This is a genomic window from Ensifer sp. 38_S197, assembly GCF_056924495.1.
Genome location: NZ_JBXOVZ010000002.1, coordinates 460001 through 517298, shown reverse-complemented (window position 1 = coordinate 517298; position 57298 = coordinate 460001). Strand labels below are relative to the sequence as shown.

Sequence of the window (57298 nt, the reverse complement as noted above, 5' to 3'; positions counted from 1 at the left end):
CGGAGGCGACCGAAGCCTATACCGGCGTGCCGGCCGAGCTCGTGCGCGGTGCCGCGCGGCTCTATGCCACCGGCGGCAACGGCGCGATCTACTATGGTCTCGGCGTCACCGAGCACAGCCAGGGATCGACGACGGTCATGGCGATCGCCAACCTCGCCATGGTCACCGGCAATATCGGCCGGCCGGGTGTCGGCGTGAACCCGCTGCGCGGCCAGAACAACGTTCAGGGCTCCTGCGACATGGGTTCGTTCCCGCACGAGCTGCCGGGCTACCGCCATATCTCTGATGACGCGACCCGCGAGACCTTCGAGAAGCTCTGGGGCGTCGAGATTTCCAGCGAGCCTGGCCTGCGCATCCCCAACATGCTCGATGCCGCCGTCGACGGCACCTTCAAGGCCCTCTACATCCAGGGCGAGGACATCCTGCAGTCGGATCCGGACACCAAGCATGTGGCCGCCGGTCTCGCCGCGATGGAATGCGTCGTCGTGCACGACCTCTTCCTCAACGAAACCGCGAACTATGCCCATGTCTTCCTGCCGGGCTCGACCTTCCTGGAAAAGGACGGCACCTTCACCAATGCCGAGCGCCGCATCAACCGGGTGCGCAAGGTGATGACGCCGAAGAACGGCTATGCCGACTGGGAGGTCACGCAGAAGCTCGCCCAGGCCATGGGGCTTGACTGGAACTATCGCCACCCGTCCGAGATCATGGACGAGATCGCCGCGACGACGCCGAGCTTCGCGTTGGTCTCCTATGACTATCTCGACAAGATGGGCTCGGTGCAGTGGCCCTGCAACGAGGCGCATCCCGAAGGTTCGCCGATCATGCATGTCGACGGTTTCGTGCGCGGCAAGGGGAAGTTCATCCGCACCGAATATGTCGCGACCGACGAGCGCACCGGTCCGCGCTTCCCGCTGCTGCTCACCACCGGCCGCATCCTCAGCCAGTACAATGTCGGCGCCCAGACGCGGCGCACCGACAATGTCGCCTGGCACGCGGAGGACCGGCTGGAGATCCATCCGCACGATGCCGAACAGCGCGGCATCCGCGATGGCGACTGGATCAGGCTTGCGAGCCGCGCCGGGGAAACGACGCTCCGCTCGCTGATCACCGATCGCGTGGCGCCCGGCGTCGTCTACACCACCTTCCACCACCCGTCGACGCAGGCGAACGTCATCACCACCGACTTCTCCGATTGGGCCACCAACTGCCCGGAATACAAGGTGACGGCGGTGCAGGTGATGCCGTCGAACGGTCCGTCCGACTGGCAGGTGGACTACGACGAGCAGGCCCGCCAGTCGCGCCGGATTGCCGGCAAGCTGGAGGCGGCGGAGTGATGGCCCGCACTGCGATCGATCATGGCGACGTTTAAGACATCCAAGACCGTTCCCGAGGCCGCCCGCCGCAACGGCGCGCTTCGGGACGGTGTGCGGGCCGTGCCGGAGGAAACGCCTGTCGCCTTCTCCTATGGCGGCTCGACCCATGCGGTGATGATGGCGACGCCCGGCGATCTCGAGGATTTCGCCGTCGGCTTCAGCCTGACCGAAGGCATCATCACGGATCCCGACCAGATCGAAGCGGTCGAGGTCGTCGCCGAGACGATTGCGGACAATCTCGGCATCGATCTGCAGATTGCGCTTCATGACGAAGAGAACGATATGCTCCGCCGGCGCCGCCGGCACATGGCGGGTCCGGTCGGATGTGGCCTGTGCGGCATCGAATCGATCGAGCAGGCGGTGCGGCCGACTCCGGATGTTTCCCGTTCGAAGTTGACACTGTCGCAGGAGGATGTGGTCTCGGCCGTGGCGCTGCTCAACGGCCAGCAGCCGCTGCATTTCGAGACGCGTGCCGTGCACGGTGCCGCCTTCTTTGTGCCGGGACGCGGCCTGATCGCCGTGCGCGAGGACGTCGGACGGCACAATGCGCTCGACAAGCTGGTGGGCGCTGCCGCGCGCGCCGGCTTCAAGGGCAGCGAAGGCGCAGTCGTCGTCACCAGCCGTGTGTCCGTCGAGATGGTGCAGAAGACGGCGGTTGTCGGCAGTCCCGTGATCATCGCCATTTCTGCGCCGACAGCGCTTGCCATCCGCACGGCGGAGGCCGCAGGCATGACGCTGGTTGCGCTGGTGCGCGGCGACGAATTCGAAATTTTCACTCATGCCGAACGCATCAAGTCCGGAGCCGTCGCCGATGTCGCATGACAACACCAACGCCAAGCTGATCTACATGGCGAACCAGATCGCCACCTTCTTCAAGAGCCAGCCGCAGAACGAAGCGGCCCAGGGCGTCGCGACCCACATCAACAAATATTGGGAGCCGCGCATGCGGCGCAAATTGTTCGAGCATATCGACAATGGCGGCGAGGGGCTGACACCGCTGGTGCTGGAAGCGGCGCCGAAGATCAAGCGCCCGGAAGCCGCCTAACCTGCTGTCATCACCCGTAGGTTCTCCGACCGGGTGTCTTTCGAAGCAAGCCGATCCCTCATCTGAAAAGATTTAAGGGAAGGCGGCTACCGGTCGCCGCCTTCCCCATTCCCGAGCGCGGGGTGCAGGGATGCGCTCAGAAATTCTGCCAGCCGCTCGTTGTTCAAGCCGGATCGTGCGTGTTGTCGACAGGGTTTGCGGGGCCAAAAGCGGCGCAACTCTCTGGACAAGGACAAAGGCCGGATTGCCAAAAAATGTCTGGTCCGTTCTACGGCCGACCCTTCCGGGCCAGCGGCTTCGTGCTTCGCAGGGAGAGTTCGAACTACCGGGCTTCATGCCCAAGGCGCCGTGTTTCTGCAATTTATGTTAGTGGTAGGACTATTAAGCGGGTGTTAAAATAGCAATTATCAAATCTTAGTTGTGAAAAATTGCATACACTCTACGAGTTGAATTAGATTTCCCTGTTTTTGATGCCCCTCAAGTAACTTCGGTGCCCTCGCCAAAAGGAAAAGGCCCCCTCGCCGTCGGGCAAGGGGACCTTCGAATTGCAGGCTGGCGCGTATGATCAGGCGGCCATTTCCTCGACGTCGCGTTCCTTGAACATACGCGCGAGGTTGAGGAAGCAGATCATGCCGTTCTCGTTGGCGATGATGCCTTCAGCAAAGCTCTTGTCAAAGGATGCGGTCACTTCCGGCACCGGTTGCACCTGGCTGCCCTGGACAGTGAGGATGTCGGAGACCCGGTCGACGACGAGGCCGATCACCATGTTGTGCACTTCGGCGACGACGATGGCGCTGCGTTCGTTGGCCGTCGTCGATTTCATGCCGAGCTTGTGGGCGAGGTCGATGATCGGGATCACCGTGCCGCGTAGGTTCATGACGCCGATCACTTCCGGCGGCGAATGCGGAATGGGGGTGGAGGGTGCCCAGCCGCGAATTTCGCGGATCGTCGTTGTCTTGACGCAGAATTCCTGATCGTGGAGGCGGAACGCAATGATCTCCAGCGTCTCGCCGTCGAAACCGGCCGTCCTGATTGTGTTGGTCATCGAAGGTCCTTCCAGCTTTCCGGTCGACGCCTATGGACGCGACACCGCCAAACTCGAGAAATCTCCGCATGGCTGCCGGCGCATGGGAGCGCGGCGATGGTCCGTTGGGGAGAGATCCTTACAGTCCGCCGATCACATCCGGCGGGGCGCAGCTGCATCATGCGCGGAAGAACCGCTTTGCGCTTTGGGAAGGGACTATAGGCCGGGATTCGTTAAGACTTGCTTTTGCAGCCGCTCACGAACCAATCCGCCCCGAGGTTGCCCCGGGGCGGAGGATGGAAACGGGTCAGGCGGAGGCGAGGACCGCCGCGAAGTGCTCTACGGCCCAATCCACCTGGTCGGCGGTGATGACGAGCGGCGGGGCGATGCGAATGGTGTCGCCGTGAGTGTCCTTGGCGAGGATGCCGCGCTCCTTCAGCGCCTCGCAATATTTGCGGGCGCCGCCGGCCTCCGGCACCAGCTCCACCGCCAGCATCAGGCCGCGACCGCGCACTTCCTTGATGATGTTGGAGCGGATGTCGGTGAGCCCCTTCTGGAAGCGCTCGCCCATCCGTGCCGAATTCTCGATCATGCCTTCCTCGGTCAGCGCTTTCAGCGCCGCACGGGCAATGGCGCAGGCGAGCGGGTTGCCGCCGAAGGTCGAGCCGTGCTGGCCGGGCTTCAACACACCCAGCACTTCCGAATTGGAGAGCACGGCCGAAACCGGATAGAAGCCGCCGGAGAGAGCCTTGCCGATCAGCGTCACATCGGCCTCGATGCCTTCGTGCTCTTCGGCGAGCAGCTTGCCGGTGCGGCCGAGGCCGGTCTGGATTTCATCGAGGATCAGCGTGATGCCATGCTTGGTGCAGAGCTCGCGGACGGCGGTGAAGTAGCCGGCCGGCGGAACGATGACGCCGGCTTCGCCCTGGATCGGCTCGACGAGGAAGGCAACGGTGTTCTCGTTGATCGCGGCGCGGAAGGCGTCGAGGTCACCGAAAGGCACGACCTTGAAACCGGGGGCAAAGGGGCCGAAGCCGGTGCGGGCGTCCGGATCGGTCGAGAAGCCGACGATGCCCATGGTGCGGCCGTGGAAGTTGTTGGCGCAGACGATGATCTCCGCCCTGTTCTCGGCGACACCCTTGACCTCGTAGCCCCACTTGCGCACCGCCTTGACGGCGGTTTCGACGGCTTCGGCGCCGGAGTTCATCGGCAGCACCTTGTGCGAGCCGGTCAGCGCCGCAATCTCTTCGTAGAAATGGGCGAGCTGGTCGTTGCGGAAGGCGCGGGAGGTGAGCGTCAGCTTCTGCGCCTGCTCCATCATCGCCTTCAGGATCTTCGGATGGCAGTGGCCCTGATTGACGGCGGAATAGGCCGAGAGGCAATCGAGGTAGCGATTGCCCTCCATGTCCCAGACATAGACGCCTTCGCCGCGTGAGAGCACCACGTCGAGCGGCTTGTAGTTATGCGCGCCGAGCCGGTATTCGGTTTCGATCAGGGCTGCCGTCGTATTCATGCATTGTCCTCCGTTTGTTATCTCAGGCGCTGCGGGTCGGCCGGTCGAGCACACGGCGGCCGAAGAGGCTCGCCGTCAGTTCGACCAGGATGCGCGCGCTCTTGCCGCGGTCGTCGAGGAAGGGGTTGAGTTCGACGACGTCGAGCGAGGAAACCAGCCCGCTTTCCCAGAGCATTTCCATGATCAGGTGCGCTTCGCGGAAGGTGGCGCCGCCGGGAACGGTGGTGCCGACGCCCGGTGCGAGTTCCGGGTCCATGAAATCCACGTCGAGGCTGACATGCAGCAGGCCGTTTTGAGCGCGAACCTCTTCGAGGATCTGGCGCATGATGTGGGCCATGCCGAGTTCGTCGACGGCGCGCATGTCATAGACGCGCACGCCATGCTCGGTGATCTCTTCGCGCTCGCGGTCGTCGACGGAGCGGATGCCGACCTGGAAGACATTCTTCGGATCGACCAACGGGCGATCGGCCGGCAGGATCGGGGCGAATTCCGCTTCGCCACAGAAATAGGCGACCGGCATGCCGTGCATGTTGCCCGAAGGCGAGGTCGACGGGGAGTTGAAGTCGGCGTGGGCGTCGAGCCAGAGCACGAAGAGCGGCCGGCCGACTTCGGCGGCGTAACGCGCCATGCCGGAGACGCTGCCCATGGAGAGCGCGTGGTCGCCGCCGAGGATGATCGGGAAGTGGCCCTGGCGAACCGTGTCGTGCACGGAATCATGCAGCGCGCGGGCGAAGGCGGCGACGATCTGCAGATTGTTGGCGCCGGGGTGGTTGGCGAGGTCGCGGGCCGGCAGCGGCTTGACGTCGCCTTCGTCATGAACCGTGTGGCCGAGGTCGCGCAGCACCGTGTCGATGCCGGCGATGCGCAGCGCCGTCGGCCCCATGGCCGCGCCGCGTCGTCCAGAACCTTCTTCGATGGGTGCGCCGATCAGCGTGATGGTCGTCATATCCGCCCGATTCCTTCTCAAGATAATTCCGTGTGCTCCCGGTTGGGATCGCGCGGATTATGGCCAAAATGCGTGTCAGCAAAAAGATGGAAAACTGCCGATTAGTGAGATAAAATCGACAGATTGATAAGCATCATTTTACAAAGTGACAGGCAATGGATGATCTCGATCAGGCACTGATCAGCGCCTTGCGCCAGAATGCGCGCATTCCCGTTTCGACGCTATCGGAAATGACGGGCGTCTCGCGCGCGACCGTTGCCGCCCGTATCGACAGGCTGGTCGCCAGTGGCACGATTGCCGCCTTTACCATCCGCACCGGCGCGGAAATTCCGGCTTCCGGGGTCCGCGCCGTGGTGATGATCGAAGTCCACGGAAAGATGGCCGACCGTGTTGCCGAGCAATTGCGCGGCTTGCCACAGGTCCGCGCACTGCACAGCACCAACGGCCGCTGGGACTTCATCGCCGAGCTCGAGGACCGCGACCTCGTTTCCTTCGACGAGACGCTGCGGCGCATCCGCCTGATCGACGGCATCACCGTCACGGAGACCAATATCCTGTTGAAAACCAGCAAGATGACCGGCGCATTCTGAGCGGTTTGCTCCACCCTGAACCGGTAACAAAATCGCATCCCGGAGTCGATTTGTTCTTGTTTTGTTCTAGTGTTTCGCTATGATGTGCGCCTCACCCAAGATGGAGGATGTCATGGTTGCCAATGGCGGCAGGCTTGCCGATCGGCAGATCTGTGTGAAGCTGTTTGTCAGGCATGGCGACGAGGATCGCGCCATCGCCTTTTATCGCGAGGCGCTCGGCGCCGAGCTCCTGCAGCGGCATGAATGGCCGAGCGGGATCCTCACGAGCGCGGATTTGAGGATCGGGGAATCGGTGTTCCGGATTGCCGGGGCCAACCCGCGCCGTGACGCGGAACCCAAGCTTGGGGGGCCGCGCTCGCCGCATGCGCTCGGCACCACGGCGGTGATCCTGGAATTGCACGTGCGGGATGTCGATCGTGTCATCGGCCGGGCGATCGGTGCCGGTGCCAGCCTCCGGAACCCGGCCGAAACCTTGTCGACGGGCGATCGTGTCGGTGCCTTCATCGATCCCTTCGGCCATATCTGGGCGCTGTTCAATGCCATTGAGGATGCCGACATCGTCGATCTGAGCATCGAGGCCCGCAACGCCGCCTGAGGCGTTGCGGGCCTTTCGCTATATTGCTGCGTGCTTGGGCGGACATGTTGGTCGCCGCGCGTTAATCAGCGGTAATCAGAAGAACTCGTCGAGCAGGCAGTAGAAGTCGCGTTTGTCGGGATCGTCCGTGTCGATGCCGTAGGCGGCCAGAAACGGCTCAACCCATTCCTCGCCGAGATTGTGGGTGATGCTGCGGCAGGCAAGCGCGATGTCCTGGTAGCGATCGGCGACGCCCAGCCGGCTGCAATCGATGAAGCCGGAAAACCGGCCATCCTTCTCGATGATGTTCGGCAGGCAGGCGTCACCGTGGGTGACCACGAGCGTGTCGGGCGAGGGCATGCGGGCTTGCAGCTCGGCAAAGAGATCGGGCGCCGTTCGACCGATCCTCGTTTCATCGAAATCGTCTTCATCGACAAGGCCGGCTTCGGTGCGCGCGCTCGCAAGGGCGATGCGCCTTTCGATCCGATGATCGAAAGGGCAGCCGGCGACATCCAGCGCATGCAGGCGTTTCAGGGCGTCCGCCAGGATGGCGATCCGGTCCCTTGGTGAGCGCGTCGTGGACGCGAGGTCCGTGCCTTCGACGGCCTGCAGCAGCAGCCAGTTCGTTGCCAGCTCGAAGGCGCGGGCGATCACCTGCGGGCACGGCATGCCCTTTGACGCCAGCCAATCGAGCCGCGCCGCTTCGTCGACGAATTCACCGAAGGGGCCGGCAGCCTCGACCTTCAGCACCAGCATCGGACGACCTGGCGCCTGCAGCAGAAAGATGCTCGAGTCCGATTGTCCGAGCGTGTCGCGGTTCCAGTCATACCCGGCAACGAGCGGCCGGAAATTCTCGGGCAATTCGAGATGCGGTTTTTGGGGAAGACAAGACGATCACCTGAAAAATGAATGAAGCAAATTGGCGCGATGGCGGCCGACGCCGATGTAGGCTCGCTGCGGCGGCAATTCCACAGGTGATGTGCGCGCATTCACGCGGCCCGGGATTGTATTCGGTCCGCGGGCCGTATTTGGTCAGACTGTCGTCGGGGAGAGCGCCGCCAGGCAAGTCGCCGCTCAATACTCCTTCTCGAAGAAGATGCCGCCCGCTGCGGAGCCGTCGCCGGCGGCGGAGCCCTTGAGCTTCACGCCCTTGCCGACATCGAGATTGATGACCGCCTTGCTGGAAGAGGAATCGGAGCCCTGCTGCAGCTCGATATAGGTCCGGTCGTTGAGATATTTGCCGGCCCGCACCGAGGCGCCGCCCTTCTCGTCGGTGGTGACGTCGAGGTCGTCGACGCCGAGCTTGTTGCGCAGGCCGTCGAGCAGAGACGTCGAGCCACCGCCGGCAAGCTGGCTGACGGCGGAGGCGAGCTGGGCGATCTGGAAGGCCGAGAGGTTCGACAGCGACCGGTTGAAGATGAGCTGCGCCAGGATCTCGTCCTGCGGCAGCGCCGGCGATGACGAAAAGCCGATCTGCGGATTGTTGGCCAGGCCCGAGACCGAGACGGTGATAGTCGTCGCGCCGACGCTCGAGGTTGCCTTCAGATCCAGTGTCGGGATGAGATCGCCGCCGAAGCCGATCTTGCCCTCGGTGAAGGTCAGGCGTTTGCCGAGGATTTCCAGCCGGCCGCGGCGCATTTCGAAGCCGCCGGATACGATCGGCTGCACCGCGGTGCCACGGATCGTCAGGTCGCCGCCGAGTTCGGCGTCGATGCCGCGGCCGCGCACGAAGACCTGGTTGGCACTGACGCCGAGATCGAAGGCGATGACGCCGCTGGCATTGGCGCCGGCAGCCGGCACCTCGTCCCTGCGCAGATCCTTGACCATCTTCTGCACCTTGGCGGGCGCGTTCTTGTGCTTGATGTCGATCGCCGAGAGCGAGGTCGGCAGCTTCTCGGGAATGGTGATCGACGCCTTGCGGATCGTCACCTTGCCGCCGAGCGTCGGGGTCGCGACCAGCGGACCGGTCAGCGTCATTTCGCCGGCAAGATTGGCGTTGAACAGCGTACCGTCGACGTAAGTTGCATTGTTCAGGCGGATCGTCAGGTTGGCCGGGAAACCGGAGCCTGGAACCGTGCCGACGGTGCCAGTCGCCTCGACCGAGCCGCCGGTCGCGAGATTGGCCGAGAGCTTCGAGATCGTCGCTTGCTTGCCGTCGAGCGAGACATTCGCCGTGAGGTCGTTGAGCGCCAGATTGCGGCGCACGTCGACGAGCCGGCCGCCAGCGGTGGTGACGGTGCCGGCGATTTGCGGCGCCTTGGCGGAGCCGGAAATCGAAAGGTCGATGCCCGCCTGGCCCGTCAGCGTGAAGCCTTTATCCGCCATCAGGTTGGCAATGAGGGCAAAGGGCAGGTTGCCGTTGAACTTCATCGCGATGGGCATGTTGCCGCCGATATCGACATTGCCGCCGCCCTTGAAGGAGAGGCCGCCGGCGCCCGAAAGCGTCGCGTCGAGCGTTACCTTGTTGTTGGCGAACTTGCCGTCGGCGGCGATGTCGAAGGCGGCGACCCCGGCCGTGCGCGCCGCGGCGAGCGAAGCGCCGGACCACTTGAGGTCGTAGGTAACAACAGGCGCGGATGCTGCACCATCGACATCGACCGTGCCGGCAATCGTGCCCTCGGCGCCGAGGTCCGGCGCGAAGGCATTGATCAGCGCCGCCGGAAGGGCGTTGAGCTTCGCAGCGATGTCGAGTTTTTCGCCTGCGGTGCCGTTGACGGCGATGGTCCCCTTCGATGCCTGGATCGTCAGCGCGTTGAGGCGGACGACGCCGTTTTCGATGGCGATGACCGTCGGCTGGGCCAGCTTCAGCGGGATGCCCTTCGGCGTCGCGCCGAAGGAGGTGAGCCGAATTTCCGTGCGTCCCTTCGCACTCGTGAGATCGCCCTTGGCCGCGAGCGGACCTCCGTCATATTTGCCGTCGATCGAGAAGCCGGTGCGCCCGGCCTGCTGCTGGAAAGCGACGGCAAGACCGGCGACCCGGTTTGGCCCTTGCGCAATCGTCTCGGCGCGCACGCTGCCTTTGATGGCAAGGGCGGCGACATCGGAGATCGTGATATCTGCGGTCGGCTTGGCAATCGTCAGGGCGTCGCGCTTGATGCCGCTGCCGCCGGCCTTGAGGACGACGGAGGTGATGCCGTTTGCGGTCTTGATTGCGGCCGACCCGTTGAGATCGCCCGAGGCCTTCTGTCCGGCCATGGCAGCCAGCAGGCCAAGATCGGGCAGGTTGAAATCGATCGTGCCATCCGGTTTGAAGTCCGGGGTGAAACTGATCGCACCGGTCAGCTTGTTCTCGCCGATCCGGGCTTCGAGCACGGGGATCGCGGTGCGCCCGTCCTTCGAGACGACGTCGGCCTTGACGTCGATTGCCTGGCCGTCGAGCGCGCCGGTGGCGGTCAGGCTGGCCTGCGGGCTTGATGGGTTGGCCTTCGCGTCGGCCCTGATCGTAAGATCGCTGAGCGTGCGTCCGGCGAGCGTGGCGCCACTCGAGGTCAGTTCGGCCTTGATACCGAGCTCGGCGAGCGGGCCGGTCACCGCTGCCGTGAAGTCAGCCTCGCCCTTGGCGTCGGCCAGGAGCTTGCCGAGATTGGGCAATTTTCCCTTGAGATCGGTGGTCAACTGGCCCTGAGCCAGGGCGACGGTACCGGCTGCTTCGATCGTGCTCGATTTGAGCTCGAGGCCCTCCACGGAAACGTCGCCGTCGCTCGTCGTCTTTACTTCCCCGGCAAGCGCGATGGTGCCGTCGAACTTCGCCGCAGCGGCCGGCGGCAGGGCTCCCGGAACGGCAAAGAGCTTGAAGGCGGCGGCGACGGTGTTTTCTTCACGCGAGAAGGCGCCCGTGAGCGAGCCGCCAATGCCGGGGCTTTCGATCGTCACCGGATCGAAGCCTATGCTCTCCTTCGTCACCGCGAGGCTGGCGTCAACCTTCATCGGCGCCTGCACCAGCCGGGCGAGGTTGGCGTCGTTGAAGCCGGCTTCGCCCACGTCGAGCACGGTCTTCACCGGACCGGACTGGGCCTGAAGGTTGAAGCCGTCGCTGCGGGCCGACAGTTTGACGGAACCGAGCGCAACATCCGGCAGCGTCACCGATGCGACGTCGGCGGCGAGATCGAGGATGGCCGCTTGCGCGTCGCCGATCAGCGACAGATTGACGGCATTGATCTTTGCCTGGGCTTCACCCTTCTGCAGCGGCCAGCGGAAGTCGATCGCACCGTTGGTGCCGGCAAGCCGGGCCTGTAGATTGTTGTCGCCCTTGCTGTCGAAGGTGCCGAAGGCGCCGAAGGTGAGCGCGCCGGTCGCGATCTGCCCCTTGTCGACGCGCACCATGCCCTGGCCGTTGAACGCGGCGGCAACGTCAATGCTGGTCTCGCCCTCGAACATCGGGCGCAGGGCCGGCGGCATCAGCGAACCGAAGGCGCCGCCGCCGGTGACGGTGAGCCGGTGCATGCCATCCGGCGTCTGGACGTGGCGACCGTCGAGCTTGAGGATCTCGCTGCCGTCGAGCGCAGCCGTTGCCGTGCCGGCCCAATCGGAAAGCGGTCCCTGACCGGTCAGCTTGATATTGACCGCAGGTTCGTTGGGCAGGCGAAGCAGCTTTGCCAATACACCGTTGCTGGGCTCGTCCACGGTCGCTTCGAGCTTCAGCTCGTTGCCCGCCGGATTGAAGACGATATCGGCGACGGCGCGCGCTTCCGGCCGGTCGCGCTGGGCGGCGGTCAGGCCAAGGGCGATGCTCTCGTTGGTCGCATTGATCTTGCCGCTGGCCGTCAGGAACTGGTCCTCGCCTGCGATCGCCTTGCCGATGACGATTTCCTTGAGATCGATCGCGTCGATCTTGACGTCGACGGGAAGCACGAAGGTCGAGCGTACTTCCTTGGTCTCGGTCGAGGGGATCGGCAGGCGTTCGACACGCACCGAGCCGGCGGAGATCGCCGCGGCGTCAAAGCGGAAGGAGAGGAGGGCCGCCGGCGACCAGTTGAGCTTGAGGTCGCGCACCTCCGCATAGACGCCCTGGCCGTCGAAGAGCGTGATGCTTCCCGCCGCAAACTCACCTGTCAGAAGTGCGCTGGGATCGGCGATCCGCACGATCTGGTCAGGCGTTGCCGCATATTTCTCGATTGCCCAGGCGACGAGCCGGGCGCCGGGAGTCGTGAAGCCCACGAAGGCGACGAGAAGGAGGGCAACGACCGCAATCACGCCAAGCACACGAAGGCCATAGCGCAGCGTCGCGCGAAGGAAGCGGACGACCTGATTCATGTTCTACCCATAGCGCAAGTTGCGCTGCAGCGGAATCGCCGCAGGGCGAAACTATCAACGGATGAGGGCAATTTGCCGAACCCGCTGCATAATTCCTCAAATCGGGATCGATTTGAGGAATTATGCAGCAGATCTAAAGTGTTACAGCGACCTTAGCGTGTCTTGAAAGACGCGCGGCGTCGTAGGGGGGAAACGGCCCGAATCGCCAAAATCAGGAATCAGAAGGATTGGCCGATACCGGCATAAATCCCGTACTTCGTGCCGCCGGGGTATTTGTTCAGCGGGACCGCGAAGTCGAGACGGATGGGGCCGAAGGGCGTGGCATAGCGCAAGCCGATGCCGGCGCCGGCGCGAATGTCGGAGAAGTCGGGCGTCGTTTTCGCCGAGACGGTGCCGGCATCGATAAACGGAACCACGCCGATCGTGTCGGTGATCGCGATGCGGGCTTCGAGCGAGGCGTTGACATAGGAGCGCCCGCCGGTCTCCCTGTTTTCGGAGTTGCGCGGGCCGATCTCCTGGTAGGAGTAGCCGCGCACCGAGCCGCCGCCGCCGAGATAGAAGCGACGGTTCGCCGGAATATCCTCGAGCCCGCCGCCGCCGACGAGCACGCCGGCGCCGATCTTGCCGGCGAGAACGAAACGCTTCTCGTCGCCGAGCGCATGATAGCCCGATGCCGACGCTTCGAAAGACGAGAAGAAGGTCTGGCCCTTGATCTCGTAGCTCGGCTTGGCGTTGATCATCGCCCGATAGCCTTCGGTCGCGTTCAGCTTGTCGTTGCGGGTGTCGCGCACATATTCGAGCGGAATGGCGGCGGTCAGGTAGGAATTCGAGCCGAAGGCGTCGTCGATGTTGGCCCAGCTCAGCTCGCCGCCCCCCGAGACGGTGTCGGTCGGCGAGAGTTCGAATGTCGCACCGGCCGCACCCGTCAGGATCTTGGCACGGTAGGCGTCCGGATCCTGGATGTTGGCCTTGACGCTGGCAGTAAACGTCGAAGCGGGGCCGAAGGCACCGGGCTTGGCGAAGAGAATGCCGACCGAATAGTCGAGCTTGCCCAGTTCCTTCGTCTCTCCGATGCGGTCGACCGAGCCTTCGATGCGCAGCGATTCCGCCCGCCCGAAGAGATTGCGGTGTCCCCAATAGCCCGAGAGACCGAGACCGTCCGTAGTCGAAACCTGGGCGCCGAAGCCGAAATACTTGTGCTTGCCCTCGGAGACCTCGATCTTCATCGGGATCGACCCATCGGGCGAAAGCGCGTTGGCTTCCTTGATCGTCACGCTCGAGAACACGCCGAGCTGGCGCAGGCGCTCGGATGCCTTGCGGATATCCTCGGGCGAATAGGGGCGGCCCTCATTGAGGCGCGAATAGTCGCGCACGAAGGCGGGATCGACAGTCTTGGTTCCCGACACGCTGACATCGCCGACAGGCGCGATCGGACCGCCGCTTGCGCCGATAACGACGTCGACGGTGGAATTGGCGTGATTGGCGACGGCGCTGCGTTCGGTAAGCTTGGCAAGCGGCCGGCCCTGCTCGCGCAGGTCGTTCACGACCTTTTCGCCAGCCTTGATGATCAGCGTCGAATCGGCGCGGGTACCGGCCGGCAGGCCGTAGTCATCCGGATTGAAGCCGGCCGCATCGCCTTCGAACTTGACGGAGCCGACCGTAAAGGCGGGCCCGGGCGTGACGGTGACGGTTACCGGGATTGCCTGCCCATCGGGGAAGGCGGGATCCGGCGGCAGGCTGTCGATGTCCTGGCCGTTGACGCGAATTGCCACGGTGCCGCCGTAGCGGGCTTTTTCGTAAAGCGCTGCGAGCAGACGGTCGCGGTCGTCGCGCGCGCGAATGGCAAGGCCGAGATCGCCGGACACGGGCTTTTCCTGGCCCTGGACGAGCTGCGAGCTATTTTCCAGCGCTTCCTTCAGCTCCTTGTCGTCGGTGCCGGCGTCGAAGGTAAGCGTATAGTTGACCGGGTCGATGACCGGCGCTTCCTCTTCGTCGCTCTCGAAGAACTTCATGCCGAAGAGCTTGAAGGCATGGGCGCTTTTGGCGGAAATCGGGCCGAGCGCAAACGAGAAGGCGACTGCAAGCGCAGTTGCGGCCTTCCAGTACGCAATACTCGACCGTGGTGGGGACATTCGCTTCCGCATCCCGTCTTCAGGCGACCCAATACAAACTGCCTGCATATGCGGCCGGGTCACTATTGCATGCCTAAGGTTTTCCATCTGTTAACGATGACGGCCGGCCGCATCCACCCCTGATGCCGATTTTCGGTGGCGATTTGCCGGAAAAAGCTTCGAAATGTTGTCGGTGCAGCACAACCATAGGCTCCGAACGGACGGTTTCCAGCCAGGCGTTCCGACGATTTTGTCGGGCGCGTGGCTGGCTTTGTTCGCGGTTCGTCAGGGTTAGGCCGCTTCCGGCAGTGCGCGCAACTGCGGCACGCGGGAGGCAATGATGACGAGAAACTGGATCAGGAAACCGGCGGCGGCGACCGCCAGACATAACTCGACGCCGAAGCGCGCGGCGACGACGGCCCCGAGCGCTGCACCGATTGGCCGGGCTCCGAACGTGGCCGTGGTGATGAAGGCGGAAACCCGGCCAAGCATGGCATTCGGTGTGACGGCCTGTCGCAAGGTGAGGGTCGCGATCGACCAGAGCACCGGGCCGGCGCCAAACAGAAAGAAGCTCAACCCGGCGAGGGCGCCGGACGGTATCCAGATCGTCGAGAGCATTACTGCGGCCGCCGCCAAGCCGCCGAGAGGACCAAGTGCGATCATCACGCCGAACGAAATACGGCGCGCAATGGCGGGCGCGGCGACCGCACCGATCATCATGCCGGCGCCGTAAATGCCAAGGGTGATGCCGACGCCCGTGGCCGTCAGGCCGAGGGTTTGGATGGCATAGGCGACATAGACCGCCTGCAGCACGAACCAGGCCGTGTTGAAGACGATGGCGGTCACGAGGATGGGCCTGAGGAGCGTGTGGCCGGCAAGGAACCGTGCGCCTTCGATCAGATCCTGAAGGAGTTTGCGTTTTGCCGTCGCGGGTTGGTGTTGATCGCCAACGCCGGCAAGCAGGACGACGGAAAGTAGAGAAAGGCATGTGGCGACGACATAGGCGAGCGACGCACCCGTCCATGCCACGATTGCGCCGCCGATTGCCGGTCCGCCCGAATAGGCAAGGCTCCGGGCGAGTTCCAGCCAACGGTTGGCGTCGGCCAGTCGGGCGCGCGGAACGATCGCCGGGACAAGGGCGGGGGCGGCGACGTTGTAGCAGACGGTGCCGATGGCTCCGACAAAACCCATCACGGCCAGAAGCGGCAGGGTCAACAGGCCGCTGACCATCAGGAGCAAGGTAGCGACCAGCGACAGTGCGCGCAGCATTTCCGAGGACACCATCAGCCTGCGCCGCGACGTGCGATCGGCGACGAGCCCGGCGGGAATGGAAAGCAAGAGGAACGGAAGCGTCTGGGCCATCTGCAGCCATCCGGTTTCCGCCGGCCCGGCTGCGAGCAGAAGCACGGCAGCGAGCGGAGCGGCAGCCAGTGCCATCTGCTCGGAGAACTGCGCAAACAGATTGGACCAGCCGATGCGCCTGAAGGCGGGCGGCAAGGGAATGCTTGGTGATTTCGACATGGAACGACCTCGATGGTGATATATCGAGGACAGCAGACGGACTTGCGCGACCGATAACCACCCGGTTTGCGCGCGTCGGATCATTTCTTGGGGGCACGCCCGGTTTCGCCGGGCGCCGGAACGAAAAACCCCCTCAGGGCGTCGGCCATGAGGGGGTAACTAATCCTGCGGTGGGCTTGCGCCACGCCGAAGGATGATCGCCTTCGCTGCGCCTTAGCGCGGGCAGGCGTCGATGTAGCGGCGGCCGTAGCGGTCGCGGTAGTAGCACTGTCCCGGCTGTTCGCTGACATGGCCGATGACTGCGCCGGAAACGCCGCCGATGGCTGCGCCGACCGCTGCGCCACGGACGTCGCCGGTGATCGCGCCGCCGATGATCGCGCCGGAAACGGCACCGATGCCGGCGCCCTTTTCCGTCTGGGTGCAGCTTGCGACCGACAGGGCGACCAGCACAAGTGCGATGGCTTTCTTCATGTTGTCCTCTCCGATCTCTACGGATCTCAGCCTCTTGCTCAGTCCGTCCCTTGGATGATGGCGGAGCCGGGATCATCCCGCTCCACCTGAACTTGCAGTTCGGAAAATACGCGGTCCCGATTTAAAGTCTACGGGAGACCTGCGGTTTCTTCCGGCGCGCAAGATAATGATATCGTTCCTGAACGGGACATGAAGGCGCAGTTCCCCGCGATACAACCGGCGTGGAAAAATTTTGTCGTTCGGCGGGCGGTAGCGGTTGCGGCATTCCAAAAAAAGACAAATGATACAAACAAGCCTGCGAAATCCGGGAGGAACGGATTCGTCGGCGACGGGCATCGATATCAGTTGGCGCGTACCCTAGTCGCGTGAACCATCTCACCCGACTTTTCGGCCGCGCTCGTGTTGGCATTGACCGACCCCGGAGGAGCGAAATGGCGAAAGTGACAATGACGGTCAACGGCCGTCAGGTGAGTGGTCATTGCGACGACCGCACATTGCTGGTGCAATTCATACGCGAAAATCTTGGACTGACGGGCACCCATGTCGGCTGCGACACTTCGCAGTGTGGCGCCTGCGTCATCCATATGGACGGAAAATCGGTCAAGAGCTGTTCCATTCTCGCCGCGCAGGCGGCCGGATCCACGATCACCACCATCGAAGGGCTGGCGGCCGACGGCGAACTCCACCCGGTGCAAGCGGCGTTCAAGGCCAATCACGGCCTGCAATGCGGCTTCTGCACGCCAGGCATGGTGATGACGGCCGTCGACATGATCCGCCGGCACCAGGGACAGCTCGACGAGGCGACGGTTCGAGCCGAACTCGAAGGCAACATCTGTCGCTGCACCGGCTACCATAATATCGTCAAGGCGATCCTTGCCGCTGCCGCCGAGATGAGCGGCGCACGCGTGGCCGCAGAATAGCGGCCGGACGGGGGGCGAAGAGAGCGTCGCCCTGCATGTCATCGAAACACTGTCGCTGGAAATCTCGGGAGGAGATCGGCAATGGGAGTTGAAGGCATTGGCGCGCGGGTGGCGCGCAAGGAAGACAAGCGGTTCCTGACCGGCAAGGGCCGCTATACCGACGACATGTCCGTGCCGGGCATGAAATACGCAGTCTTCGTGCGCAGCCCGCATGCGCACGCCAAAATCCTCAAAGTGGACGCATCCGCAGCCAAGGGCATGCCTGGCGTAATCGACGTGCTCGACGGCAAGCAGCTTCTTGCCGACGGAATTGGCAATCTGATCTGCGGCTGGATGATCCACTCCAAGGACGGAACGCCGATGAAGATGGGCGCCTGGCGACCGCTCGCGCATGAGGCGGTGCGCTATGTCGGCGATGCCGTGGCAATCGTCGTGGCCGACAGCGTGGCCGAAGCCCGCGACGCGGCCGAGGCCGTCGTCGTCGACTATCAGGAGCTTCCTGTCGTGACCGATGCGTCGAAGGCGCTGGAGCCAGGCCAGCCGCAGCTTCACCCGGAGGCGGCCAACAACCTGATCTTCGATTGGGAACTCGGCGATGCGGCCGCGACCGACAAGGCGATCGCCGCGGCGGCGCATGTCACCGAGATCGAGATCCACAACAACCGGCTCTCGCCCAACCCGATGGAGCCGCGCGCCACGCTCGGCATCTACGACAGCGGCGACGATCACTATACCTGCTACACGACCAGCCAGAACCCGCATGTGGCGCGGCTGGTGATGAGTGCCTTCTATAACGTTGCGCCGGAAAACAAGCTCCGCGTCATCGCCCCCGATGTCGGCGGCGGCTTCGGCTCGAAGATCTACATCTATCCGGAGGAGATCGTCTGTCTCTGGGCTTCGAAGCGCACGGGCGTCCCGGTCAAGTGGACGTCCGATCGCACCGAGGCCTTCCTGACCGACGCGCATGGCCGCGACCATGTGTCGAAGGTGAAGATGGCTTTCGACGCCAACAACCGCATCATCGGGCTCAAGGTCGACACGATCGCCAATCTCGGCGCCTATATGTCGCTCTTCTCGTCGGCGGTGCCGACCTATCTCTATGCGACGCTGCTCTCCGGGCAATATGACATCCCGGCGATCCATGCCAATGTGCGCACCGTCTACACCAACACCGCGCCGGTGGATGCCTATCGCGGCGCCGGACGGCCCGAGGCGACCTACCTGCTCGAGCGCACGATGGAGACGGCGGCGCGCGAGCTCGGCGTCTCGCCGGCGGAGCTGCGGCGGGTCAATTTCATCCGCTCCTTCCCGCACCAGACGCCGGTCATCATGAATTACGACGCCGGCGACTACGACGCTTCGCTCGAAGCGGCGATGAAGGCGGCCGACTGGAACGGCTTTGCCGCACGCAAAGCGGAAGCTGCCGGCCGCGGCATGAAGCGCGGCATCGGCATGAGCTGCTACATCGAGGCCTGCGGCATCGCGCCGTCGGCAGCGGTCGGTTCGCTCGGTGCCGGCGTCGGTCTTTGGGAATCGGCCGAGGTGCGCGTCAATGCCGTCGGCACGATCGAAGTCCTGACCGGGTCGCACAGCCATGGACAGGGCCACGAGACGACCTTTGCCCAGCTCGTCGCCGACCGCTTCGGCGTACCGCTCGACAGCGTCAACATCGTGCATGGCGATACCGACAAGGTGCAGATGGGCATGGGCACCTATGGCTCCCGCTCCGGTGCCGTCGGCATGTCGGCCGTCGTCAAGGCGCTCGACAAGGTCGAGGCCAAGGCGAAGAAGATCGCCGCGCATCTGATGGAAGCGGACGAAAGCGACATCGTCATCGAGAACGGCGAACTGAAGGTCGCCGGCACCGACAAGGCGGTGCCCTGGTTCCAGATGGCTTTGGCCGCCTATACCGCCCACAATCTGCCTGCCGGCATGGAGCCGGGGCTGAAGGAGGGGGCCTTCTACGACCCCGCCAACTTCACCTTCCCGGCCGGCTGCTACATCTGCGAGGTGGAGGTCGATCCCGAGACGGGACGGACCAAGATCATCCAGTTCGTCGCCGCCGACGACTTCGGCAACATCATCAACCCGATGATCGTCGAGGGGCAGGTGCATGGCGGGCTGGCGCAGGGCATTGGCCAGGCGCTGCTCGAAGGGGTGCACTACGATGCCTCGGGCCAGCTTCTGACGGCGAGCTACATGGACTACGCCATGCCGCGCGCCGACGACCTGCCGTCGTTCCAGGTCTCGACCTCGAACACGCCCTGCCCGAACAATCCGCTGGGCATCAAGGGCTGCGGCGAGGCCGGCGCCATCGGCTCTCCACCGGCGCTGATCAATGCGATCACCGACGCTATCGGCAACAATGCGCTCACCATGCCGGCAACACCGCAGAAGGTGTGGGCGGCGGCGCAAGCAGCCAACTGATCGGGAGGACACCCATGTACGAGACCCAATATCACCGGGCGTCCTCGGTTCAGGATGCCGTCAAGCAAATGGAAGCGGCCGGCGAAGGCAAATATGTCGCCGGCGGCATGACGCTGATCCCGACGATGAAGCAGCGGCTGGCCGCCCCGAGCGACCTGATCGATCTCCGTCACATCGGCGAGATGCAGGGTATCATGGTCTCCGGTCGGTCAGTGCGGATCGGCGCGGCAACGACCCACCACGACGTGGCGTCGTCGTCGGCGCTCAAAGCCGTCTGTCCGGCGATCTGTGGCCTTGCCGGCCATATTGGCGATCCGCATGTGCGGCACATGGGCACGATCGGCGGTTCCATCGCCAACAACGACCCGGCGGCCGACTATCCGGCGGCGATGCTGGCGCTCGGCGCGACAATCGTGACCAACAGGCGCGAGATCGCGGCTGACGACTTCTTCACCGGCCTGTTCGACACGGCGCTGGAAGGCAGCGAGATCGTCACCGCCATCACCTTCGATGCGCCTGCGAAGGCTGCCTACCAGAAGTTCGCCAACCCGGCGTCGCGCTATGCGATGGCCGGCGTGTTCGTCGCGCGACGCGACGATGGCGACGTCCGGGTGGCCGTTACCGGGGCGGGAGCGAACGGCGTGTTCCGGCATGGCGATATGGAAGCGGCGCTCGTTGCCAACTGGTCGCCGGATGCGCTGAGCAATGTCAGCGTCGATGCCTCGGAGCTGCTCTCCGATATTCATGCGGACGCGGCCTACCGCGCCAATCTGGTGAAGGTCATGGCCAAGCGCGCCGTGGCGGCGGCCTGACCGGGATGGAGCATCGTCAAACAACAAAAAAAGGGGACGGCTTCGGTCGTCCTTTTTTCATCCTTGCTTGACTTCGATCAAGCTTGAAGAGATGAACATGCGCTAAGGCTTTCTTTGGAATGTTTCAAAACTAGGGCTCTCCGGGTTGAAACGGTTTCAGTGAAAGCAGCGAAGATGCTTCGGCCCGAAAATGCTAGATCATCCCGGATGCATTCATTGGACGCGCAGCGCTTCAGGGGCCTTTTGCCGCAGGTGGCAGATGCCGAGCATTCCGAGGTTGACCCCAGGTCGCTTTGAATCAAGAAAAGCGATCGGGCACTGGAGAAAATGATGGATTTCGAGAATTTCTTTAAGAACGAGCTGGATGGGCTGCATCAGGAAGGCCGCTACCGGGTTTTCGCAGACCTCGCCCGTCATCGCGGCAACTTCCCGAAGGCAGCGCGCCATACGGCCGATGGCGTCCAGGAAGTCACCGTCTGGTGTTCGAACGACTATCTCGGCATGGGCCAGCATTCCGTTGTCACCGAGGCGATGAAGCGCGCCATCGACGAATGCGGCGCCGGCGCTGGCGGCACCCGTAACATCTCCGGTACTAACCACTATCACGTCCTGCTCGAGCGCGAGCTCGCGGACCTGCACGGCAAGGAATCGGCGCTGCTGTTTACCTCGGGCTACGTGTCCAACTGGGCAGCACTTGGTACGCTCTGTTCCAAGATTCCCGGTGTCATCGTCTTCTCGGACGCCGGGAATCACGCTTCGATGATCGAGGGGATCCGTCACTCCAAGTGCGAACGCGTCATCTTCAAGCACAATTCGGTCGCTGACCTCGAAGCCAAGCTCGCCGCAGCCGATCCGCGCGCGCCGAAGATCATTGCTTTCGAGTCCGTCTATTCGATGGACGGCGACATCGCGCCGATCAAGGAATTCTGCGATCTTGCCGACAAGTACGGCGCCATGACCTATCTCGACGAAGTGCATGCCGTCGGCATGTACGGTCCGCGTGGCGGCGGCATTGCCGAACGCGAAGGCCTGATGCACCGGCTGACGGTCATCGAAGGCACGCTCGGCAAGGCCTTCGGCGTGATGGGCGGTTATATCACCGGTTCTGCGGCGCTCTGCGACTTCATCCGCTCGTTTGCTTCCGGCTTCATCTTCACGACGGCGCTGCCGCCGACGCTTGCTGCCGGTGCGCTCGCCTCGATCCGTCACCTGAAGGAAAGCCAGGTCGAACGCTTCGCGCACCAGGAGCGCGTGCGTCGTCTGCGCTCGCTGCTCGACCAGCGCGGTATTCCGCACATGCCGAACCCCAGCCATATCGTGCCGGTCATGGTCGGCGACGCGGCCAAGTGCAAGTGGATCTCCGACCTGCTGCTTGACAACTTTGGCGTCTACGTGCAGCCGATCAACTATCCGACGGTGCCGAAGAAGACCGAGCGCCTGCGCATCACGCCGACGCCGCTGCACTCGGATGCCGACATCGATCACCTCGTCGGCGCGCTGCATTCGCTGTGGTCGCGCTGTGCGCTGGCAAGGGCGGTTGCGTAAGCTCTTTCAAGAGAGCTGCCCCTAACCCTCTGCCCGCTTGCGGGGAGAGGGGATGAGGACGGATACTCGGTCTCCCTCAAATGGCGAGATGCTGTTCTGCTCCATGCACGGACGCAGAAACCGAGAACGTTCGTGGTAGGCGAGAGCGGATGCGGCTAGGTCCCTCCGCCCCGCGCGCGGGAAAGGCGCCGGCAGGCGGGTGAGGGGATTCCCTATGGGCGAAAGCCTAATGAACCTGCAGAGTAAACCTGATTATCGAATGAGCCCGGCCGCCAGTTGTCGGGCTTTTTCGTCTGCGGCGAAAACGTCGTCCATGGTTGTCGCCGCCGGAAGATCGGCGAGCGCGTCCATGACCTTTTCGACGATCTCCGCCATGGCGAGAAATCCGGTGCGTCCGGCGATAAAGGCGTCGAGTGCCGTTTCCTTGGCACCGTTGAGTACCGCCCCCTGCACGCCGCCCTCGACCATGGCGCGGCGCGCCAGGCGGATCGCCGGAAAGCGCACTTCGTCCGGTGCCTCGAAATCGAGGCGCGACAGCTTGGCGAAATCGAGCCGCTCGATCGGCAGGCTGCAGCGGCTGGGATAGGAAAGCGCATAGCCGATGGCGGTGCGCATGTCCGGGCAGCCGAGCTGCGCCAGCACCGAGCCGTCCGTGTAGCCGACCATCGAATGGATTACCGACTGCGGGTGCACGATCACTTCGACCTGTTCGGGCCTGAGGGCGAAGAGGTGCTTCGCCTCGATCATCTCCAGTGCCTTGTTGAACATCGAGGCGCTGTCGATCGAGATCTTCAGTCCCATCGACCAGTTCGGATGGGCGCGCGCGACATCGGCGGTCACGTGCCGCATCTCCTCTAGCGACTTGGTACGGAACGGGCCGCCCGAGGCCGTCAGGATGATGCGCTCGACGGCGTGGCGCTGCTGTTCCTCGAGGACCTGGAAAATGGCGTTGTGTTCGCTGTCGACCGGCAGCAATCGTCCGCCGCCCTTCTTCACCGCCTCGATGAAGAGGCTGCCGGCGGAAACCAGGCACTCCTTGTTGGCGAGCGCAATGTCGGCGCCGCGGCGGGCGGCGGCGAGGGTGGGGGCGAGACCGGCATTGCCGACAATGGCCGCCATCACCCAATCAGCGTCGCGTTCGGCCGCTTCGATCAGGCCGCTCCTGCCGGCGGCGACGGCAATGCCGGTGCCAGCAAGCGCCGCTTTCAGGTTTTCGTATTGGCTCTCATTGGCGGTGACGGCAAGCTCCGCCCCGGCCTTCACCGCCTGTTGGGCGAGCAGAGGGATGTTGCCGTTGCCGGTGACGGCGACGACTTCGAAGCGCTCGCGACCGCCAAGACGCGCGATGACGTCGAGCGTGTTGGTGCCGATCGAACCGGTCGACCCGAGGATCGTCAGTCGGCGCTTCGCATTGTCGCGGGATGCCATGCCAATACCCATGTTCTTCTTTTTCGGAGGGAATGCGCGGGGCGGCTTTCGTCGCGAGCGTAGCGCATGATCTTCGCCAGATCGATCCGAACTTTTATATTGTGCGCTAGGCTCTACAGGCGAATTCCGCCGGCAACAAGGGCGCGGTCTTCAATCCGTCTCGTCCAGGGGCTAAGAATCGGGCTGCTGAGTCGAAGCCCGAAGGAGTTCGCGATGCTGAAAGTCATTACCGCCGTTTCCTGCGCCTGCGTGACGATCGAGATGGCTTCGATGCAGCCGGTTGCGGCAGAAGACGTGCCGCAGCAGCTCGTCGGCACCTGGCTCGCCGAAGATATCGGCGGCGGCGGTGTGGTCGACGATCTGCAGTCGACGCTCGAAATCCGTGAGGACGGCACCTTTGGCGGCATGGCCGGCTGCAACCATTTCACCGGTACCTTCAGTCTGTCGGGCACGAAGATCACCTTCGGGCCGGCCGCATCGACACGCAAGATGTGCGTGCCGGCGGCGATGACCCAGGAGCAGAAATTCCTCGAGGCGCTTCGCAGCGAACTCTCCTGGACAGTCGAGGGATCGAAGCTCGTGCTCGCCAAGGCGGGAGGCGCGACCGCCATGAAGCTCGCATTGATGACCGCCGGCTCTCAGGGCGCCGATGTGACGATCCGCGTGCCCGGCGCCGATGCCGTGGATCGGAAATCGGTTCGCTATGATTGCGGCGGCAAGACCATCGAGGCGATGTATATCAATGCGGGCGCCGTATCCCTGGTGACCCTTACGATCGACGGCACCTTCGTCGTGGCATCGAACGTGATCTCCGGTTCCGGCGCCCAATATGCCGGCGGGCAATATATCTGGTGGACCGAGGGCGACGAGGCGACGCTTTTCGACGTGACGAAGGGCGAGAATGACCAGGGCATCGCCTGCAAGTCTGCTCCCTGACGCCTTTTTCGCCTGCGTTCCCACGTCGATTGGCGCAATCCGGCCAAAGACGTTGCCGGGCAGCTCGGAACCTTTGCCCTCGCTCCATAGTTACAATCCCGGCGCTGTCGCGCTGCCGTTGTGAAAAGGGAGTTGATCCATGGGGCTGCTTATCGGAATCCTGATTACGTTCCTCGTCATCGTGTTGGTGCTTTATCTCGTCCAGCGACTGCCGCTCGACGCACGCGCCAAACAGATCGTCCAGATCATCGTGATCATCATCGGCATCATCTCTCTGTTGAAATACCTGGCCGTCTTCTGACACGCCGCCTTCCAGCCAGAGGCCGGTTCAATGGACCGGTGGCCTGCGGCTATGTGCATCATGCTGACAAGAGCTGACAGCAGCTTCGACTAGGGTCCCGTCATCACAAGAAGGAGATCCGAAGATGCTGTCACCGAACCTGGTCCTGCTCTATGTCGACGACCCGGCAAAAAGCGCCCTATTCTATGCCGATCTGTTCGGGCGCGAACCCGTCGCTTCCTTTCCTGCCTATGTCGCCTTCGGACTCGAAAACGGCCTGACCTTCAGCCTCTGGTCTACCCAGGCGAGGGACTTCGTTTCGTCCGGCACCGGCCATCGCTCGGAAATCGCCTTCATGGTGAAGGATGACGCGGAGGTCGAACGCCTCTATGCGGATTGGCGCCGGCGCGGAATAGCAATCGAGCAGGAGTTGAAGACTGCCGTGTTTGGCCGCACTTTCGTCGCTCTCGATCCGGATGGCCATCGGCTGCGCGTCTGCCGGCCGGATAATTAAGCCGTCACCGAGTAGCGGCAGTCGCCCGCAGTCAGGGATGATTCAGCACGATCAGCCTCCGTGCCGAAAGCAGGACGATCGGCACTCTACGAGGCGGCGGCAGTGTGTATCACCAATTCGAGTACGAGTGGCGGTGATAGTGCCGCCTTGGCGGGGCGCTCAGAGCGCCACCGAGGATCGCACCAACGGCGAAGCCGCCGATAAATGCGCCAATATCGCTGTGATGATGCCGGTGGTGATAGTAATCGTCATCGTCTTCGTCGTAGTAGCGACGGTCGTATCGCCATCCATCCTCATCATCGTCATCGTAGTACCACTGGCGATGACGATGCGTGACCTGCTCGACATTCGATAGGCCAGCCTTCAGTGGACTGACCGACGGAAATGCCTGTACCGGGCCCACACTGGGGAGGGCCGTTGCCAGCGAAAGCGCAATAATAGCCAGCTTTTTCATGAGCTTTCACCATTCTCCTTCTTCAAGGAAAATGATCGAGAGGCCGTTTTGTGCCGTATCCGGCGGCCGGTAACGATTTCGTGATTGGTGATCCTGCGGCTCCCCGGGAAAGGGCTGTCGCAGTCTGGTGGGGAACGCCGATGAACCCAACAAAAAAGGTCGGGACGACCCGACCTTCCTCATCACCGTCAACCGATGCCAGTTCATCCGTGGTCATCGGCGAGGTGTAAGTTTCTACTAGCCGCTGTTCGTGACAGGCACATGACGCGCATGCGTCTTTCATTCCCGGTCGGTCGGCGGCATCGGAATTCTTGGCCGACCTGAACGCCATCGCGGCTTTGGTCGCCGTTGCCCAGTTTGAGCGTTTCGGCCGGCGAATGCCAGTATCTACCGTCTGCCGCAAAGTGACGGCATTCGAGGAGCATTTGGTCGTAACGCTGCTTCGGCGCAGGACGCGCAAGCTGAGCCTGACGACTCGGGGGTGGTCCGCCACAGACGGTATTATTTGGATAAACACCTGAAAATAAATGGTGATCCCGGCGCGATTCGAACGCGCGACCCCCAGATTAGGAATCTGGTGCTCTATCCTGCTGAGCTACGGGACCACTCGGATAGCACCCATACAAAAGCAGGAGGTTTTCGCCAAGTGTTTTTGCGCGGTAGCGCCCCGAAATGCGCGATAGCCGCCCTTGCGTGCGAGCCGTCCGATCCTCGCGCGTCAGGTCACCACATGGGGCTGGTCTTTCAGGTCTTCCGAATGCTAAGCAAGGCGGGCGTTGGCGGGAGGAAGCCGGCGCTCTCCCTGACACCTTCATCAGAGACCTGATCCAGATATGTTCATCGGAATAGATTGGGGCGGCACGAAAATGGAAGTCATCGCGCTTGGCCGCGATGGCGAAACGCGCGCCCGTCACCGCGTCGCGACCCCGACGAGCGGCTACGACGATTGCATCCGCGCCGTTCTCGCTCTCGTTGCCGCCGCCGAGCAGACGGCCGGCGAAAAGGGCTCGATCGGCATCGGCATTCCCGGCAGCCCCAATCCGCGCACCGGCATCGTGCGCAACTCCAACGCGGTGCTGATCAACGGCAAACCGCTCGGACGCGACCTCGAAACTGCGCTCGGCCGGCCGGTGCGGCTCGCCAACGACGCCAATTGCCTGGCGGTTTCGGAAGCGGTCGACGGTGCCGGCAAGGACGCGCACGTGGTCTTCGGCGTCATCGTCGGCACCGGCCATGGCGGGGGGCTGGCGATCGACAAGAAGGTGCATGCGGGATACCAGGGCGTTGCCGCCGAAATCGGCCATTACCCGCTGCCCTGGATGACGAAGGACGAGTATCCCGGTCACAGGTGCTGGTGCGGCAAGCACGGCTGCCTCGACATGTATGCCTGCGGCACCGGCGTCGAACTCGACTACCGGATCACAACCGGTACCGAACGGCGCGGACGTGACATCATCGATGCGAAACGGGCGGGCGACCCGGTGGCGACCGGCGTCTACGAGCGCTTCGTCGACCGGCTGGCGCGTAGCCTGGCGCTGCTCACCAACATCGTCGACCCCGACGTCTTCGTGCTTGGCGGCGGCATGTCGAATGTCGATGAGATCTATGACGACGTGCCGCCTCGCGTGGTCAACTACCTCTTCGGCGACACGTTCGAGACACCGATCCGCAAGGCCCTGCACGGTGACAGCTCCGGCGTGCGTGGCGCGGCCTGGCTCTGGAAGGATTAATCCCATGAATATCGACAAGGATCTGGCCCGCATCGCGCGGCAGGAACAGGAATTGCAGTTCGAGCGTTTCGATCTGGAAACGGCCTGGGAACTCGGCTCGCTGCTGCGCAAGATGGCAGTCGAACGCAATTTCGGCGTGGTGATCGACGTCACGCTGTTCTCGATGCAGGTATTCTACGCAGCGCTCGACGGGACGACGCCGGACAATCCGAACTGGGTGCGCCGCAAGCGCAATACCGTGTTCCGGCTTTTCAAGAGCAGCTATGCCACCGGTCGCGAACTCGCGAAGGCGCAAACCAATCTGCAGGCCAAGCTTGGGCTGTCGGACGCCGACTATGCCGCGCATGGCGGCAGCTTTCCGATCGTTGTCAAGGGTACAGGCTGCATCGGTGCCGTCACGGTTTCCGGGCTGCCGCAGCGCGAGGACCACAACATGGTGGTCGAGGCGCTCGCGATCTTGCTCGGCAAGGATCATGACGGCTTGAAGCTCGAGGGCTGAGCGTTGGCAGACAATATCTTTTCTCAGTCTCGCGTTCTCTCGCAGTGGCTGGCCGACAAGGCCCTGCCGCTCTGGCGCGACGCGGGTGTCGATGCCGCCGGCGGTTTCGTCGAGACGATCGATACGGCCGGTGAGCCGACCCGCGCCAACCGGCGTGCGCGGGTGCAGCCGCGGCAAGTCTATTGTTTTGCGGAAGCCGGCCGGCGCGGATGGAGCGGTGACTGGCGCGGTGCCGCTGAAGGCGGACTTGCCTATTTCGATCGCGTCTTCAAGCAGCCGAGCGGCTTTTATGGCGCGCTCGCCGATGCCGATGGCAATCTGCTCGACGGCGCCTTCGATCTCTACAACCAGGCCTTCGCCCTGTTGGCCTTCGCCTACCTTGCCGAGGTCATGCCGGCACGCAAGGCCGAGATGATCGAACGCAGCAACGACCTTCGGTCTCGGATCGAAGCTCACGTCAAGCATCCGGTCGCGGGGTTCGAGGAAGACAATCCCCAGCGTCTGCCGCTCTGTTCCAACCCGCATATGCATCTCTTCGAGGCTTGCCTCGCCAGCGAGATGGTGGACGGATTCGATCAGGTCGCCTGGGCCAATCTCGCCGACGAGATTGCGGATCTGGCGATGGATCATTTCATCGACGCCGAGACCGGCGTTCTGCGTGAGTTCTTCGATCACGACTGGGCACCCTTTGCCGGCGACAAGGGCCGGATCGTCGAGCCCGGCCATCTCTTCGAATGGGCCTGGCTGCTGCTGCGCTGGGCGGAGCGCCGCGGCAGCGCCGAGGCGATCGTCAAGGCGCGGCGGCTCTTCGATATCGGCGAGGCGCACGGCATCTCAACGGATCGCAACGTCGCGATCATGACGCTGCTCGACGATCTTTCGGTGGCCGACCCGATCGCGCGGCTCTGGCCGCAGACCGAGTGGCTGAAGGCGTCAGTCCGCTTTGCGGCACTTACGAATGGCGCTGAGCGTGAGCGTTACCTCGCTTCGGCCGCCCGGGCGGCGGCAGCACTTCAGGCGTTCCTGGAGACGCCAGTTGCGGGCCTCTGGCGCGACAAGCAGAAGGCCGATGGCAGCTTCATCGAGGAACCGGCGCCAGCGAGCAGCTTCTACCACATCCTCTGCGCCATTTATGAGACCGAGGATTGCCTGGCGCGGCTCTGAACAGCCCCTACCGATACAGGCCTATCTTCATGGTCCGTCGCAATCGCGGCGGGCCATTTTCTTTGGCGCGGCGGGCAAATGTGATCGCGGCATATGTTGACATAAAGATATCTTTATGTGATTGACTCATTTATTGTTTGTCGTTTTCAGAACGGGAGATTTCCCATGTCCGCCATCGGCGCCCTTTTCGGTGACGTTTCCTCCAAGCCGGACGGCTCCGAGATCAAGCGAGCGCTCGCCCAAGCGGCGCGTGAGCGCATCCTGATCATGGATGGCGCAATGGGCACGGAGATCCAGCAGCTCGGCTTCATCGAGCAGCATTTCCGCGGCGACCGATTCGGCGGCTGCGCCTGTCACCAGCAGGGCAACAACGATCTCCTGACGCTGACGCAGCCGAAGGCGATCGAGGACATCCACTACGCCTATGCGATCGCCGGCGCCGACATCCTCGAGACCAACACCTTTTCGTCGACCCGCATCGCCCAGGCCGACTACGGCATGGAGGACATGGTCTATGAGCTCAACCGCGACGGTGCCCGGCTGGCGCGGCGCGCCGCCCGGCGGGCCGAGGCGGAGGACGGCCGCCGCCGTTTCGTCGCCGGCGCGCTCGGGCCGACCAACCGCACGGCGTCGATCTCGCCCGACGTCAACAATCCGGGCTATCGCGCCGTCACCTTCGACGACTTGCGCATCGCCTATGCCGAACAGATCCGCGGCCTGATCGATGGCGGCGCCGACATCATCCTGATCGAGACGATCTTCGACACGCTGAACGCCAAGGCGGCGATCTTCGCCACCAAGGAAGTCTTCGCCGAGAAGGGCGTCGATCTGCCTGTGATGATCTCCGGCACGATCACCGATCTCTCGGGCCGCACGCTCTCCGGCCAGACGCCGACCGCCTTCTGGCACTCGGTGCGCCATGCCGAACCCTTCACCATCGGCCTCAACTGCGCGCTCGGCGCCAACGCCATGCGCGCCCATATCGACGAGCTCTCGGGTGTCGCCGACACCTTCGTCTGTGCCTATCCCAATGCCGGCTTGCCGAACGAGTTCGGCCAATATGACGAGACACCCGAGCAGATGGCGGCCCAGGTGGAAGCCTTCGCCCGTGACGGTCTCGTCAATATCGTCGGCGGCTGCTGCGGTTCGACGCCAGCCCATATCAGCGCCATTGCCAAGGCGGTTGCCAAGCATCCCCCGCGCGAGATCCCCAAGGTCGAGCCGCTGATGCGGCTTTCCGGGCTGGAGCCCTTCACGCTGACGTCGGACATTCCGTTCGTCAATGTCGGCGAGCGCACCAACGTCACCGGCTCGGCCAAGTTCCGCAAGCTGATCACCGCCGGCGACTATTCGGCAGCCCTCGACGTCGCGCGCGACCAGGTGGCAAACGGCGCCCAGATCATCGACGTCAACATGGACGAGGGCCTGATCGATTCGAAGCAGGCGATGGTCGAGTTCCTGAACCTCGTCGCCTCCGAGCCGGACATTGCCCGCGTGCCTATCATGATCGATTCGTCGAAATGGGAGGTGATCGAGGCGGGCTTGAAATGCGTGCAGGGCAAGCCACTCGTCAATTCGATCTCGATGAAGGAAGGCGAAGAGGCGTTCCTGCATCACGCCAGGCTCTGCCGCGCCTATGGGGCGGCCGTCGTCGTCATGGCCTTCGACGAGGTCGGCCAGGCCGACACCAAGGCGCGCAAGGTCGAGATCTGCACCCGTGCCTACAAGCTTCTGACGGAAGCGGCGGGTTTCCCGCCCGAGGACATCATCTTCGACCCGAACATCTTCGCGGTGGCGACCGGCATCGAGGAGCACAACAATTACGGTGTCGACTTCATTGAAGCGACGCGCGAGATCATCGCCACCTTGCCGCATGTGCATGTGTCGGGCGGCGTCTCCAATCTCTCCTTCTCCTTCCGCGGCAACGAGCCGGTGCGCGAGGCGATGCACGCGGTCTTCCTCTATCACGCCATCCAGGCGGGCATGGACATGGGCATCGTCAATGCCGGCCAGCTCGCCGTCTATGACGCGATCGATCCGGAGCTGCGCGAGGCTTGCGAAGACGTGGTGCTCAACCGTCGCGCCGATTCGACCGAGCGCATGCTGGAAATCGCCGAGCGTTATCGCGGGCAGGGCGGCGCGCAGGGGCGCGAAAAGGATCTCTTCTGGCGCGAATGGTCGGTGGAGAAGCGTCTTGAACACGCGCTGGTCAACGGTATCACCGAGTACATCGAGGCCGATACGGAGGAGGCGCGCCTTGCCGCCGCGCGGCCGCTGCATGTCATCGAAGGTCCGCTGATGGCCGGCATGAACGTCGTTGGCGACCTCTTCGGATCGGGCAAGATGTTCCTGCCGCAGGTGGTGAAATCCGCGCGTGTGATGAAGCAGGCGGTCGCCGTGCTGCTGCCGCACATGGAGGCGGAGAAGCTTGCCAATGGCGGCGAGGCGCGTGAAAGCGCCGGCAAGATCCTGATGGCGACGGTCAAGGGAGACGTGCATGACATCGGCAAGAACATCGTCGGCGTCGTGCTTGCCTGCAACAATTACGAGATCATCGATCTCGGCGTCATGGTGCCTTCGGCGAAGATCCTCGAAGTGGCACGCGAGCAGAAGGTCGACATCATCGGGCTTTCGGGCCTGATCACCCCCTCGCTCGATGAGATGGTGCATGTCGCCTCCGAGCTCGAACGCGAAGGTTTCGACGTGCCACTTCTGATCGGCGGCGCGACGACCAGCCGCGTCCATACGGCGGTCAAGATCAATCCGCGCTACGACCGCGGCCAGACGGTCTATGTCACCGATGCAAGCCGTGCCGTCGGCGTCGTCTCGAGCCTGTTGTCACCGGAAGCCCGCGACAATTACATCGAGACCGTTCGGGCCGAGTATCGCAAGGTCGCCGATGCCCATGCGCGCAACGAGGCGGAAAAGCGCCGTCTGCCACTGTCGCAGGCCCGCGCCAACCAGCACAAGATCGATTGGGCGAACTACCAGGCAAAGACGCCGTCCTTCCTCGGCACGCGCGTGTTCGAAAGCTGGGATCTAGAAGAACTCGCCCGCTATATCGACTGGACTCCGTTCTTCCAGACCTGGGAGCTTAAGGGTGTCTACCCGAAGATCCTGGACGACGAGGCGCAAGGCGCCGCAGCCCGGCAATTGTTCGATGATGCGCAGGCGATGCTGAAGAAGATCATCGAGGAGAAGTGGTTCGCGCCGAAGGCCGTGGTGGGTTTCTGGCCGGCGGGCACGGTCGGCGACGACATCCGGCTATTCACCGGCGACGACCGGACGTCTGAGCTCGCGACCTTCTTCACGCTCCGCCAGCAACTGACAAAGCGTGACGGCCGCCAGAACGTGGCGCTTTCCGATTTCGTCGCCCCGGCGGGCAGCGGTTCCAACGACTATGTCGGCGGCTTCGTCGTCACCGCCGGCATCGAGGAAGTTGCGATTGCCGAGCGTTTCGAACGCGCCAACGATGACTACTCGTCGATCTTGGTCAAGGCGCTGGCCGACCGGTTTGCCGAGGCCTTTGCCGAGCGCATGCACGAATATGTGCGCAAGGAGCTCTGGGGCTATGCGGCCGACGAGGCTTTCACGCCTGAGGAACTGATCGCCGAGCCCTATGCCGGCATCCGCCCGGCGCCCGGCTATCCGGCGCAGCCCGACCATACGGAGAAGGCGACGCTCTTCCGGCTGCTCGATGCGGAAGCCACAATCGGTGTCAGCCTGACCGAGAGCTATGCGATGTGGCCGGGCTCGTCGGTTTCCGGCCTCTATATCGGCCATCCCGAAGCCTATTACTTCGGTGTCGCCAAGGTCGAGCGCGATCAGGTCGAGGATTATGCCGAGCGCAAGCGCATGCCGATCCGTGAGGTCGAGCGTTGGCTTTCGCCGATCCTCAACTATGTGCCGATGCCGGAGTCCGAGGCGGCCGAGTAACCGTGGCCGACGGGAAGGGTGGGCGAGATCGACACCCCATCATGTAGTCGGGCGATCGGGCGGGACTAACGCGGCAGCTTTGCCAGGAAGGCGTTGAGCGCTGCATTGAACCGGTCCGGCCGCTGCAGCGGTGCGAAATGGCTGACGCCGGGAAGCAGGATGAATTCGGCGCCGGGAATGCTGCGGGCGAGATAGTCCGCATGCTCGCGCTTGATGAACTCGTCATTCTCGCTCTGAACGATCGCGACCGGGACGCGGATCCTGCCGAGGTCCTCGGCCGTGTAGTTCGGCTCGGTCTTTTGCATCTCGCTGACGGCATCGACGAAAGCGCCGAAATCGTCAGGTGTTGCCGACAATTGCTTGTAGTCGCTCGAATGTCGGCCGAAGCAGCGGTCGAGGTTCGGACTCGGTTCGATCTCCCTGGTTCCACTCGGGTCCATGTTGCAGGCGAAAAAGAAGACGCCGGCGGCACGCTCCGGCGCCATCGAGGCGAGAACGAGCGCAATGCAGGCGCCGTCGCTCCAGCCGGCAAAGGCGGCCGTCTCGATCTCCAGCCTGTCCATGACGGCGAGCACGTCCGATGCCATCAGTTCATAGCGATAGGGTTGGGTATCGCGGGTGCTGCGGCCGTGGCCGCGGCTGTCGATCAGGATGACGCGGCGACCGGCCTCCAGCAGTGCCGGGACCTGGTAGCCCCAGTTGCCGCTGTGGCCAAGGCCGCCGTGCAGCAGGATCACCGGTGCGCCCTTGCCATAGGTCGCATACCAGATGCTTGCGCCGTTCCGCTCGATATGGCCCTCGGCCGCTGCGATCGGCAGGGGCGCTGCGCCATTGTCGGCGAACACGGCGAGGTCGTCGTCCTGGAAGTCCATGCACTCGGTCTCCCGCGCCTGATTCGCGACGGGCAAGCTTAGTTCACCGGCTGCGGCTCGGGAAAGTGCCAGGAACCGTCAAGGATCTCCTGACGCGGGCGGTAGAGCCGCACCGTGTAGTTCCATCCGTCGGTCACGGGAAGACAGTTGGCGATCTTGCCGTCGCAGCCGCCGAACTGGATCGAGACGCCACCGTCATCAGCCTTCTTTGCGGTGATATCGTTAATCGTGTAGGCGTCGTAGGGGTTCTTCTCGTAAAAACCCTGGGCATCATAGACGCTGACCGACCAGAAGGCGTCGACCGGCACATCCTTGACCTCGAGCTTGTAGACGGTTTTGCCGTCGTTCTTGGCGGGCGTGACATTGAGATAGGTCGCGTCCTTGTCGGGATTGCCGCCCCAGCCGGTCGCGGTGCCGATAAGATGGCGGATCGGGTCGACCTCTTGCCGGGTACCGAAGGCTTTCTTGAAGTCCGGCAGGGTGGAGCCAAGCGCGAGCAGGGCCTCGCGCACCTTCTTCTGGCTTGCCGGGTCCCAGGCCGGAATCTCGAATTTGCCTTCTCCCTGCTGGTTCACCTTGATCGCATCCTGTAGGGCATGGACCTCGGCGATATCCTTCGGGTTGGCCGGATCGACGAGGGTACGGACGCCGACGACGACGTAGCGCGTGCCGACCTTTTCCTTGGTGAGCGTCGTTTCCCCGGCGCCGTAGACGACCTCCGGCACATAGTGGTCTTCATTGATCACCTGCATCGACATGAAGCGCTTTCCCGCGTCGGGCATGGTGATGGTGACCGGCCCAGCATCGAGATCGAACACGGCCGACGAATAGAGGGTGTCGCGGTTGAGGCGAATGACCGTCTGATTGTCGATCGAAGCGGGCTCGCGCCGGTGCAGGAATTTTCCGAGGGCGCCTTCCTTGACCATGCTTGCCGCGTACATGTCGCTCTCGGCGCGAATGAAGTTGTCGACGCCAACCATAACGGGGTCGGCGGCGGTTGATTGTGCGGCGCCGGCCATCACCAATGCGCCGGCCATGAAGAACGAACGATAATGCGTCATGCTCGGATCCTCCGCTGTCAGTTGGCGCGCCGCATCGGCGGCGCTTTCCATTTGCCGTCCAATGCGTCGGGCTTCGGCCAGTAGAGCCGCATGGCGGTGAAGAACGGGCCGCTCGGTGCCGGCAGCCAGTTGGCTTCCTTCTCTGTGCCGGGTGAATCGTGCTGAATGTAGAGTGTCACGCCGCCATCGGCGTCCTTTTTCAGATCCGCCAGCATCGACGAGTTGATCAGGTATCGGTTGAGCGGATTGGCATAGAGCAGGCTGGACGGCAGCTCGTAGAGCGTCAGCGACCAGAAGGCATTGACCGGCGGCAGCATGCCCGGTTCGAAACGCAGCGTGTACTTGTTTTCACCCGAGAGCGGCTTCTTGCGTTCATCGGTAAAATAGGCGGGATAGACCGCCTCGTCCTTGGAGTTACCGTAGATGCCGAGCACGGCGCCGGACATGCGGTCGAGATAGTGGCCGTTCAGATACTCACGCGTGCCGAAACTGTCTCCGCTCGTTCGTTTGCCGGTGTCGAGTTCGGTTTCCTTGTACTCTTTGAATGCGGCCCAGGCGTCAGCCATGCCGCTTTCGATCGCCTGCTGCATGTCAGGTGGAAATGTGTCGAAATCGAAACTCTTGCCGGCGCCGACATTGATCCTGGCGAAGCGCTCCATCAGCCCGGTTTCCGACGGGTTCGTCGGGCAGAAGCCGAGTACGAAGTTGAGGATCCTGAAGAATTCCGGCGAAGTCTTCTCCTCTTCGGCATTGAGCGGTTTCACAAAATCGACGGCTGGAGCCGGTGCGGGTGCTTTCTGGCCGAGGAAGCTCGAAAGCGGCTGCACCTGGTAGCCCGCCTGGATCTTCTTGACGTTTTCAATGTCGGCGGGATTGAACATCTGGGTGCGATAAAGCACGAACGCGAATTCGGTTTCCGAGCGGATCACCGCCTTGATCCCGGGCGGCGTTTCGCCTTTCCAGTCCGGTCCCGCCAGCAGGAAGCTGCCAGCCTCGTTGCCGGTGGCGCGGCTACCGACATAGGCGAAGTTGAACGTATACATGTCGATGAACTGGAGCGAGTAGTAGCGCTCCTTCTCGACCGCCGGCACGGTCAGGACCAGCGGTTCTGCGCGCAAGTCCGCTCCGAGGAAGGAATAGGGCGTATCGGAGTTCGGTGTCTGGATCGCCTTGTCGTCAGGCGTATAGACCCGTGCGGTGTTGTTGAGCGTGTTCCACGCGCTCTTGAACTCAGGATTGCCGCGATCGACGAAGTAGGAATATTGCACGCGATAGCTGTCGACGAGCGGAAAGCCGTAGATATAGGCTTCCTTGGCGATGGCGCGCGCCTCTTCTGTCGAGAGGCCAATGTCGGCAGCGCTCGCCCTTGCTGCCTTGAGGGCGGGCAGAGCCGCCGCGAGAGCGCCGAGCATCAGCAGTGACCGTCGTTTGAGCATGGCAGATCCCTTCGGATGATCGCCGACGATCGTGTCAGTTCGGCGGAGCACCGCAAGTACGTAACGGTTACGGCGCAGAGCAGGTCCTGCCGTTGCGGGCCGATGGCGCTGTTTGCCAAGCTGCGGTAACATCTGCCGCTGGGGTACATCGTACGTTGAGAGCTCGTCGATGGAGCGCCGTCTCGCTGCCGTCCTGTTTGCGGATGTCGTCGGCTACAGCCGCCTGAGCCGGCTCGACGAGGAAGGGACGCGCCTAAGATTCCAGTCGGACCTGTGCACCATTCTCGAGCCGCTCTTTCGCGAGCATCACGGGCGGCTGGTGAAGACGATGGGTGACGGTCTGCTCGTCGAATTCCGCAGCGTCGTGGATGCGGCGCAGTGCGCGATCGATATCCAGAAACGCAAGGCGGCGGCGGATGAGCGGGGGCCTGACGGCGAGAGGCTGGACTTCCGCATCGGCATCAATCTCGGCGACATCATCGTCGAAGGCGACGATATCCACGGCGATGGCGTCAATATCGCCGACCGGGTGCAAGGGCTGGCCCATCCGGGCGGCATTGCGATATCGGGCACCGCCTATGACCAGATCAGCTCCAAGCTGAAGGTCGGATTTGCATCGCTGGGGTGGCAACCGGTGAAGGGGCTCGCCGATCCGATCCGTGTCTACCGCGTGCTCCTCGAACCCGAAGCCGTGGGCAAGACCTTTGGCGAAAAAAAGGGGCGAGCCGCCCGCCAGGGCGTGGTGATCGGCTTGGCTGTGCTGCTGCTGGCGGTCGCGATCGCCTGGTGGCAACCCTGGACGCTGATCGCGTCGATAAATCCGGCGCAGCGCTTCGCCTATCCCCTGCCGGACCAGCCTTCCGTCGCGGTGCTGCCCTTCATCAATGTCAGCGGCGACAGCGATCACGACCACTTGGCGGAAGGGCTGACCGACGATCTCATCACCGAACTGTCGAAGGTCTCCGGCCTCTTCGTCATCGCCCGGCATTCGGTATTCGCGCTCAAGGGCAGCGCCGACAAGATCCAGGACATCGCCGCCGAACTCGGCGTGCACTATGTGCTGGAGGGCACGCTGCAGCGCGCCGATCAGCGGCTGCGCATCAACGTCAAGCTCATCGATGCGGTGAGCGGGCTTTCGCTTTGGGCGGAACGCTACGACCGGCAATATGCCGACCTCTTTGCCGTTCAGGACGACGTGATCGGCAAGATCATTGCCGCGCTTGAGGTCAAGCTCAGCGAGGGCGAGCGCGACCAACTGGCGCGCATTCCCACCGACAATCTCGAGGCCTATGACAATTACATGCGGGCGGAGCAGCAGGGCCTCATCTGGCGCGATGTCGATACCTATCGACAGACGCTTTCCTTCTACCAGCGAGCGATCGATCTCGATCCGAACTTCGCCGATGCCCATGCCGGCATCGCCCGTGTTGCGGTCGATGTCTGGCGCAATGACTACAACTACCTCTGGTCGGCGGCCGTGGCGCGCAAGATCGCCTATGACGCCGCGGGCCAGGCTTTGAAGCTCGATGCCAACAATGCCCGCGCCCATACGGTGCTGGCGCTGCTTCAGCTCGTCGATGGACGCGCAATGGAGGCGAAGCAATCGGCGCTCAGGGCCGTCTCCGCCCAGCCGAACGATGCGGAGGCGCTTGCCAACCTGGCGCTGGTGCTTGCCCAGACCGGCGAACACGCGCAAGCGATCGAGGATATCGACCGGGCGCTGAGGCTCGATCCGTCGCCATCCTCCAGCTTGCAGCTTCTCGCCGGCATCGTCTATTACACCGCGCGACGGCTCGAACGGGCGATCCCGTTGATCGAAGCGGCGAGCGAGGCGCTGCCAAAGGTGGAAGCGGCGCGGGAATATCTGGCCTCGGCCTATGCCCAGCGCGGCGACCAGCAGAGCGCGGCGGCGGAGGCGGCGGAGCTGCTGAAGCTCTTTCCGGACACCAACCTCACCTATTACGGATATCTCTACGACTACTGGCGTGAAGAGGATCTCTACCGGCACCTCTTCGGCCTGCGCGTGGCGGGGATCCCGGAATGGCCTTTCGGCTTCGTTGGCGCCGCCAGCGACCGGCTCGGCCCGGCCGAACTGCAGCGGCTGACCGTGGACAAGACCTGGGTCGGGGTACACAAGAACGGAACGAGTTTCGCGCAGTTCTTCGACAAGGTCGGCAATACCGCCTACCGCACCAGCAACACCAACATCACCGGCCGCATCGAAGTGAAGGGCAACCAGCTTTGCGAGAAATATGACGGGTATTTTCTCAACCGCATGGTCTGCGGCTATGTCTATCGCAACACCGCGAAAGGCGAGCGTACCGCCGACTACATCAACGTCACGCCGCAGGCGCTGAAGTTCTTCTCGATCGAGCAATGACGGCGATCACGAGGCGTCGGTAGGAAGAGCCTGGTCGACGCCTCGGGCGCCTCTGCGGAAGCCGCGCCATGCACCCTGGGGCCGCTTCAGGGCGAGGGTTTCGTCCAGTTGATCGATGCCTTTTCGGTGAGCAGCGTCTGCTCGACCTCGGACCAGTGCTTGCGTGAATCGACCACTTTGTTCGGGTTCTTCACCAGACCCTCGGCGGCGCCCGGATCGTAGCTGAGATACAGCTTGTCCTCGATGATGCGCCAGGCCTTCGGGTCGATGTTGGTCGTCACGGTGCCGAAGGAGACGCCGTCGGCGCAATAGCCGCCATATTGCGGCGCATAGCGGGTCGGCTCCTTCATGAACTGGTCACGATGCTCGGCGCTGGCGAATTGCCAGGTGGCACCAAGCCAGCGATAGGTGAATTCCGGCGATCCTTCGACCGCCTTGTTCTCGGTGAAATAGGCGACCGGATCATATCCCTTGATCGCCACGTCGCCGAAATAGCCCGTGTTGACAGGCTCTTCCGCGCGCGCTGTGCCGGTGAATGCAAGGAGTATCGCCGTCGCCGCGATCGCGGCCGCTATCGGATATCGAGACATGCCATGTCCTCCGTTTCCGGATGTATTCGTCATTGTCGTTTGGTGCATTCGCCGTAGAGCCAATCGCCGACGAGATCGGCTTTCTGGCAGGTCGCTCCCGCCTTCAGGAGAAGCTCGGCGGCCGGCCAGTGCGAGCGCCATCCCGCCTGTGTCAGCGGCGTGTAGCCGTTGCGCTCCTTGGCTTCGATGTCGGCCTTGTTGGTCAACAGGAAGGCGACGATCTCGGCGTGGCCTTCTTCGGCTGCCGCGTGCAGCGGCGACATCTTGTAGAAGTTGGCGACGTCGTTGACGGCAGCCCCCTTGGCGACGAGCAGCTTGGCGGTTTCGAGATTGCCGCCATAGGCGGCGGCGTGCAGCGCCGTCAGGCCGCCCTTGTTGCGGATCTCGATGTCGCACCCGCGATCGATGAGAAGAGCGACGACCTCGGTGTGCCCCTTGAGCGCGGCGATCAGCAATGCCGGCTCGCCGGCCGCATCGGGCTCGGCTATGTCGGTTCCCTGGTCGAGCAGTTGTTTGACGCGTTCGGTATCGCCGTCCCTTGCCGCGTCGTGCAAAGGGCCCGCCATGGCTGCCGCGGTAAAGAACGCCATCGCGGCAAGCGAAGCAAAAAGAGATTTCATCGCGCAAACCTCCGCCCCGGCTTCGGTCTCGCCCAATTGGAAAGAGCAAAATACCACGGGGCAGTCGGCGGAAACAGGCGCTACCGCCGCCGAATCCATAATCCTTTTGGGTGTCCGCGATGATGAATGCCTGTCAGGCGGCGACCTGCATCAGGTCGAGCATGCGGTCGATAGCGCTCGGGATGGGCGCGATAATCGGCGTCGAGAACATCGGCTGGAGCTGTTCGGCCGCCTGGCCCAGCGGACCGCCGCCGATGATGACCGCCTCGGCGCCATCCAGTTCGACACACTGGCGGACGGCGTCGCCGAGGGCGTCCAGCAGGCGTTCCGGGTGGGCGGAGAGCGCCAGCGGATCGCCGGACGTGCAGCGGATGCCGGTATATTGCTCCCAGACGCCGAGATCGCGGGCGCGATCGTCGATCGCCTGGATCAATTCCGGCGTCGTGGTGGCGACGCCGAACTTGCGGCCGCCCTTCGAGGCCTCGATCATCGAGGCCTCGCAGATGCCGATCACGGGGATCGCGAGGCGATGCTTGAGGGCGGCAAGGCCGGGATCGCCGAAGGCGCTGACGACAATGCCGAGGCACCCGGCCCCATGTCTTTCACCGATCTCGACGACCTCGGCAGCGGCCGCATCCAACTGCTCGGGCGTCACGATCATCGGCGGGTTCCGCATGGCCGTGGCGACTGCCACGGCCATGCGTCCCGATGCGGCCCGGCGTGCGATGGCGACCATCATGTCGCTGGTGGCACGCGAACTGTTCGGATTGATCAGAAGGATATGTGCGCTCACGTTCTCAGTTCCACGCCGACTTTGATTTCAGAAGTGCCAGCCTTTGCGAGGTCGGCGTCCGCAGGCTGGGTCAAGTCTTCCATCGACATGCCGTAGGTCTCGGGCCCGAGCTGGATGCAGAAGGCGAAGACCGCATACATGCCGGCGGCGAGACCGAAGACCCCGACCATGCCGTAGGTGTCGAACAGCGCTCCGGCGATGGTGGGAATGAAGGAACCTGCGGCCGAGCCGGTGGCCAGGATCAGCGCCACGCCGAAGGCACGGATGCGGGTCGGGAAGAGTTCGGGGGCATAGATCCAGATCGAGGTGTTGAGCAGCAGCACGAAGAACTGGAAGATCGCGCCGAAGAGCAACACCAGATAGATATTGGCGCCGAGATAGGCGATCGAGATGGCCGCAAGGCAGGCGCAGGCGGCACCGAGGGTCAGCACCTTCTTGCGCGGGAAATAATAGCCGAACATCGAGGCGGCGATGGCACCGAGTACGCTGCCGCTCTGGATGATCATGCTGTAGAGCAGGCTGCCCTGAAGCGTGTAGCCCATGGACACGAAGATGATCGGCATCAGCGTCAGCACCGAAAGCTGGGCGCCGTAGCTCATCAGGATCGCGATGGCGACCGGAATGGTGCGGCCGATGAAGGGCGCGCGGAAGAGTTCCTTCCAGTCGCTCCTGGCCGGTTCCTCACCCTTCAGGTGGTCCTTGGTCAGATATTCCTGAACCTTGAGATTGCGTGGTCGCAACGAGCCGGAGGCAAGGATCGAAAGCACCTTGTTGGCCTCGTCGATCTTGCCCTGCGAGGCGAGGAAGCGCGGCGTTTCCGGCACCAGGCGGCGGTAGAAGACGACGAGCAGGGCCGGCAGGGCGAGCGAGGCGAAGAGCCAGCGCCAGCTATTTTCACCCGGGAAGAGGGTGAAGATCATCAGGCCGAAGGCAGGCGCCAGGAAATTGCCGAAACCGCCGGCGCCGACATTGACGAGCCCGGCCGCCGTGCCGCGGAATTTTGGCGAGCAGAATTCCGACAGCATGGTTACCGCGGTGGAGATCTCGCCGCCGACGCCGAAGCCGACGATGGCGCGGGCGAAGCAGAGCGTCGCGAAATTCGGCGCCATGGCGCAGGCGGCCGAGCCGATGGTGAAGAGCAGGAGATTGATCGTCAACATCACGCGCCGGCCATAACGGTCGCCGAGGATGCCGGAGAGCAGGCGTCCGAGGGCGGCGCTGCCGAAGGTGATGGTGTTGAGGAAACCGATGTCGGTTCCGGTAAGGCCCCAATGTTCTTTAAGGATCGGGCCGGCGACGCCGATGGTGTTCTGCTCGAAGCTGTCGAACAGGCAGCCGATGAGGACGAGCGCGAGGATCTGTTTGTGGGCGCCCGTGACGCCGATTTTGGTGAAGGCTGATTCCAACTGTCTGATGACCGGCGATGACCTGCCGGAAGGCACCATATTTTCCGCTGCCATGGTTCGTTCCCCTTTATGGCTTAACAACGTGAAAATGTGAAAACTCAGTTTCATGAAATCTACATTATGAAATCCTGGTTTCATAGAAGATTCTATGATGCGCTGCGAAAGGACCAGGCCGTTTCGTCACGCAATCGACGGAATGCAGATTTCGTGCCATTCTGCGAGAAACTGTGGTTTCTTGTTTCGTGTCAAAGCCTTGGCGGTAGGTTGCCTTTGCGCCCGGCATTGAAACTCAAATTTCCCGTGCGCAAAAAATATTCTGGCGTTTCAGGCAAATGCCCAATCGACGCTCACAATTCCTCAAGTGCATCGTTGATCGCTTCGATGCCGCGGAGCCGATTTCGGCCGGCCGTGCCGGCGATTTCGATGCATCGCGTCGTCAGGAGATGGCAGAGCGCCATGACCGAGACGTGGTTGAAGAGGGGCCCTGGCGCCAGCGTCTGGCAGCGGAAATGCCATTCCGCCTGATTGAGGAAGGGCACACCCTCGTCGGTGATATAGAGCAGCCGTGCGCCGGACTTTTCCAGCTGTGCGAGCAACGGCTCCATCAGGGAAACGCGTCGACGCAGGCCGAAGAGGATGATGACATCGTCGCGGTCGATGCTGACCAGATGCTCGCCCAGTGTCTGGCCGCCACCGGGAATGGCCGCGATGTTCTCGATCACCTGCGTCATCTGCCACTGCAGATAGGTGGCGAAGGAATGGCTGGCGCGAAAGCCGATGACCCAGACCTTGCGGGCCCCGAGAATGGCGGTTGCGGCCGCCGTCACCTGGGTCTCGGAGATGGCGAGGAAGGTCGCCTCGATGTTGGCGACCCCTTGCGCCACATGCGAGGAGAGCGACTGCTCGCCGCCGCTGTCGGTGGCGGTGGCCAGGAAGAGGCGCGAACCGGTCTGCTTGTCGGCGCGGGCATGGCGGCGCGCCTCCTCGTAGTTCTCGTAGCCGAGGCGTTGGATGAAACGCGATACGGTAGCCTTCGACACATGCGCCAGCGCGGCCAGTTCCTGGGCCGAGTAGCTCGCGACCTCGCCGGGAAAATCGCAAAGGAAGTCGCCCAGCCGCCGTTCGGCCGGATGCAGTTCCGGCAGCACCTGGCGGACGCGCGTGAGGAAGGAGCGTTCTTTAGGGCTCATGTCGATTCCATGAAACTGTCGTTTCACGGCAATCTCTGATTTTCGCGGCGATATTGCAAGCGAGGCGGGCGGGTGCCGCCTCGCTTTCAACTGCGGCCGGGGCGTCGGCGCAAACGCCGCTGCGCCGTCGACGTCAGTATTTCGCGGGTACGTAGAGTTCCGGCGGCAGCACCTTGCGCTCGTAGTCCGGGTTGAAAACGCGTTCCGGCAGGGATATTTCCTCGTGCGGCACGTCCTCGTAGGGGATCTGCGTCAACAGGTGATCGATGCAATTCAGCCGGGCGCGCTTCTTGTCGTTGCCTTCGACAATATGCCAGGGCGCTTCCGGAATGTTGGTGCGGGCGAAGGTCTCTTCCTTGGCCTTGGTATAGCTTTCCCAGCGCACCCGCGACTGCAGGTCCATCGGCGAGAGCTTCCACTGCTTCAGGGGATCATGGATGCGCACCAGGAAGCGCATCTGCTGTTCTTCGTCGGTGATCGAGAACCAGTACTTGACGAGCCGGATGCCCGAGCGGACCAGCATGCGCTCGAATTCCGGAACGTCGTTGAAGAACTGCTCGACCTGGTCTTCCGTCGCGAAGCCCATGACCCGCTCGACGCCGGAGCGGTTGTACCAGGAGCGGTCGAAGAGCACGATCTCGCCGCCGGCCGGCAGGTGCGGCACGTAGCGCTGGAAGTACCATTGCGTCTTTTCACGGTCCGAGGGTGCCGGCAGCGCGGCGACGCGCACGACGCGCGGATTGAGCCTCTGGGTAATGCGCTTGATCACGCCGCCCTTGCCGGCGGAATCGCGCCCCTCGAAGATCACCACCACTTTTTCCTTGTGGTAGACCACCCAGTCCTGAAGCTTGATCAGCTCCGACTGCAGCCGCAGCAGCGTGCGGAAGTAATCGATGCGCGGGATCGATGGCGGGTGGTTCTTGCGATAGATCTTCCGGATCTCTTCGGAGAGCACCGGTTCGGAAAGCTCGAGTTCGTAGTCTTCGTCCAGTGTGTCGGCCAGTTCCGCCTCCAGCCAGTCCTGCATTTCGATCCCGTCATTCGATCTGTTCATCTGACCCTCCGAATACAGCCCGTCCGGTGGCAGCTTTGAGCTGCTATCCTTAGTCGGCTTATTTCACAGCCGCATGAAGGGAATTTGACGCCGGGCTCCCGCGCGCGGCCCGAGCGTCTCTATTCCTTGAGATACCAGCCCCACGGTTCGTCGGCGTCGAAGCTGGTGATCTGCTTGGTCTTCGAGATAGTTCGAAAGGCCCCAGCGCCCGAGTTCGCGGCCGATGCCCGACTGCTTGTAGCCGCCCCACGGAGCCTCGGTGAAGGTCGGCTGCGAGCAATTGATCCAGACGATGCCGGCGCGAAAGGCGCGCGCCACACGCTCGCAGCGTTCCCTGTCGGCCGACATGACCGCCGCCGCCAGCCCGAAGCGGCTGTCATTGGCCATTCGGATTGCGTCCGCCTCCTCGCGGAACGGCTTGACGCATACGACCGGGCCAAAAATCTCCTCGCGCCAGACGAAGCTGTCCTCGCGCATGTTGGTCAGCACGGTCGGCTCGAGGAAATAGCCGTTGTTGAGGCCGGCCGGGCGGCCGCCGCCGGCGGCGACCGTGGCACCGTCCTGCCGGGCGCGGTCGATGGCGCCGAGGACCTTGTCGTACTGGCCCTGGGAAACGATCGGCCCGAGCAGCGTGCCGTCCTCGAGGCCGTTGCCGATGGTGATCTTCGCGGCCTCCTCGCACAGGCGTTTGACGACCGCCTCGTAGATCTCTTCCTCGACGAGCACGCGCGAGGTCGCCGAACAGACCTGGCCCTGGTTCCAGAAGATGCCGAACATGATCCATTCGACGGCCTTGTCGATGTCGCTGTCGGCAAAGACGACGAAGGGCGATTTGCCGCCAAGCTCGAGGCTGACATTCTTGATGTCCTGGGCGCCGGCCATCATCACCTTGCGGCCGGTCACGACAGAGCCGGTGAAGGCGAGCTTGTCGAGCAACGGATGCTCGGTGAGCGGCTGGCCGGCATCCGCGCCGGTGCCGGTAACGATATTGAGCACACCGGGGGGCAAGCCGACTTCCTCGGCGATGACGCCGAGTTCCAGCGCCGTCAGCGGCGTCAGTTCCGAGGGCTTGAGCACGATTGTGCAGCCGGCGGCCAGGGCCGGCGCCACCTTCCAGGAAACCATCAGCAGCGGGTAGTTCCAGGGCGTGATCGCACCGACCACGCCGAGCGGCTCGCGCACGGCACGTGCGGTGAAGCGGCTGTCGCCGACGGCGATCGTCTCCTCCGAATTGGCGTCCAGTTCCTCGGCAAGGCCGGCATAGTAGCGGAAGCAGCCGGCGGCATCGTCGATGTCCCAGAGTGCTTCCGGCAGCGGCTTGCCGTTGTCGGCGACCTCGAGCCGCGCCAGCGAGTGGCGCTTTTCCTCGATCTTTGCGGCGATCGCCCGAAGAAAGGCTGCGCGCTCGGCGCCTGACAGCTTCGGCCAGGGGCCGCTATCGAAGGCGATACGCGCTGCCTTCGCAGCCCGGTCCACATCCTCGTAGGTTGCTGCCGGCGCACGGTGGATGATCTCCTCCGTCGCCGGGTTGACCACGTCGAACGTGCCGCCGCGCCGCGGCTTTTCCCATTTGCCATCGATGAACAACCGGTCCTGCATGCCATACCCCTTTTTAGCCCGAACCGAGTATGGCCAGACTAAGCCGATCGCGCCAGCCGCAAGTTACGGCCGACGTTGATCTTTTTGGTTTGGAGAAGTCGCTTTAGCGGTCGGCAACCTGCCCACGCCATGCGAGGAACGGCAGAACCGGGAGCACGGCGCAGGCACTGGCAAACAGCCAGAATTGCCCGAGGGACATGAACCCGCTCGCATGCATCGCTCCCGACAGCACCCCGATGGCAAGGCCCAAATCCATCAGCGGCAGGGTGAGGGTGTAGAACACCGTCTGGCGCTCCAGAGACAGGCATCGCTGCGCCAGGGTGAAGTAGGCCGCGAAGGCGACCATCTCCGGCATGCCTCCGATAATCAAAAGCGCCATGGCCGTACCGTGGTTGGGCGCGAAGATCAGCGCGAAGGTCGAGATGCCCTCGAGCAGGCTTGTGACGAGATAGGCAATCAGCAGCGTACGTGCATCGGTCAGTGCCCTTGCCAGCCGGTTTGAGACGAGGGCGCCGAGGAGGGCGCCCAACCCCTGGGCTCCGAGCAGCACGGTCCACATCTCAGGCCCGAGATGGAACTGGTCGCGGTTGAGCCAGAACAGGAACGGCTGCAGCGCGCCAAGCGAAACCATGTAACCAAGGGCGGGGAGGAGCAGAGCCCAGAGCAGCGGATTGTCGCGCATGATCGTGATTGCCTCCTGCCGGAAATTCATGGTGTTGGAGGCCGACGGCTCGCGTGGCGGCTGGTTGCCGGCATGGCGCAGCAGGAGAGTTGCGGCGACGACATGGGCGAGCGCCAGGGCGAAAAGGGTACTCGAGATAGAGGTTGCCGCGGCTGCGAGGCCCGTCGCCGGCGGGCCGAAGATCTTGGCGAAGCGGTCGATGGCCTGAAAGGCTGTATTGGCTTCCATGTTGCGGCCGGGCGGAACCGACGCGGCGCGGAGCGCCAGGAGGCCCGGCGCGATCACCGTATCCGCCAGGCCGATGAGGATGACGATGGCTTGGAACGTCACGGCATCCGGCGCCAGCGCCAGACCAGGGATCGCTGCCGCAATGCCCGCGATTGCGCAGAGGACAGGAATGTGCGGGCCCGTCCTTCGGATGAGCGCAGTGGCGAGCGGCGCAAACAGGAGGCGCGGCAGAAGGCGAAGCACCAGGCTGCCGATCAGTTCCGCGCCGGCGCCGAAGCGTGCCGCGACGATGAGCGGCAATGCAGCAACGAGCATCCAGGAGCCGAAGGAATGAACGACGAGAACGAGGCAGATGCGCCGAAAGGCGGCTGAGCCCCAAAGGTTTGATGTGGTCATGACGAGCCCGAGAGCAGGCAGTCGATCCGGAGGCTCCTTCACAAAGGGGGCGGGCGGATCGATGCGAACGAAATCGGTCCGCTCAACTGGCGGACGGTTCTGGGCTCACAACTGCAAGCCCCGCCTTGCGGGGCAGGTCAGGCCATCAAATGGGGTTCGCTCGACATGAGCAGCCATCTACCATGCGCGCTTCTCACGTGACAAGCGGCAGCCACGCTGGTTGTAGCTGCCGCCGCGTTGCGGCCATGCGCTATCGCGTTGCATCGGCCAATGCCGGTGTGACATTGGCGATCTGCGTGACGACCATGCCGCCGACGATCAGCAGCAGGCCGGCGAGCCGCGCCGCATTGACGGGCTTTACCGGGAAGCCCATCAGGCCGAAGTGATCGATCAGCATGGAGATGGCCATCTGGCCGGCGATGACGGCGACGATGAAGCTTGCCGCGCCGAGCTTCGGCGCAAGGATGAGAGCCGCAGTGATGTAGATCACGCCGGCGGCGCCGCCGATCCAGATCCACCACGGACCCTTGAATGCCGCCGCAAGGCTGGGCAACGGCGCCCGGAAGGCGATCAGCAGCGGCAGGATGAGTGCGAGGCTGACGCCGAGCGAGACGACCGTCGCCCAGAGCGGATGGCCGAGGAGGCGGCCGAGGTTGGCATTGGCACCGGCCTGGAAGGGGACGACGGCGCCGGCGAAGATCGCCGCGGCAAGCAGGAGGAGGGAGGAGAGACTGGGCATTGTTTTTTCCTTCTTGATTGGGGCATCCTCTCCCATCGATACCGGGAATGGAAATTCCAAATTCGCACGTGCTATATTCGTTTCATGAATAATCTAGCTGGAATCGACCTGAACCTGCTCGTCGTGCTCGACGCTCTGCTGGCGGAACGCCATGTCTCGCGTGCGGCCATCCGGCTGAACAAGAGCCAGCCGGCCGTCAGCCACGCGCTGGCGCGATTGCGTAGCCTTTTCGACGATCCATTGCTCGTGCGCCATGGCGGTCAGCTCGAGCCGACCGCGCGCGCACTCGAGATCGCGCCACGGCTCGCCGAGGCGCTCGCTCACATGCGCCAGCTCATGGGGTCGCAGCCGTTCGATCCGGCGCGTGAGCGCAATGTTTTTCGGCTGGCGATGTCCGACTACGCCGCACTCGTTCTGCTGCCGCAATTGATGGCGGTGCTGCGCCGGCAGGCCCCGAACGTCGACCTCATCGTCAGCCAGGCGAGCCGCGAGGTGATGATGTCGCAGGCGGTCGACGGCGAGATCGATCTGGCGCTCGGCGTGTTTCCTGGACTGGCCGAGGATCTCCGGACATCACTCCTCTTCGAGGAGCATTTTGCCTGCCTGGCCGATGGCGCCAGTCTCAATGGTGAAAAGACGATGGATCTCGCGGCCTATCTGGAGCGGCCGCACATTCTCGTCTCGCTGCGCGGCGATGCCGGCAACGAGATCGACCTGGCGTTGGCGGCGACGGGACACAGGCGCCGCATCGCTCTGGCGCTGCCCCATTGGAGCGCGGCGCCTGGGCTCGTGCGCGGAACCGACCTCGTGCTGACGGTGGCGCGTCGCATCCTGCCGCGAGACGCAGAGATCGGATCATTGGCCGTCTTCGATCCGCCCTTTGCCATCCCGCCCTTTGCTTTCCGGCAAATCTGGCACCGGCGACGCGACGGTGACCCCGCCCATCGCTGGCTCCGGGATCTGATCGCCCACATCCTCGCGCCGCCGGAGGCGCTTTCGGCCGATGCGCTGTCCTGAAGAGCGTGACCCTGAAAACGAAAAGGCCCGGTCAGCGGTGCCGACCGGGCTTTCTTCATGGGCGTCGTTTGGCGTCAGTCGTGGCTGACGCCCTGGATCGCCGAAACTTGCCATTGCGCGCCGGGCTTGCGCACGAAGGTCCAGAGTTCGACCGCCTCGGTCAGATTGTCCGGATCGCCGCTGATCACCTTGCCGGTGGCACGGTCGCGCATCACGTCGATGCTTTCGTAACGCATCGCAACGGTCGCGTAGTCCGTCCCGTTTTCCGACCAGGCTTCGGCGACGTCGCCTTGGACGAGATGCACGTCGCGCACATCGTTCTTGACACCGCTCGTCGCGTTGTCGCTGAGCTCTTCGGCCAGGTAGGACATGGCCTCCGGCGTCGTCAGGCGACGCAACGTGCCATAGTCCTCCGCGGCGTAGGCCGCCTGCACGTCCTTCAGCATCTTTTCGAACTGGTCGAGGTCAGCCTGCTGGACGCCGATTTCATCGGCGGGGCCGTCGGTAACCGGAGCCGGCGCCGGTGCTGCAGCCGGGCGCGCAGTTGCCTGACCACCCGCCTGGCCGCCGCCGATGCTCGGGATCTTGAACGAGGGCGCGCCGGCCGAGGACGGCTGACCCGACGACCGCTCGGACGGGCCGGCATAGGCCGGCTGCTGGCGGTTGCGGCCGAAGAAGCGCATGGCGAGCATGATCAGGCCGCCGATCAGAAGCATCTGCACGATCAGGCCGAGGAAGCCGGCGGCGCCGCCGAAGCCGCCGCCCATCAGCATGCCGATCAGGCCGCCGACCATGAGGCCGCCGAGCAATGATCCGCCGAAGCCGTTGAAGAAGCCGGGACGGCTGTTCGGCTGGTTCGCGGTGGTCGGGCGCGTTTGGCCGGCCGCCGGGCTGCTCGTGGTCGGGCCGGCGTCCTGGCGCGGCGTCATCGAACGGTCGATCGGCGCCGCATTGGTCGGCGCGGTACGGGTGACGGGCGGCTGCGAGAAGGTGCGGGTGCCGCGGCTGCCGAAGCCGCCGCCCGAACGCCGCGCTTCGGCGACGTCCACAACGGTCAACGCGACGGTCAAGCCGATCGCCATCATTGCCAGAGCTCGTCCAAAACGCCCAAATCGCTGCATTGCCATCAAAACCCCTAATCTTGCTTGGGCCCAAAACTGAGCCATCATCGTCCGAATATAGGGGCTCAAAGCCTGAGATTTAAGCTTTCCGCGTCGCTTTTCGGCCAGTTTACCGTTATCCGCCGCCGCTCCCCGTGCCGAATCCGATCTGGAATCAGCACCTTCGATGGGGGTTCGGTGCGACGCGTTTCCTGAGGCCAATCGCTGCACGCCTTGGCTGGATTTGCTCTATCGATTGGCCGCCAGGATCATCGTCGCTGCCTTTTCGGCGATCATGATCGTCGGCGAGTTGGTGTTGCCTGAAGTGATCGTCGGCATGATCGAGGCGTCGGCGATCCGCAATCCCCTAAGACCGCGCAGGCGCAGTTCCGGATCGACGACGCTTTCCGGATCGGCACCCATGCGGCAGGTCCCGACCGGGTGGAAGATCGTCGTGCCGATATCGCCGGCCGCGCGTTTCAGATCGTCCTCGGACTCGTAGGAGGGCCCCGGCTTGAACTCGACCGGATTGAAGCGGGCGAAGGAGGGCTGTTTTACGATCCGCCGCGTCAGCCGGATGGCGCTGACGGCGACGTTGCGATCGGCTTCGGCGGTCAGATAGCGCGGCCGGATGTCCGGTGCGGCGGCGAAGTCCGGGCCTTTCAGGTGCACCGATCCACGGCTTTCCGGGCGCAGATTGCAGACGCTGGCGGTGATTGCGGGGAAGGAGTGAACCGGCTCGCCGAACTTGTCGAGCGAGACGGGCTGAACGTGATATTGCAGGTCGGGCGTTTCCTTCTCCGGGCCGGACCTGGTGAAGATGCCGAGCTGGCTCGGTGCCATTGCCATCGGTCCGGAGCGTCTGAGCAGATATTCGAGCCCGATCGACGCCTTGCCGAAAAGCGAGTTCGCCTTCTCGTTGAGGGTGGGCACGCCGGTGACCTTGTAGGCCATGCGGAGCTGAAGGTGATCCTGCAGGTTCTCGCCGACGCCCGCGCGTTCGTGACGAAGCTCGATGCCATTTGCCCGAAGCACGTCGCCGCGGCCGATGCCAGAGAGTTCGAGAATATGCGGCGAGCCGATCGCGCCGGCGGAAAGCACGGTTTCGCGGCTGGCGCGGGCACGCTTGATCGTGCCGTCGTGCTGGAACTCGACGCCGGCGATGCGGTCGCCTTCGATGATCAGCTTGCGCACATGCGCCTTGGTGAGAACCGTGAGGTTGCCGCGCTTCTGCGCCGGGCGAAGGAACGCCTTCGCCGTGTTCCAGCGGATGCCGGAGCGCTGGTTGACGTCGAAATAGCCGGAGCCCTCGTTGCTGCCGCGGTTGAAATCCAGTGTTTCGGGAATGCCGGCTTCGGAGGCTGCCTTCTGGAAAGCGTCGAGAACCGCCCAGCGCACGCGCGCCTTCTCCACCCGCCATTCGCCGCCGGCCCCGTGCATCTCGTTGGCGCCCCGATAGTGATCCTCCGATTTGCGGAAGAGCGGCAACACGTCGTCCCAACCCCAACCGGTGCAGCCGAGCTGGCGCCAATGGTCGTAGTCCCGCGCCTGGCCGCGCATGTAGATCATGCCGTTGATCGACGAGCAGCCGCCGAGCACCTTGCCGCGGGGATAGCCGAGCGAGCGGCCGTTGAGGCCTTCTTCGGCGGCGGTGGTGAAACACCAGTCGGTGCGCGGATTGTTGATGCAATAGAGATAGCCGACCGGAATATGGATCCAGTGATAGTTATCGCGGCCGCCGGCCTCCAGCAGCAGCACGCGATGCGCTCGGTTTTCGGAAAGGCGGTTTGCAAGCACGCAGCCGGCACTACCCGCTCCGACGACGATGTAGTCGAACGTGTCCATGGGTTCTCTCTCGATGTTTCGGGGCTCGATCCGTCAGTGATCGGGATCGGGCGACGGCTTCTTCCCGCCCGCGGCGCGGGCGAGAGGAGGCCAGCTACTGTCTGTGTTCAAAACCGAGTTTGCGGCCGAGCCGCGAATTATAGAACTCGCCGACGATGCCGCGACGGAAAAGCAGCACGCAGACCATGAAGACGAGGCCGGTGATGATCGTCACGGGGAATTCCGAGGTCGCGAGATAATTCTGCAGCGTCACGACCAGCCCGGCGCCGAAGAGCGGGCCGATCAGGGTGCCGATGCCGCCGAGCAGCGTCATCAGGATCACTTCGCCGGACATCTGCCAGCCGACGTCCGTGAGGGTCGCGAACTGGAAGACCAGCGCCTTGACGCCGCCGGCAAGGCCGGTGAGCGCCGCCGACATGACAAAGGCTGCGAGCTTGTAGTTGCGCACGGAATAGCCGAGCGACACGGCGCGCGTCTCGTTCTCGCGGATCGATTTCAGGATCATGCCGAAGGGCGAGTGGATGATACGCCAGATGATGGCGACACCGATGACGAAGACGCCGAGCACGAAATAGTACATGCTCGTCGACTGGCTGAGATCGATGAAGCCGAAGAGGTGCCCGCGCGGCACGGACTGGATACCGTCCTCGCCCTTGGTGAATTCCGCCTGCAGGCAGAAGAAATAGAACATCTGCGCCAGCGCCAGCGTGATCATGGCGAAATAGATGCCCTGCCGGCGGATCGCCAGATAGCCGACGATCAGGCCGAGCAATGCCGCACCGCCGACGCCGACAAGGATGCCGAGCTCCGGCGGCAGGCCCCATTCCTTGACCGCGTGCGCGGTGAAATAGGCCGCACCGCCGAAGAAGGCCGCATGGCCGAAGGAGAGCAGGCCGGTATAGCCGAGCAGCAGGTTGAAGGCGCAGGCAAAGAGCGCGAAGCAGAGGAGCTTCATCAGGAAGACGGGATAGAAGAACAGGGGCGCCAGGACGAGGAGTGCCAATCCTATTCCCAGGAACAGGGTCTGGGCGACCACCGGGTTCTTTTCCTTCGGTTTTTCGATGTCGAGTGTCAGCGTCATATCAAGCATCCCGGCCGAAGAGGCCTGCCGGCCGTATCATGAGAACGATGGCCATGATCACGAAGATCACGATGTTGGAGGCTTCCGGATAGAAGACCTTGGTCAGTCCCTCGGCGACACCGAGCAGGTAACCGGTAACGATCGCGCCCATGATCGAGCCCATGCCGCCGACCACCACCACGGCGAAGACGACGATGATGATGTTCGAACCCATGAGGGGCGAAACCTGGTAGATCGGCGCGGCGAGCACGCCGGCAAGGGCGGCAAGCGCAGCCCCCAGCGCATAGGTCAGCGTCAGGAGGAACGGCACATTGATGCCGAAGGATTGCACCAGAACCGGGTTTTCGGTGGCGGCACGCAGATAGGAGCCGAGCTTGGTCTTCTCGATCACCAGCCAGGTACCGATGCAGACGATCAGCGAGAAGACGATCACCCAGCCGCGATAGATGGGCAGGAACATGAAGCCGAGATTGGTGCCGCCGGCAAGCTGCGACGGTGTCGCATAGGGCTGGCCGGACGCGCCATAGAGATAGCGGAAGGTGCCTTCGATGGTCAGCGCCAGGCCGAAGGTGAAGAGCAGGCCGTAGAGCGGATCGAGCGTATAGAGCCGGCGCAGCATGGTGCGCTCGATGACCGCGCCGACGAGACCGACGGCGACGGGTGCCACGATCAGCGCCGGCCAATAGCCGATGCCGAAATGCGACAGCAGCATCCAGGCGAAGAAGGCGCCGAGCATGTATTGCGCGCCGTGGGCGAAGTTGATGACGCGCAGGAGGCCGAAGATGATCGCCAGGCCGAGGCTCAAAAGCGCATAGAACGAGCCGTTGATCAGTCCGATCAACAGTTGCCCGAGAAAGGCTTGCATGGGAATTCCGAAGATCGTGCTCATGGTTCAGACTCCCAGCACATCGTGCAGCATGTCCATGCGGGTCGCGAGTTCCGCAACCGGGAATTCACCGACCATCTGGCCATGATCCATCAGGTAGAAACGATCGGCAACCTTGCTGGCGAAGCGGAAGTTCTGTTCGACCAATAGCACTGTCATGCCGCGCTGCTTCAGGGTTTTCAGCACGTCGCCGATGCGCTGGACGATGACTGGGGCAAGTCCCTCGGTCGGTTCGTCGAGCAGCATCATGCGCACGCCGGTGCGCAGGATCCGGGCGATCGCCAGCATCTGCTGTTCGCCGCCGGAAAGCTTCGTGCCGGGGCTGCTGCGGCGTTCGTAGAGGTTCGGGAAAAGCTCGAAGATCTCGTCGATCGTCATGCCGCCCTTGGCGACCGCCGGCGGCAGCAGCAGGTTTTCATGGACCGAAAGCGTCGAGAAGATGCCGCGCTCCTCCGGGATGAAGCCGAGGCCGTGATGGGCGACCCGGTGCAGCGGCACTTTCATCAGGTCCTCGCCGGCAAAGCTGATCTCACCCTTGCGCTTGCGCACGATGCCCATGATCGAGCGCAGCGTCGTCGTCTTGCCGACGCCGTTGCGGCCGAGAAGGGTGACCATCTCGCCTTCGCCGACCGTCAGGTCGACGCCGTGCAGGATGTGGCTTTCGCCGTACCAGGCATTGAGGCCGGAGACTTTCAGGAGCGTTTTCATGTCAGGCCTCCTCGGTGCCCATATAGGCAGTGCGCACGCGCGGGTCCGCCGACACCTTCGCATAGTCGCCTTCGGCCAGGATCTCGCCGCGCTGGAGCACGGTGACGTGGTGGCAGAGCGTCGAGACGACGGAGAGATTGTGCTCGACCATCAGCACGGCGCGCTCGCGCGCGACCTCGCGGATGATCTCGGCGACCATACCGACATCCTCGTGGCCCATGCCGGCCATCGGCTCGTCGAGCAGCAGCACCTTGGGATCGAGCGCCAGGGTGGTGGCGATTTCCAGCACGCGCTTGCGGCCATAGGAAAGGTCGGCGGCAACAGCGTTGCGCTCGCGCTCCAGGCCGACGGAGCGGATCAGCTGGTCGGCCTTGGCATTGAGTCCGTCAAGCGCCGAGATCGGCTTCCAGAACTGGGTGGCAAGCCCGTTCGGCCGTTGCAGCGCGACGCGCACGTTGTCGAGCACCGTCAGGTGCGGAAAGACGGCGGAGATCTGAAAGGAGCGCACCAGGCCCATGCGCGCCACCTTGTCCGGCGCCGTGCGGGTGATGTCCTCGCCAAGCAGCGTGATCGTACCATCGGTCGGCTGCTGGAACTTGGTCAACAGGTTGAAGACCGTCGTCTTGCCGGCGCCGTTCGGACCGATCAGCGCATGCACGCGGGCGTGATGGACGTCGAGATTGACGTTGTTGACGGCGGTGAAGCCGCCAAAGTCACGGCGCAGACCGCGGGCGGACAGAACCACCCGCGGCGCGCCATTCGGTTCGCTGACCGGTGCGCTCATTGCGATCGGACCGCTTACGACTTCACGAGGTCGCAGCCGCTCTTGGCCGGATCGATGAAGGCTTCGGCGCCCGGAATGGTGGCGAGAACCTTGAAATAGTCCCAGGGTTCCTTGCTTTCGTCGGGCTTCTTCACTTCCAACAGGTACATGTCATGGATCATGCGGCCGTTCTCGGCGACCTTGCCGTTCTGGGCGAAGACGTCGTTGACCGGAAGCGCGCGCAGTTCCTTGGCGACGGCATCGGCATCGTCAGTGCCGGCCTTCTCGATCGCCTTCAGATAGGAGAGCACAGCCGAATAGGTGCCGGCATGGACCATGTTCGGCATCTTGCCGGTGCGCTCCATGAAGCGCTTGCCGAATTTGGCGCTCTCTTCGTTGCGGTTCCAGTAGAAGCCTTCGGTGAGCGTCAGGCCCTGGGCAGCTTCCAGGCCGAGGCCATGGACTTCGGCGAGCGTGAAGAGCAGGGCGGCGAGGCGCTGGCCGCCCTGGACGATGCCGAATTCGGCGGCCTGCTTGATGGCGTTCGAGGTGTCGAGGCCGGCATTGGCCAGACCGATCACCTTGGCGCCGGAGGATTGCGCCTGCAGCAGGAAGGAAGAGAAGTCCGTGGTTGCCAGCGGATGGCGGACGGAGCCGACCACCGTGCCGCCGTTTTCCTTGACATAGTTGCTGGTGTTCTCCTCGAGCGAATAGCCGAAGGCATAGTCGGCGGTCAGGAAGAACCAGCTGTCGCCACCCTGCTTGACGAGTGCGCCGCCGGTGCCGACCGCAAGCGCGTGCGTGTCGTAGGCCCAGTGGAAGCCATAGGGCGAGCACTGCTTGCCGGTGAGCTCGGTGGTCGCGGCGCCGGTGTTGATGGTGATCTTCTTTTTCTCCCTCGACAGCGCCTGCACGGCAAGGCCGACCGAAGAACTGGTGAGTTCCATGATGCTGTCGACCTGTTCGGTATCGTACCATTGGCGGGCGATGTTGGAGGCGATGTCGGCTTTGTTCTGGTGGTCGGCGGTGATGACTTCCACCGGCACGCCGAGCACCTTGCCGCCGAAATCCTCGACCGCCATCAGCGCCGCCTCGTAGGAGGACTTGCCGCCGAAGTCGGCATAGACGCCGGACTGGTCGTTGAGAATGCCGATCTTGACCTTGCCGTCGGATGCGTCGGCGAAAGCGGCCGTGCTGCTGGCGAGCATTGCCGCCAAGGTTACGATCAGTTTCTTCGTCATCATGTCCTCCTCCAGAGACGTAACCGTCGCGCGAAAATGCGCGCGGGTTCCGGCGCGCCAGTTGACGATGCCGGATCGTTCATTTCGTTCTGTTCATATTTGGCCAGACAAGCTCCTCAGTTGTCGGCTCTGGTCGTTACAATCCGGAAAAAAACGCTTGGATGCAAGCGGCCCGAACCGTAAATTGCAAACAGGGTCTGTTCATTTTCGAACAGATGGGGAGTGGCGATGAATCCGAATTTTACCTGGGACGATCTGCAGTTCTTTCTCGCAGTGGCCCGCACCGGACAATTGTCGACGGCGGCGCGGCGGTTGAGGACCAGCCACGCTACCGTTTCCCGCCGTATCGATCGCCTGGAGTTCGCCCTCAAGGTGAAGCTGTTCGAGCGCAATCCGCGCGGTTACGTTTTGACCAGCATGGGCCAGCGCTTCATCGAAACCGCCGAGCGCATCGAGCGCGAGACCGAACAATTGCAGCTCGACATCAATGACGGTCTGACGGCGCAGCGCGGCGTCGTCAGGCTGAGCACGCTCGAAGGCTT

At 63.4% G+C, this 57298-nt stretch carries 47 protein-coding genes, 1 tRNA gene and 1 pseudogene (2 of these 49 cut by a window edge); 19 read left to right on the top strand and 30 right to left on the bottom strand.

Annotation, left to right across the window (positions count from 1 at the left end; all coding sequences use genetic code 11):
• The 3 genes in view from fdhF to AC1Z3V_RS15710 are tightly spaced (at most 21 nt apart) and all read left to right on the top strand, a layout consistent with a single transcriptional unit that may run on beyond the window.
• Positions 1-1337, top strand: partial view of a formate dehydrogenase subunit alpha gene (gene fdhF / locus AC1Z3V_RS15720; RefSeq protein WP_483500266.1) — the 3' end only. Its footprint begins 1543 nt before the window's first position; only the last 1337 of its 2880 coding nucleotides appear in the window; its start codon lies beyond the left edge, outside the window; it ends in the stop codon at positions 1335-1337.
• A gap of 21 nt (positions 1338-1358) precedes the next feature.
• On the top strand, positions 1359-2198 hold the full coding sequence (gene fdhD, locus AC1Z3V_RS15715; RefSeq protein ID WP_483500265.1) for a formate dehydrogenase accessory sulfurtransferase FdhD: 840 nt from the start codon (positions 1359-1361) through the stop codon (positions 2196-2198).
• The gene (locus AC1Z3V_RS15710) at positions 2188-2421 is read left to right on the top strand and encodes a formate dehydrogenase subunit delta (RefSeq protein WP_247959481.1); all 234 of its coding nucleotides are present in this window, start codon (positions 2188-2190) and stop codon (positions 2419-2421) included. Before fdhD ends, AC1Z3V_RS15710 begins: the two co-directional genes overlap by 11 nt.
• A gap of 565 nt (positions 2422-2986) precedes the next feature.
• Here AC1Z3V_RS15710 and AC1Z3V_RS15705 read toward each other — a convergent pair.
• The 3 genes from AC1Z3V_RS15705 to rocF all read right to left on the bottom strand — a co-directional run bounded on the left by AC1Z3V_RS15705 (position 2987) and on the right by rocF (position 5904).
• Complete coding sequence (locus AC1Z3V_RS15705; protein ID WP_173517702.1) at positions 2987-3466, bottom strand: chemotaxis protein CheW; 480 nt, start codon at positions 3464-3466, stop codon at positions 2987-2989.
• Between the two features lie 286 nt (positions 3467-3752).
• A complete protein-coding gene (gene rocD, locus AC1Z3V_RS15700) occupies positions 3753-4958 on the bottom strand; it encodes an ornithine--oxo-acid transaminase (protein WP_483500262.1) in 1206 nt (401 codons plus the stop codon).
• A gap of 22 nt (positions 4959-4980) precedes the next feature.
• Complete coding sequence (gene rocF, locus AC1Z3V_RS15695) at positions 4981-5904, bottom strand: arginase (protein WP_483500260.1); 924 nt, start codon at positions 5902-5904, stop codon at positions 4981-4983.
• 155 nt (positions 5905-6059) lie between these two features.
• On the opposite strand from rocF, the gene AC1Z3V_RS15690 reads away from it, so the two are divergent.
• Together AC1Z3V_RS15690 and AC1Z3V_RS15685 are read left to right on the top strand one after the other, a co-directional pair.
• Complete coding sequence (locus AC1Z3V_RS15690; protein ID WP_429815105.1) at positions 6060-6494, top strand: Lrp/AsnC family transcriptional regulator; 435 nt, start codon at positions 6060-6062, stop codon at positions 6492-6494.
• A 112-nt stretch (positions 6495-6606) separates the two neighbouring features.
• Complete coding sequence (locus AC1Z3V_RS15685) at positions 6607-7089, top strand: VOC family protein (RefSeq protein WP_173517698.1); 483 nt, start codon at positions 6607-6609, stop codon at positions 7087-7089.
• Positions 7090-7164: 75 nt separating this feature from the next.
• Here AC1Z3V_RS15685 and AC1Z3V_RS15680 read toward each other — a convergent pair whose 3' ends face one another.
• The 5 genes from AC1Z3V_RS15680 to AC1Z3V_RS15660 form a co-directional block, all read right to left on the bottom strand.
• Positions 7165-7929 (bottom strand): APH(3') family aminoglycoside O-phosphotransferase, encoded by a 765-nt coding sequence (locus AC1Z3V_RS15680; RefSeq protein ID WP_483500258.1) that lies wholly within the window; start codon positions 7927-7929, stop codon positions 7165-7167.
• A 213-nt stretch (positions 7930-8142) separates the two neighbouring features.
• Complete coding sequence (locus AC1Z3V_RS15675) at positions 8143-12321, bottom strand: translocation/assembly module TamB domain-containing protein (RefSeq protein ID WP_483500256.1); 4179 nt, start codon at positions 12319-12321, stop codon at positions 8143-8145.
• A 218-nt stretch (positions 12322-12539) separates the two neighbouring features.
• Positions 12540-14453: an autotransporter assembly complex protein TamA gene (locus tag AC1Z3V_RS15670; protein WP_483500254.1), complete on the bottom strand. Its 1914-nt coding sequence runs from the start codon at positions 14451-14453 to the stop codon at positions 12540-12542.
• 270 nt (positions 14454-14723) lie between these two features.
• Entirely contained in the window at positions 14724-15953 is a 1230-nt protein-coding gene (locus AC1Z3V_RS15665) for an MFS transporter (protein ID WP_483500252.1), read from the bottom strand.
• A 213-nt stretch (positions 15954-16166) separates the two neighbouring features.
• The gene (locus AC1Z3V_RS15660) at positions 16167-16424 is read right to left on the bottom strand and encodes a YMGG-like glycine zipper-containing protein (protein WP_065774087.1); all 258 of its coding nucleotides are present in this window, start codon (positions 16422-16424) and stop codon (positions 16167-16169) included.
• A 431-nt stretch (positions 16425-16855) separates the two neighbouring features.
• On the opposite strand from AC1Z3V_RS15660, the gene AC1Z3V_RS15655 reads away from it, so the two are divergent.
• The 4 genes from AC1Z3V_RS15655 (at position 16856) to hemA (ending at position 22128) form a co-directional block, all read left to right on the top strand.
• Positions 16856-17344, top strand: a complete 489-nt coding sequence (locus AC1Z3V_RS15655) for a (2Fe-2S)-binding protein (RefSeq protein ID WP_034802397.1) — start codon at positions 16856-16858, stop codon at positions 17342-17344.
• A gap of 81 nt (positions 17345-17425) precedes the next feature.
• Positions 17426-19771 (top strand): xanthine dehydrogenase family protein molybdopterin-binding subunit, encoded by a 2346-nt coding sequence (locus AC1Z3V_RS15650; RefSeq protein ID WP_483500249.1) that lies wholly within the window; start codon positions 17426-17428, stop codon positions 19769-19771.
• Between the two features lie 14 nt (positions 19772-19785).
• Positions 19786-20583, top strand: coding sequence for an FAD binding domain-containing protein (locus tag AC1Z3V_RS15645; protein ID WP_483500247.1), 798 nt, complete (start codon positions 19786-19788; stop codon positions 20581-20583).
• Positions 20584-20913: 330 nt separating this feature from the next.
• Positions 20914-22128, top strand: coding sequence for a 5-aminolevulinate synthase (gene hemA / locus AC1Z3V_RS15640; RefSeq protein ID WP_429815128.1), 1215 nt, complete (start codon positions 20914-20916; stop codon positions 22126-22128).
• 252 nt (positions 22129-22380) lie between these two features.
• Here the strand turns inward: hemA and dxr are convergent, their stop codons facing one another.
• Complete coding sequence (dxr, locus tag AC1Z3V_RS15635) at positions 22381-23556, bottom strand: 1-deoxy-D-xylulose-5-phosphate reductoisomerase (protein ID WP_483500245.1); 1176 nt, start codon at positions 23554-23556, stop codon at positions 22381-22383.
• Between the two features lie 213 nt (positions 23557-23769).
• Here dxr and AC1Z3V_RS15630 point away from each other — a divergent pair, with 213 nt between their 5' ends.
• From AC1Z3V_RS15630 to AC1Z3V_RS15620, 3 genes are all read left to right on the top strand, one after another.
• The gene (locus AC1Z3V_RS15630; RefSeq protein WP_483500243.1) at positions 23770-24492 is read left to right on the top strand and encodes an META domain-containing protein; all 723 of its coding nucleotides are present in this window, start codon (positions 23770-23772) and stop codon (positions 24490-24492) included.
• A gap of 139 nt (positions 24493-24631) precedes the next feature.
• Positions 24632-24793: a Thivi_2564 family membrane protein gene (locus AC1Z3V_RS15625; RefSeq protein WP_089044368.1), complete on the top strand. Its 162-nt coding sequence runs from the start codon at positions 24632-24634 to the stop codon at positions 24791-24793.
• A 124-nt stretch (positions 24794-24917) separates the two neighbouring features.
• Positions 24918-25286 carry a VOC family protein gene (locus AC1Z3V_RS15620; protein WP_429815139.1) on the top strand — a complete coding sequence of 123 codons (369 nt, stop codon included), beginning with the start codon at positions 24918-24920 and terminating at the stop codon, positions 25284-25286.
• Between the two features lie 109 nt (positions 25287-25395).
• Here the strand turns inward: AC1Z3V_RS15620 and AC1Z3V_RS15615 are convergent, their stop codons facing one another.
• Both AC1Z3V_RS15615 and AC1Z3V_RS15610 read right to left on the bottom strand, forming a co-directional pair.
• Positions 25396-25740, bottom strand: a complete 345-nt coding sequence (locus tag AC1Z3V_RS15615) for a hypothetical protein (RefSeq protein WP_483500240.1) — start codon at positions 25738-25740, stop codon at positions 25396-25398.
• 528 nt (positions 25741-26268) lie between these two features.
• Positions 26269-26345, bottom strand: a tRNA-Arg gene (locus AC1Z3V_RS15610).
• A gap of 228 nt (positions 26346-26573) precedes the next feature.
• Between AC1Z3V_RS15610 and AC1Z3V_RS15605 the strand changes: the two genes are divergently transcribed.
• The 4 genes from AC1Z3V_RS15605 (at position 26574) to metH (ending at position 33069) form a co-directional block, all read left to right on the top strand.
• Entirely contained in the window at positions 26574-27470 is an 897-nt protein-coding gene (locus AC1Z3V_RS15605) for an ROK family protein (RefSeq protein WP_483500238.1), read from the top strand.
• A gap of 4 nt (positions 27471-27474) precedes the next feature.
• Positions 27475-27969, top strand: a complete 495-nt coding sequence (locus AC1Z3V_RS15600) for a heme-degrading domain-containing protein (protein ID WP_483500236.1) — start codon at positions 27475-27477, stop codon at positions 27967-27969.
• 3 nt (positions 27970-27972) lie between these two features.
• Complete coding sequence (locus AC1Z3V_RS15595) at positions 27973-29133, top strand: AGE family epimerase/isomerase (protein ID WP_483500234.1); 1161 nt, start codon at positions 27973-27975, stop codon at positions 29131-29133.
• Positions 29134-29298: 165 nt separating this feature from the next.
• Positions 29299-33069: a methionine synthase gene (gene metH / locus AC1Z3V_RS15590; RefSeq protein WP_483500232.1), complete on the top strand. Its 3771-nt coding sequence runs from the start codon at positions 29299-29301 to the stop codon at positions 33067-33069.
• 65 nt (positions 33070-33134) lie between these two features.
• Here metH and AC1Z3V_RS15585 read toward each other — a convergent pair whose 3' ends face one another.
• Genes AC1Z3V_RS15585 through AC1Z3V_RS15575 form a run of 3 tightly spaced genes read right to left on the bottom strand, consistent with a single transcriptional unit; the run spans position 33135 to position 36438 of the window.
• Positions 33135-33941: an alpha/beta fold hydrolase gene (locus tag AC1Z3V_RS15585; RefSeq protein ID WP_483500230.1), complete on the bottom strand. Its 807-nt coding sequence runs from the start codon at positions 33939-33941 to the stop codon at positions 33135-33137.
• A 38-nt stretch (positions 33942-33979) separates the two neighbouring features.
• Positions 33980-35002: a DUF1254 domain-containing protein gene (locus AC1Z3V_RS15580; RefSeq protein WP_483500228.1), complete on the bottom strand. Its 1023-nt coding sequence runs from the start codon at positions 35000-35002 to the stop codon at positions 33980-33982.
• A 17-nt stretch (positions 35003-35019) separates the two neighbouring features.
• The gene (locus AC1Z3V_RS15575) at positions 35020-36438 is read right to left on the bottom strand and encodes a DUF1254 domain-containing protein (protein WP_483500226.1); all 1419 of its coding nucleotides are present in this window, start codon (positions 36436-36438) and stop codon (positions 35020-35022) included.
• A 169-nt stretch (positions 36439-36607) separates the two neighbouring features.
• Between AC1Z3V_RS15575 and AC1Z3V_RS15570 the strand changes: the two genes are divergently transcribed.
• Positions 36608-38818 (top strand): adenylate/guanylate cyclase domain-containing protein, encoded by a 2211-nt coding sequence (locus AC1Z3V_RS15570; protein WP_483500224.1) that lies wholly within the window; start codon positions 36608-36610, stop codon positions 38816-38818.
• Between the two features lie 86 nt (positions 38819-38904).
• Here AC1Z3V_RS15570 and AC1Z3V_RS15565 read toward each other — a convergent pair whose 3' ends face one another.
• From AC1Z3V_RS15565 to AC1Z3V_RS15525, 9 genes and pseudogenes are all read right to left on the bottom strand, one after another.
• The gene (locus AC1Z3V_RS15565) at positions 38905-39408 is read right to left on the bottom strand and encodes a YHS domain-containing (seleno)protein (protein WP_483500222.1); all 504 of its coding nucleotides are present in this window, start codon (positions 39406-39408) and stop codon (positions 38905-38907) included.
• A 29-nt stretch (positions 39409-39437) separates the two neighbouring features.
• Complete coding sequence (locus tag AC1Z3V_RS15560) at positions 39438-40028, bottom strand: ankyrin repeat domain-containing protein (protein WP_483500221.1); 591 nt, start codon at positions 40026-40028, stop codon at positions 39438-39440.
• 133 nt (positions 40029-40161) lie between these two features.
• Positions 40162-40821: an aspartate/glutamate racemase family protein gene (locus AC1Z3V_RS15555; RefSeq protein WP_483500219.1), complete on the bottom strand. Its 660-nt coding sequence runs from the start codon at positions 40819-40821 to the stop codon at positions 40162-40164.
• Positions 40818-42281 carry an MFS transporter gene (locus tag AC1Z3V_RS15550; protein ID WP_483500217.1) on the bottom strand — a complete coding sequence of 488 codons (1464 nt, stop codon included), beginning with the start codon at positions 42279-42281 and terminating at the stop codon, positions 40818-40820. The genes AC1Z3V_RS15555 and AC1Z3V_RS15550 overlap by 4 nt, the downstream gene beginning before the upstream one ends.
• 293 nt (positions 42282-42574) lie before the next feature.
• Positions 42575-43417, bottom strand: coding sequence for a MurR/RpiR family transcriptional regulator (locus tag AC1Z3V_RS15545; protein ID WP_483500215.1), 843 nt, complete (start codon positions 43415-43417; stop codon positions 42575-42577).
• Positions 43418-43550: 133 nt separating this feature from the next.
• Positions 43551-44471 (bottom strand): polyphosphate kinase 2, encoded by a 921-nt coding sequence (ppk2, locus tag AC1Z3V_RS15540; RefSeq protein ID WP_429815175.1) that lies wholly within the window; start codon positions 44469-44471, stop codon positions 43551-43553.
• 119 nt (positions 44472-44590) lie between these two features.
• Positions 44591-46070 (bottom strand): annotated as a pseudogene (locus tag AC1Z3V_RS15535) (aldehyde dehydrogenase family protein).
• Between the two features lie 103 nt (positions 46071-46173).
• Positions 46174-47376 carry an MFS transporter gene (locus AC1Z3V_RS15530; RefSeq protein ID WP_483500213.1) on the bottom strand — a complete coding sequence of 401 codons (1203 nt, stop codon included), beginning with the start codon at positions 47374-47376 and terminating at the stop codon, positions 46174-46176.
• Between the two features lie 250 nt (positions 47377-47626).
• A complete protein-coding gene (locus tag AC1Z3V_RS15525; RefSeq protein WP_483500211.1) occupies positions 47627-48115 on the bottom strand; it encodes a DMT family transporter in 489 nt (162 codons plus the stop codon).
• Between the two features lie 84 nt (positions 48116-48199).
• Between AC1Z3V_RS15525 and AC1Z3V_RS15520 the strand changes: the two genes are divergently transcribed.
• The gene (locus tag AC1Z3V_RS15520) at positions 48200-49132 is read left to right on the top strand and encodes a LysR family transcriptional regulator (protein WP_483500209.1); all 933 of its coding nucleotides are present in this window, start codon (positions 48200-48202) and stop codon (positions 49130-49132) included.
• A 74-nt stretch (positions 49133-49206) separates the two neighbouring features.
• Here the strand turns inward: AC1Z3V_RS15520 and AC1Z3V_RS15515 are convergent, their stop codons facing one another.
• The 7 genes from AC1Z3V_RS15515 to AC1Z3V_RS15485 all read right to left on the bottom strand — a co-directional run bounded on the left by AC1Z3V_RS15515 (position 49207) and on the right by AC1Z3V_RS15485 (position 56756).
• The gene (locus tag AC1Z3V_RS15515; protein ID WP_483504093.1) at positions 49207-50214 is read right to left on the bottom strand and encodes a Tim44 domain-containing protein; all 1008 of its coding nucleotides are present in this window, start codon (positions 50212-50214) and stop codon (positions 49207-49209) included.
• Positions 50215-50481: 267 nt separating this feature from the next.
• Positions 50482-52077 (bottom strand): GMC family oxidoreductase, encoded by a 1596-nt coding sequence (locus AC1Z3V_RS15510; RefSeq protein ID WP_483500207.1) that lies wholly within the window; start codon positions 52075-52077, stop codon positions 50482-50484.
• 94 nt (positions 52078-52171) lie between these two features.
• Positions 52172-53167, bottom strand: a complete 996-nt coding sequence (locus AC1Z3V_RS15505; RefSeq protein ID WP_429815190.1) for a branched-chain amino acid ABC transporter permease — start codon at positions 53165-53167, stop codon at positions 52172-52174.
• Positions 53160-54047 carry a branched-chain amino acid ABC transporter permease gene (locus tag AC1Z3V_RS15500; protein ID WP_429815192.1) on the bottom strand — a complete coding sequence of 296 codons (888 nt, stop codon included), beginning with the start codon at positions 54045-54047 and terminating at the stop codon, positions 53160-53162. The genes AC1Z3V_RS15505 and AC1Z3V_RS15500 overlap by 8 nt, the downstream gene beginning before the upstream one ends.
• A 3-nt stretch (positions 54048-54050) precedes the next feature.
• Complete coding sequence (locus tag AC1Z3V_RS15495) at positions 54051-54752, bottom strand: ABC transporter ATP-binding protein (RefSeq protein WP_429815194.1); 702 nt, start codon at positions 54750-54752, stop codon at positions 54051-54053.
• Position 54753: 1 nt separating this feature from the next.
• A complete protein-coding gene (locus tag AC1Z3V_RS15490; protein WP_483500204.1) occupies positions 54754-55536 on the bottom strand; it encodes an ABC transporter ATP-binding protein in 783 nt (260 codons plus the stop codon).
• Between the two features lie 14 nt (positions 55537-55550).
• Positions 55551-56756 carry an ABC transporter substrate-binding protein gene (locus AC1Z3V_RS15485; RefSeq protein ID WP_483500202.1) on the bottom strand — a complete coding sequence of 402 codons (1206 nt, stop codon included), beginning with the start codon at positions 56754-56756 and terminating at the stop codon, positions 55551-55553.
• A 228-nt stretch (positions 56757-56984) separates the two neighbouring features.
• Here AC1Z3V_RS15485 and AC1Z3V_RS15480 point away from each other — a divergent pair, with 228 nt between their 5' ends.
• A protein-coding gene (locus AC1Z3V_RS15480) for a LysR family transcriptional regulator (RefSeq protein WP_429815202.1) crosses the window boundary here: on the top strand, positions 56985-57298 show its beginning. Its footprint extends 631 nt past the window's final position; 314 of the gene's 945 nt are visible here — the first part of the coding sequence; the start codon lies at positions 56985-56987; the stop codon falls past the right edge of the window.

What these genes read in the sequence shown, in the direction of transcription:
- fdhD (WP_483500265.1), top strand. Translation starts at nt 1,359, where the DNA reads ATGGCGACGTTTAAGACATCCAAGACCGTTCCCGAGGCCGCCCGCCGC.
- AC1Z3V_RS15710 (WP_247959481.1), top strand. Translation starts at nt 2,188, where the DNA reads ATGTCGCATGACAACACCAACGCCAAGCTGATCTACATGGCGAACCAG.
- AC1Z3V_RS15705 (WP_173517702.1), bottom strand. Translation starts at nt 3,466, where the DNA reads ATGACCAACACAATCAGGACGGCCGGTTTCGACGGCGAGACGCTGGAG.
- rocD (WP_483500262.1), bottom strand. Translation starts at nt 4,958, where the DNA reads ATGAATACGACGGCAGCCCTGATCGAAACCGAATACCGGCTCGGCGCG.
- rocF (WP_483500260.1), bottom strand. Translation starts at nt 5,904, where the DNA reads ATGACGACCATCACGCTGATCGGCGCACCCATCGAAGAAGGTTCTGGA.
- AC1Z3V_RS15690 (WP_429815105.1), top strand. Translation starts at nt 6,060, where the DNA reads ATGGATGATCTCGATCAGGCACTGATCAGCGCCTTGCGCCAGAATGCG.
- AC1Z3V_RS15685 (WP_173517698.1), top strand. Translation starts at nt 6,607, where the DNA reads ATGGTTGCCAATGGCGGCAGGCTTGCCGATCGGCAGATCTGTGTGAAG.
- AC1Z3V_RS15675 (WP_483500256.1), bottom strand. Translation starts at nt 12,321, where the DNA reads ATGAATCAGGTCGTCCGCTTCCTTCGCGCGACGCTGCGCTATGGCCTT.
- AC1Z3V_RS15670 (WP_483500254.1), bottom strand. Translation starts at nt 14,453, where the DNA reads ATGTCCCCACCACGGTCGAGTATTGCGTACTGGAAGGCCGCAACTGCG.
- AC1Z3V_RS15665 (WP_483500252.1), bottom strand. Translation starts at nt 15,953, where the DNA reads ATGTCGAAATCACCAAGCATTCCCTTGCCGCCCGCCTTCAGGCGCATC.
- AC1Z3V_RS15660 (WP_065774087.1), bottom strand. Translation starts at nt 16,424, where the DNA reads ATGAAGAAAGCCATCGCACTTGTGCTGGTCGCCCTGTCGGTCGCAAGC.
- AC1Z3V_RS15655 (WP_034802397.1), top strand. Translation starts at nt 16,856, where the DNA reads ATGGCGAAAGTGACAATGACGGTCAACGGCCGTCAGGTGAGTGGTCAT.
- AC1Z3V_RS15650 (WP_483500249.1), top strand. Translation starts at nt 17,426, where the DNA reads ATGGGAGTTGAAGGCATTGGCGCGCGGGTGGCGCGCAAGGAAGACAAG.
- AC1Z3V_RS15645 (WP_483500247.1), top strand. Translation starts at nt 19,786, where the DNA reads ATGTACGAGACCCAATATCACCGGGCGTCCTCGGTTCAGGATGCCGTC.
- hemA (WP_429815128.1), top strand. Translation starts at nt 20,914, where the DNA reads ATGGATTTCGAGAATTTCTTTAAGAACGAGCTGGATGGGCTGCATCAG.
- dxr (WP_483500245.1), bottom strand. Translation starts at nt 23,556, where the DNA reads ATGGCATCCCGCGACAATGCGAAGCGCCGACTGACGATCCTCGGGTCG.
- AC1Z3V_RS15630 (WP_483500243.1), top strand. Translation starts at nt 23,770, where the DNA reads ATGCTGAAAGTCATTACCGCCGTTTCCTGCGCCTGCGTGACGATCGAG.
- AC1Z3V_RS15625 (WP_089044368.1), top strand. Translation starts at nt 24,632, where the DNA reads ATGGGGCTGCTTATCGGAATCCTGATTACGTTCCTCGTCATCGTGTTG.
- AC1Z3V_RS15620 (WP_429815139.1), top strand. Translation starts at nt 24,918, where the DNA reads ATGCTGTCACCGAACCTGGTCCTGCTCTATGTCGACGACCCGGCAAAA.
- AC1Z3V_RS15615 (WP_483500240.1), bottom strand. Translation starts at nt 25,740, where the DNA reads ATGAAAAAGCTGGCTATTATTGCGCTTTCGCTGGCAACGGCCCTCCCC.
- AC1Z3V_RS15605 (WP_483500238.1), top strand. Translation starts at nt 26,574, where the DNA reads ATGTTCATCGGAATAGATTGGGGCGGCACGAAAATGGAAGTCATCGCG.
- AC1Z3V_RS15600 (WP_483500236.1), top strand. Translation starts at nt 27,475, where the DNA reads ATGAATATCGACAAGGATCTGGCCCGCATCGCGCGGCAGGAACAGGAA.
- metH (WP_483500232.1), top strand. Translation starts at nt 29,299, where the DNA reads ATGTCCGCCATCGGCGCCCTTTTCGGTGACGTTTCCTCCAAGCCGGAC.
- AC1Z3V_RS15585 (WP_483500230.1), bottom strand. Translation starts at nt 33,941, where the DNA reads ATGGACTTCCAGGACGACGACCTCGCCGTGTTCGCCGACAATGGCGCA.
- AC1Z3V_RS15580 (WP_483500228.1), bottom strand. Translation starts at nt 35,002, where the DNA reads ATGACGCATTATCGTTCGTTCTTCATGGCCGGCGCATTGGTGATGGCC.
- AC1Z3V_RS15575 (WP_483500226.1), bottom strand. Translation starts at nt 36,438, where the DNA reads ATGCTCAAACGACGGTCACTGCTGATGCTCGGCGCTCTCGCGGCGGCT.
- AC1Z3V_RS15570 (WP_483500224.1), top strand. Translation starts at nt 36,608, where the DNA reads ATGGAGCGCCGTCTCGCTGCCGTCCTGTTTGCGGATGTCGTCGGCTAC.
- AC1Z3V_RS15565 (WP_483500222.1), bottom strand. Translation starts at nt 39,408, where the DNA reads ATGTCTCGATATCCGATAGCGGCCGCGATCGCGGCGACGGCGATACTC.
- AC1Z3V_RS15560 (WP_483500221.1), bottom strand. Translation starts at nt 40,028, where the DNA reads ATGAAATCTCTTTTTGCTTCGCTTGCCGCGATGGCGTTCTTTACCGCG.
- AC1Z3V_RS15550 (WP_483500217.1), bottom strand. Translation starts at nt 42,281, where the DNA reads ATGGCAGCGGAAAATATGGTGCCTTCCGGCAGGTCATCGCCGGTCATC.
- AC1Z3V_RS15545 (WP_483500215.1), bottom strand. Translation starts at nt 43,417, where the DNA reads ATGAGCCCTAAAGAACGCTCCTTCCTCACGCGCGTCCGCCAGGTGCTG.
- ppk2 (WP_429815175.1), bottom strand. Translation starts at nt 44,471, where the DNA reads ATGAACAGATCGAATGACGGGATCGAAATGCAGGACTGGCTGGAGGCG.
- AC1Z3V_RS15530 (WP_483500213.1), bottom strand. Translation starts at nt 47,376, where the DNA reads ATGACCACATCAAACCTTTGGGGCTCAGCCGCCTTTCGGCGCATCTGC.
- AC1Z3V_RS15525 (WP_483500211.1), bottom strand. Translation starts at nt 48,115, where the DNA reads ATGCCCAGTCTCTCCTCCCTCCTCCTGCTTGCCGCGGCGATCTTCGCC.
- AC1Z3V_RS15520 (WP_483500209.1), top strand. Translation starts at nt 48,200, where the DNA reads ATGAATAATCTAGCTGGAATCGACCTGAACCTGCTCGTCGTGCTCGAC.
- AC1Z3V_RS15515 (WP_483504093.1), bottom strand. Translation starts at nt 50,214, where the DNA reads ATGGCGATCGGCTTGACCGTCGCGTTGACCGTTGTGGACGTCGCCGAA.
- AC1Z3V_RS15510 (WP_483500207.1), bottom strand. Translation starts at nt 52,077, where the DNA reads ATGGACACGTTCGACTACATCGTCGTCGGAGCGGGTAGTGCCGGCTGC.
- AC1Z3V_RS15505 (WP_429815190.1), bottom strand. Translation starts at nt 53,167, where the DNA reads ATGCTTGATATGACGCTGACACTCGACATCGAAAAACCGAAGGAAAAG.
- AC1Z3V_RS15500 (WP_429815192.1), bottom strand. Translation starts at nt 54,047, where the DNA reads ATGAGCACGATCTTCGGAATTCCCATGCAAGCCTTTCTCGGGCAACTG.
- AC1Z3V_RS15495 (WP_429815194.1), bottom strand. Translation starts at nt 54,752, where the DNA reads ATGAAAACGCTCCTGAAAGTCTCCGGCCTCAATGCCTGGTACGGCGAA.
- AC1Z3V_RS15490 (WP_483500204.1), bottom strand. Translation starts at nt 55,536, where the DNA reads ATGAGCGCACCGGTCAGCGAACCGAATGGCGCGCCGCGGGTGGTTCTG.
- AC1Z3V_RS15485 (WP_483500202.1), bottom strand. Translation starts at nt 56,756, where the DNA reads ATGACGAAGAAACTGATCGTAACCTTGGCGGCAATGCTCGCCAGCAGC.